At 57.1% G+C, this 41,757-nt stretch carries 28 protein-coding genes and 1 riboswitch; of the genes, 5 read left to right on the forward strand and 23 right to left on the reverse strand.

The features are described 5' to 3' along the window. Window positions 1-518: 518 nt before the first annotated feature. On the forward strand, window positions 519-2,537 hold the full coding sequence (locus tag NHH03_RS23030) for a dipeptidyl peptidase 3 (RefSeq protein ID WP_253160104.1): 2,019 nt from the start codon (window positions 519-521) through the stop codon (window positions 2,535-2,537). A gap of 118 nt (window positions 2,538-2,655) precedes the next feature. Here NHH03_RS23030 and NHH03_RS23035 read toward each other — a convergent pair whose 3' ends face one another. The 3 genes from NHH03_RS23035 to NHH03_RS23045 all read right to left on the reverse strand — a co-directional run bounded on the left by NHH03_RS23035 (window position 2,656) and on the right by NHH03_RS23045 (window position 7,363). After that, window positions 2,656-3,822: a DUF1559 domain-containing protein gene (locus NHH03_RS23035; RefSeq protein WP_253160106.1), complete on the reverse strand. Its 1,167-nt coding sequence runs from the start codon at window positions 3,820-3,822 to the stop codon at window positions 2,656-2,658. A 99-nt stretch (window positions 3,823-3,921) separates the two neighbouring features. After that, window positions 3,922-4,092 (reverse strand): hypothetical protein, encoded by a 171-nt coding sequence (locus tag NHH03_RS23040; RefSeq protein ID WP_253160108.1) that lies wholly within the window; start codon window positions 4,090-4,092, stop codon window positions 3,922-3,924. Window positions 4,093-4,333: 241 nt separating this feature from the next. Continuing rightward, window positions 4,334-7,363 (reverse strand): FG-GAP-like repeat-containing protein, encoded by a 3,030-nt coding sequence (locus NHH03_RS23045; RefSeq protein ID WP_253160110.1) that lies wholly within the window; start codon window positions 7,361-7,363, stop codon window positions 4,334-4,336. A gap of 544 nt (window positions 7,364-7,907) precedes the next feature. Here NHH03_RS23045 and NHH03_RS23050 point away from each other — a divergent pair. After that, window positions 7,908-8,729, forward strand: coding sequence for a glycerophosphodiester phosphodiesterase (locus tag NHH03_RS23050; RefSeq protein WP_253160112.1), 822 nt, complete (start codon window positions 7,908-7,910; stop codon window positions 8,727-8,729). A 13-nt stretch (window positions 8,730-8,742) separates the two neighbouring features. On the opposite strand, the gene NHH03_RS28280 is transcribed toward NHH03_RS23050, so the two are convergent. The 19 genes from NHH03_RS28280 to NHH03_RS23145 all read right to left on the reverse strand — a co-directional run bounded on the left by NHH03_RS28280 (window position 8,743) and on the right by NHH03_RS23145 (window position 38,157). Beyond that, on the reverse strand, window positions 8,743-9,513 hold the full coding sequence (locus tag NHH03_RS28280) for a PEP-CTERM sorting domain-containing protein (protein ID WP_253160114.1): 771 nt from the start codon (window positions 9,511-9,513) through the stop codon (window positions 8,743-8,745). Window positions 9,514-9,551: 38 nt separating this feature from the next. Then, on the reverse strand, window positions 9,552-15,725 hold the full coding sequence (locus NHH03_RS23060; RefSeq protein ID WP_253160116.1) for a lamin tail domain-containing protein: 6,174 nt from the start codon (window positions 15,723-15,725) through the stop codon (window positions 9,552-9,554). A gap of 289 nt (window positions 15,726-16,014) precedes the next feature. Then, window positions 16,015-16,803: a GAP1-N2 domain-containing protein gene (locus NHH03_RS23065; protein WP_261364427.1), complete on the reverse strand. Its 789-nt coding sequence runs from the start codon at window positions 16,801-16,803 to the stop codon at window positions 16,015-16,017. Between the two features lie 12 nt (window positions 16,804-16,815). Beyond that, on the reverse strand, window positions 16,816-17,724 hold the full coding sequence (locus NHH03_RS23070; protein WP_253160119.1) for a TRAFAC clade GTPase domain-containing protein: 909 nt from the start codon (window positions 17,722-17,724) through the stop codon (window positions 16,816-16,818). Between the two features lie 83 nt (window positions 17,725-17,807). After that, complete coding sequence (locus NHH03_RS23075) at window positions 17,808-18,800, reverse strand: formylglycine-generating enzyme family protein (RefSeq protein WP_253160121.1); 993 nt, start codon at window positions 18,798-18,800, stop codon at window positions 17,808-17,810. Between the two features lie 87 nt (window positions 18,801-18,887). Then, on the reverse strand, window positions 18,888-19,688 hold the full coding sequence (locus NHH03_RS23080) for a hypothetical protein (RefSeq protein ID WP_253160123.1): 801 nt from the start codon (window positions 19,686-19,688) through the stop codon (window positions 18,888-18,890). A gap of 21 nt (window positions 19,689-19,709) precedes the next feature. Next, window positions 19,710-21,398, reverse strand: a complete 1,689-nt coding sequence (locus NHH03_RS23085) for an FHA domain-containing protein (RefSeq protein ID WP_253160125.1) — start codon at window positions 21,396-21,398, stop codon at window positions 19,710-19,712. Beyond that, window positions 21,395-23,038 carry a response regulator gene (locus NHH03_RS23090; RefSeq protein ID WP_253160127.1) on the reverse strand — a complete coding sequence of 548 codons (1,644 nt, stop codon included), beginning with the start codon at window positions 23,036-23,038 and terminating at the stop codon, window positions 21,395-21,397. The genes NHH03_RS23085 and NHH03_RS23090 overlap by 4 nt, the downstream gene beginning before the upstream one ends. A 99-nt stretch (window positions 23,039-23,137) precedes the next feature. Continuing rightward, the gene (locus NHH03_RS23095) at window positions 23,138-26,074 is read right to left on the reverse strand and encodes a hybrid sensor histidine kinase/response regulator (protein WP_253160128.1); all 2,937 of its coding nucleotides are present in this window, start codon (window positions 26,072-26,074) and stop codon (window positions 23,138-23,140) included. Next, window positions 26,074-27,459, reverse strand: coding sequence for a methyl-accepting chemotaxis protein (locus NHH03_RS23100; protein ID WP_253160130.1), 1,386 nt, complete (start codon window positions 27,457-27,459; stop codon window positions 26,074-26,076). The genes NHH03_RS23095 and NHH03_RS23100 overlap by 1 nt, the downstream gene beginning before the upstream one ends. Beyond that, window positions 27,456-28,004, reverse strand: a complete 549-nt coding sequence (locus NHH03_RS23105) for a chemotaxis protein CheW (protein ID WP_253160133.1) — start codon at window positions 28,002-28,004, stop codon at window positions 27,456-27,458. The genes NHH03_RS23100 and NHH03_RS23105 overlap by 4 nt, the downstream gene beginning before the upstream one ends. A gap of 32 nt (window positions 28,005-28,036) precedes the next feature. Beyond that, window positions 28,037-28,225, reverse strand: coding sequence for a hypothetical protein (locus NHH03_RS23110; protein ID WP_253160137.1), 189 nt, complete (start codon window positions 28,223-28,225; stop codon window positions 28,037-28,039). A gap of 33 nt (window positions 28,226-28,258) precedes the next feature. Then, complete coding sequence (locus tag NHH03_RS23115; RefSeq protein ID WP_253160139.1) at window positions 28,259-28,735, reverse strand: response regulator; 477 nt, start codon at window positions 28,733-28,735, stop codon at window positions 28,259-28,261. Between the two features lie 60 nt (window positions 28,736-28,795). Then, a riboswitch (cyclic di-GMP riboswitch) is annotated at window positions 28,796-28,886 on the reverse strand. A 125-nt stretch (window positions 28,887-29,011) separates the two neighbouring features. Beyond that, window positions 29,012-30,145 (reverse strand): aminotransferase class I/II-fold pyridoxal phosphate-dependent enzyme, encoded by a 1,134-nt coding sequence (locus NHH03_RS23120; protein WP_253160142.1) that lies wholly within the window; start codon window positions 30,143-30,145, stop codon window positions 29,012-29,014. A 484-nt stretch (window positions 30,146-30,629) separates the two neighbouring features. Beyond that, complete coding sequence (locus NHH03_RS23125) at window positions 30,630-32,336, reverse strand: glutamine--tRNA ligase/YqeY domain fusion protein (RefSeq protein WP_253160146.1); 1,707 nt, start codon at window positions 32,334-32,336, stop codon at window positions 30,630-30,632. Between the two features lie 270 nt (window positions 32,337-32,606). Further along, window positions 32,607-33,995: a cytochrome c gene (locus tag NHH03_RS23130; protein ID WP_253160149.1), complete on the reverse strand. Its 1,389-nt coding sequence runs from the start codon at window positions 33,993-33,995 to the stop codon at window positions 32,607-32,609. A gap of 114 nt (window positions 33,996-34,109) precedes the next feature. Continuing rightward, window positions 34,110-35,660 carry a glutamate--tRNA ligase gene (gene gltX / locus NHH03_RS23135; RefSeq protein ID WP_253160151.1) on the reverse strand — a complete coding sequence of 517 codons (1,551 nt, stop codon included), beginning with the start codon at window positions 35,658-35,660 and terminating at the stop codon, window positions 34,110-34,112. A gap of 249 nt (window positions 35,661-35,909) precedes the next feature. Continuing rightward, entirely contained in the window at window positions 35,910-37,718 is a 1,809-nt protein-coding gene (locus NHH03_RS23140; RefSeq protein ID WP_253160153.1) for a hypothetical protein, read from the reverse strand. 157 nt (window positions 37,719-37,875) lie between these two features. Beyond that, on the reverse strand, window positions 37,876-38,157 hold the full coding sequence (locus NHH03_RS23145; RefSeq protein WP_253160155.1) for a hypothetical protein: 282 nt from the start codon (window positions 38,155-38,157) through the stop codon (window positions 37,876-37,878). Between the two features lie 60 nt (window positions 38,158-38,217). On the opposite strand from NHH03_RS23145, the gene NHH03_RS23150 reads away from it, so the two are divergent. Then, a complete protein-coding gene (locus NHH03_RS23150; protein ID WP_253160158.1) occupies window positions 38,218-38,823 on the forward strand; it encodes an HNH endonuclease in 606 nt (201 codons plus the stop codon). 99 nt (window positions 38,824-38,922) lie between these two features. Here the strand turns inward: NHH03_RS23150 and NHH03_RS23155 are convergent, their stop codons facing one another. Further along, the gene (locus NHH03_RS23155) at window positions 38,923-39,201 is read right to left on the reverse strand and encodes a ferredoxin family protein (protein WP_253160160.1); all 279 of its coding nucleotides are present in this window, start codon (window positions 39,199-39,201) and stop codon (window positions 38,923-38,925) included. Between the two features lie 340 nt (window positions 39,202-39,541). On the opposite strand from NHH03_RS23155, the gene NHH03_RS28285 reads away from it, so the two are divergent. Beyond that, complete coding sequence (locus NHH03_RS28285) at window positions 39,542-40,813, forward strand: class I SAM-dependent rRNA methyltransferase (RefSeq protein ID WP_253160162.1); 1,272 nt, start codon at window positions 39,542-39,544, stop codon at window positions 40,811-40,813. A gap of 99 nt (window positions 40,814-40,912) precedes the next feature. Continuing rightward, window positions 40,913-41,566 (forward strand): FHA domain-containing protein, encoded by a 654-nt coding sequence (locus NHH03_RS23165; protein WP_253160164.1) that lies wholly within the window; start codon window positions 40,913-40,915, stop codon window positions 41,564-41,566. Window positions 41,567-41,757: the final 191 nt, after the last annotated feature.

Raw genomic sequence — 41,757 nt, forward strand, 5'->3', positions numbered from 1 at the left:
TGGGCTGACGCCACCAGGCTACCCACTCCCGTCGCTCCGCGACTCAATCACGCGTGTTCCCCGCCAGCTTTCAATCGCGGAGCGATGTCATTCGCTAGCCAGGGGTGAAACCCCTGGATCTAGCGACGACATACCGCGCAGTCGCGGAGCGACGACATTCTCTCCCGCCCCTCCGGGGCTCGTTGATGTTCTTTGACAATCAACACCTGGGGCTGACACCACCAGGCTGTCGCTCCGCGACTCAATCACGCGTATTTCCCGCCAGCTTTCAATCGCGGAGCGATGTCATTCACTGGATTGTTTTCCTTGATGCAAACGTCAGTAATACTCTTGACGCCCCCCCGCGGGAGAGTGAAGCGTTTAGAGGGGCAACTTTCCGAACCACTTGAATTGGAAAGGCAGTTGAGCACAACTTCAAAACGCGTTTCCCACAAACCAATGCCTGTCGCAAAAGCCTCTAGAATGCAGGCCTGCATCGGCTTCGTTTCCGTCTCTACCAATCGTCCAGGTGATTTGTAATGCGTCTCAGTTTACTTTGCCCACTCATTGCGGTGGGTTTGATCTTTCAATCCGTCGGTGCCCAGGAAGCCGACTCGGATGCACGTAAGTATTTGCTGGAACGAATCGACGATGTTGCCATCGTGCAATTGTATGTGGACGGTTTCGAGAAACTGTCGCTCAATGATAAAACGCTGATTTACCACCTGTCCCAGGCTGCGATTGCCGGTCGCGATATCTACATCGATCAACGCTACCGGTACTCACTGAAAATCCGTGGCCTGATGGAAGCAATTTTGACGCATGGCGACCAGGTGGATCCGCAGACGCTGTCCGCGATTCGCCACTACATGAAATTGTTCTGGGTCAATAACGGACCCTACAGTTCACTGACGGCACAGAAGAACTTACTCGACTGCACGCCCAAGGCTCTTGAGGCTGCGGTGTCCAGTGCGGTCGCTGCTGGCGCGTCGATGCCGGCGTCGGGAGACGATCTGCAGGAACTTCTCAAAACGTTGCAGCCGGTCTTTTTCGATCCGGATTTCGAAACCCATGTCACGCAAAAATCACCGGGTGAGGGAGTCGATATTCTGACCGCCAGCGCCAACAACCTGTACGTTGATGTGACCAGCGAAGACCTGCAGGGATTCCAAGAACGGTATCCGTTGAATTCGCAATTGGTGAAAAACGCCGACGGTGAACTGGTCGAAAACGTCTATCGCAGCGGATTGGATGCATTGGTACCAGCTGGGATGTACGCTCGACCGATTGCCAAAATCGTCGAACACTTGGACGCTGCGATCGAATTCGCGACCCCTGAGATGGCCCGGGCGCTGGGGGCTCTGATCCACTACTACCGCACCGGGGAAGCGACCGATTTTTACGGCTACAACATTGCCTGGGTTGCTGATAAAGACAGTCCGGTTGATACGATCAACGGATTCATTGAAGTCTACATGGATGCCCGCGGCATCAAGGGTTCGTGGGAATCAGCGGTCTATCTAGACGACCCGATCAAAATGGAAATGATTCGAAAGTTTGCTGACAATGCGCAGTGGTTCGAAGATCACATGCCCTACGACAAAGCGTTTCGAAAAGCATCCGTGACCGGGATTTCCGCCAAAGCGATTCAGGTGGTCATGGAAACCGGCGACGCCGGACCGGTCACCCCGATCGGAATCAATCTGCCCAATGATCCACAAATTCGTCAACGCTACGGCAGCAAATCGGTTTCGCTAAGCAACGTGATGGAAGCCTACGAAAAAGCGAGCACGCCGGCGGCCCGCGCGGAATTTTGTTTCGACGACGCAGAATTCAAACGTGCCGACAAATGGAAATCGACAGCATTGGCATTGGAGGTCAATATGCACGAGGTCATCGGGCACGCCAGTGGCCAGGTCAACGAGGGAGTCGATCCCGCCGTCTCGATCAAGGAATACTACAGCGCCCTGGAAGAAGGTCGCGCCGACTTGGTCGCGTTGTATTTCATCGGCAATCCGAAACTGATCGAACTCGGTCTGGTCGACAACGAAACCGATTTAGAAGACTTGCAATTGGCAGCCTACGAAGCCTACACACGCAATGCCATGACTCAATTGCGACGGATCAAAACAGGTGCCACGATCGAGGAGGATCACATGCGGAACCGGCAAATGATCGTCGGCTGGTTGGCGTCTCACACGGACGCGATCAAGGTGGAGATTCGCGACGGAAAAACCTATTTCCGGGTCACCGACGCGGCACGCTGGCACGAGGGGGTGGGCGAATTGTTAGCCGAAGTCCAGCGAATCAAATCGGAAGGCGACCGGGCGGCCGCGGAGCGATTGATGACCGACTATGCGATCGACATCAACGTCGCGCTGCGTGACGAAGTGATGCGACGCTATGCCGATTTGGACCAACCGGCCTACACCGGTTTTGTCCAACCGCAGCTGACCCCGGTGACCGACGACCAGGGGACAATCACCGACGTCAAAATCTCCTATCCGCAAGACCTGGAGAAACAAATGTTGCAGTGGTCAGGCGCGATTTCACAATAAGATCCGAGTCGTTTCGCGCCGTGTGACGACACCGGATGAGAAAAAACAGCGGGCCAACCATTCGGTTGACCCGCTGCGTTAAAAAATTCAGGCTGTCGGCAGCAGATGCTGCAATAACCTAATCGGTCAAACCTTGGGTCTCGCGGGCAGCCCGGCTACCCAGTGCGCCCCAAAGACCGTAGGGGCTTTCGGCGCCCGGAGGCGTGGTGGAGGAGTTCACAGGCCAGGCCGGAGAGTTGGCAGTGTTGTCGCCGGCTTCGATCGAATCAGTAATGAATCGAACGGCGCCGTCGCCCATCAACACGTGCGCGCCACCCTGGTGGCGACTGCCAACGGTGAACATGCCGTCGGACCCGTCACCAGCATAGGCACAGCTCACGCCGTTGGGCGGCATGATGATCGTGACGCTGGATAATACCGGGCGTCCATCGCACCAGCGCATTCCCTTGCACTGCGACGTGCTCCAGTTGTTGGTGTTTGTCCCCGCCACGTGAAACTGTGGTCGCAACGGATCGATTGTGTCCTTGCAATCGACTGGTGTGACGAAGAACGAAGCATCGTTGCCACGATTGACGACCGTTGCGTTGACTTCTTTGAAGTTATTGTCCACCACGATTTCGCCACAAGCGATCGTGTTGCTCAGTCCGTCCAAGATGTCACGGAATTTGGTCACGCGCCGAGATTCAAAAAAACCTCGGTTGTAAGAACCGCGACGTGGCGTGCACCAACCCAAGTCGGCGCCCCACTGGTCTCTACAGGAGTGGTTGTTACTGGCGATCCCGTCACCGATCGAAGCCGCATAGTTGGTGAACGCTTCGAAATTGGCCGGCGCAACATTAGGGTCGCTGGGGCAACGGAAGGTTCCCAGTTGAGTCAGCCAAGGGGTGTAGTTGCGGTCCCATGGCACCGGACCCATCGGGGGGAAAGGAGGAGTCCGATCCGATCCGTTGTGATTGACAGCGCGGGGATTGGCAATTTGTTCCCAAAGCCCTTGCTGTTCCACGAAGGGGGTCAAGCCCACCATGTAGCTCAGCAAATGGCGATTGCCGGGGTTCGGGTTCGTTCCACCACTTTGCACCGGCATCTGCTTGTACGCCGAGTGATAGTTGTGGATCGCCAACCCAAGTTGCTTGAAGTTGTTGCTGCAACTCATTCGCCGCGCTGCTTCGCGCGCCGCCTGGACGGCCGGCAACAACAAGCCGACCAGAATGCCAATGATGGCAATCACAACCAGCAATTCGACGAGTGTAAACCCGCCCCGCCGGTTGATAGGACTTTGATTCATAAGATTATTCCGATGCTAAAAAACCAAAAAAAAACGCAACCACAGGTCTCTGTAGTTGCCCCAAAATGAATGTGATCAACTGACGTCGATCAACAAGAATCACTGACTGTGCATGTCCGCAGCGTTTTGCGCGGCCATCTCTTCCATTTCCGCTTCGGTGTGAACCACGCTGTCATCAACGGGCGAAACCGTGACGGTGTCGCTGGGACCGCAACCGCTGGCAAGTGCCAAGCAAAACGTCAGCGAGAACAAAGTGAAATAAGCTTTCATAACGACCTCAAATCATCGAAAAGACTAGAAACAAACGACTAGTTGCCAAGCCAAATAAGACTGGGGGAACAATTGCCCCTCCCACAGGAAAAAACTGAGCAACACGAAACCACAAAGAGTTGGAAGAGAATCCAGCATGATATCCTTCGCGGATCAGTCATTCTGGATACTAAATCCCGTCTCGATGGGGTGTGCCGACAAAAATTGCAAAAACGAACATTTCTACAATCGGCGACCGATATTAACGAAAACTTAGCCTTTGCACACCCTGTACGAATAAATAGTCGTTCCCCGGCTCGATGCCCTCGAATACCTGTTCACTGCCATCGCCCCAGCGAACGATGGCTCGAATGGGGCCAGCGGAGGGGTCGACGGCAAACCACAGACGTCGTTGTTTGCTGCACTGGAATCCATCACCGGCGATGAGCTGTTTGGTGACCGTGTGGTTGCCAAATTCCAGTGAAACGGTGGCACCGATCGCGTCGCGGTGCACCGTTGTGCCAACTAATTCGGCCGTCACGGTTTGCTTGCTCGGTGCTGCGGGTGTTTGATTGATCAGTAGCGACACCGGATCAAACAGATGCGTGACCAAGACATCCAAACGGCGATCTCGATCGGCATCGAGCGTGACCAGGGCTCGACCGAGTCGCGGTGTTTGAAAAGCCGCGCCCAGTGTTTCCGCGGGGACCGGCGCATACCGCCGGTCTGGCTGGCGACGAAACAGTTGCATTGGCATACGGTAGGCATGACCGCTGGTTGAAAAATCGTCCACATTGCCATTGGCAACCACCAATTCCAGTGTCCCGTCGCCATTGGCATCAATCCACTGCGTTCCGTAACCGAGCATCGAGAGTGTGGGTGCGGCCAAGCCGACGGCCTGGGTGCGATCGGCCCAAATCCCGTCTGCGATTTGAGCGTACAGGGTGTTGTATTCGTCGGTGAAGTGCGTCACATAAAAATCCACGTCGCCATCGCCATCTGCGTCGTCGGCTGCGATTCCCATGGAGGCCTGCGACAGCGAACGCTGGTCCAACGCGACACCGCGGGCGGCGGCCTGTTCAACCAACTGAAACGAATCGGACTGCTGATCGGTGGACCAGTAATGATTGGCTGACATGTCATTGGACACATAGACGTCCAACCCCCGGCGCTGATCAAAGTTGCCGATCACCAACCCCAACCCACGCCCAGCTTCTGGCTGGGATGCTCCGCCGCCCAACCAAGCTGTGCTTTGGTCGACAAAGCTGCCGTCGGGTCGGCCTTGCCAAACACGATCTGCAGCGGCGGGAAAAACGAGTGGACCACATGAGCGATGCGTCGATTGGTTGTCAGCAAAACACTTTCGCGTCAGCACATCGTCGCCGCCGACATATTGCACATCAAACAGATCCGCCAAACCGTCCGCGTCTAGGTCTGCGATCCCAACCGAAGTCGTCCAATCGGCCGGTTGCGGCGTCGATCCCAGCATGATCTCACGAAAGGTGCCGTCACCATTGTTTTGCAACAATTGGTTGCGACCAAAGTTGCCAATGTAGATGTCTGGCAACCCATCGCTATTGATATCACCGACTGCGATGCCTTGGGTGTATCCATCATCCAACGCATTTGCCGGATCGGTGCAGTCGTGAAATTGTCCGCCAAGATTTCGAAACAGGCGATTGGTCGATGAATCGGTTTGTTGGGGACTGCCGTCACATTGGCTGAGGTACAGATCTGGCCAGCCGTCTAAATCAAAATCGATCACGCCGGCTCCGCCGGCCCCCGACTGATAGATCCACAATCCGGATTCACCCTCGGCCGGAGCGGCAATTTTGCAAACATGATCAAGTCCCCGCTCGGCAGCCTGGTCGGCAAATCGGATCCCGGCAGAGGCGTTCGCGGGTGTGTCACCGTTGATGGTGTCACGGTCCAAGGAAACGATTTCTGGCAGGTCATCGATGTCAATGCCATCGGTCACGCGGTGGTCAGACAACTGCCATGGGGTGCGACCGTTGAGTTGTTTGCGGATGTCTTGGAACACGGTGAGCGCTGAATCATCGGGATCCTGCGTCATCATCACAGCGATCCGCGCCCACGAGGCGGCCTCCCAAAGCCGGCCAAGCTTTTGCATCGATTTGGCAATCTTGACGGCCGCACGCTGGGAATGGTTGCGCCAGAAGAAGAACGATTCGACGTCGTCACGCATGCCTGCGATCAGCGCCGCGCGACCGGCGGCTGATTGCGATGCTTGGGCTCGGTCCAACTGGGCCAATCCTGTCGACAACCGCAGCAGTGCCTCGCCATTGTTCTGGTCCAACTGAGCGGCCTGCCAAAACGCTCGGGTGGCTGCCGCAGGATCATCGCCGCTATTGGCCCAAATGCCCAGCGCCATCCAATACTGTGGCTGCGAGCGAACGGCTGCGGGAACGGTATCAAACCAGGCGGCCAATTCACTGTCCGCCAGCGCAGGATCTGCCTGGCGATCCCCCGCATTCACTTCAACGATCGCTCGACCGTAATAGGCGGATGATTCGAGGAAGTCCGGGTGTGATTTCCACACTCGTCGCAAATCGTTGATCGCTTCGTCCCAGCGGCCTTCATAGGCAGCGACTCGGGCCAGCGCATACAGCGGCCGTAGATCCGATGGATTCTCCGCTAGCGCGAACTCACAGATCGCAACATCCGTTTGTGGACGAGTCAAATCGGTCAGAATGATCAATTCCTTGGCCCCGGCCTGACCGCGTTGAATCAAGTACTGCAGGTGTTCGGCGGCGCGGCGTTCTAGTCCTAGCGAGGCAAGCAGTCCGGCCAAATCGCGACGTGTTGTTTCATCGTCCGGGTCGATTCGCACCATTTGTTGCAGTGTGTCGACCGCCTGAAACGGTTTCCCCACCGCCAGCCATTGCCGTGCCAGTTTGTCCAACAACTTGGTGGCTGGAGGGTCGGACAAGCCGACGGCGGTCTGATAGCGGCGGATGGCTTCGTCGCGCTGGCCTCGGGCAACGGCAACGTCTGCGGCGGTTTCCCAAGTCTGTCCATCATCCGGATCGGACCGCGTCAGTTGGCTGACCAGTTGCTCTGCGGCCACTAAATGACCGGCTCGTGCCAGCGTGTTCACGTCCTGTAGCGATCCGGTCTTCGTCGTCGCTGCTGGCGTTTGACCTTTCGATGCCGTTGCACTTGATGTGGCAGCGCTCTGCGACGCCGCATCCGGCCGCCGGCATCCCGAGACGATCAGTAACAGCACCGCCAACAGAACGAGCGGGACGCGAATAGAGAGGGATTGGGTCAACGCGTTGGTGGGGTTTTCTGTGAAAAATGTGTGATGAAAGCGTAATCGATAACGACCTGCGTTGAAACAATCTGGGTGCCCCGACACAATCTCCCGCCGCGGGAAAGCCGTGCGGTTGTTAAGTTGCGCGTTCGCCAGCCCAGAGGACGATACACAAAGTGCCGGCGGTGTGAGCCGCCGGGAAATACGGGAGATTTTTTTCCTAGCCCGGAGGGGCGGCACATGGTTTCACGAAGCGTTGCATTATTGTGTCGCCCGCTGGGCATTAGAAAACGCAGCTTCAAAATAGGCGCGTCGGGCTATTAAAAAACCAGTATCTGATGCAAAACGGCCATTTCACAACACATTCAAGAGCTTGGGTTTCTTCGCGGCACACCCTTCGAACGTCGAAACGTTGACACTGTTGGAACCGTCCGCCGAGTCAACTAGAGTGCCGCTTCCCACCGGCTAACGATAGTCGAGTCGTTTGGCCCGAGCCGTTTAGCACGGGCCGGCCGATCTGCATTCCCCTTCCCACCTGTACAATTCACTGCGAAGAACCTCCATGCGATTTCCCCTCGTTGTATTGACGTCCATTCTGTTGATCGGCTCGACCGTGCAAGCACAGCAAATCATTGCCCACCGCGGCGCGTCCTTCGATGCACCAGAAAACACCGTCGCCGCGTTCCAATTGGCTTGGCAGCAACAAGCCGACGGTGTCGAAGGCGACTTTTATTTGACGGCGGATAACGAAATCGTCTGCATCCATGACAAGACCAGCAAACGCGTTGCTCCGGAGCAACCCGAACTATCCATCGCCACATCGACCTTGGCCGAATTGCGAAACCTGGACGTCGGCAGTTGGAAGGACAAGCGTTATCAAGGTGAAAAAATCCCCACACTTGCCGAGGTCATCGCGACGATCCCGGAGGGCAAAACATTTTTTGTCGAGATCAAATGTGGCCCCGAAATTGTGCCCGTCTTGAAACAGCAACTTGCCGATTCAGGTCTGTCCGATCAACAGATCGTGATCATTTGTTTTAACCAGGAAGTGATCCGTCAGACTCGGCAACAAATGCCGCAATACAAATCCAACTGGTTGACGTCGTATAAGCTAAATAACCTGACCGGACGTTGGAGCCCGAGTCAGACCGATGTCATAAAGACGCTGAAGCTGACCGGAGCCAGCGGACTGGGCAGCAAAGGTGAACGTGCCGTTGTCACCGAAGAATTCATCACAGCGGTTCAGTCGGCCGGCAGTGAAGTGCACGTGTGGACGATCAATGATGCCGCTCTCGCGCGTGAGTTCGGCCAGCGTGGTGCCGCATCGATCACGACCGATCGCCCTGCGTTTATCCGCGAAGCACTGGGTCAAACAGGCAACTAAACGCCTCGGCAAATCATTTGCGGCGACGCTGGCAGATCACGCACGCGCCGCCGATCAAACCTAGCAATCCGGCCGAGCCCGGTTCGGGGATCGCCGTGACGCCGGTGATCATGAAGTTGTCGATCCGCATCGCACCGTTTGCATCGTTCCTCGAAAAATCGTCAAATCGAAGTGCAACGGTGGTTTGATTGTTCAACGCCGTGACAGCGCTCAAATCAATGGTTTGTGTCACGAACGATCCATCGACCAATGCAAGCGTTTGATTGTTCAGCAGGTCGGTCGACAGGCCGCCGGCGAAATCTTTGATGGTGCCCACGACGTCACCCGGATTCGTGACATCAACCAGTGCGTTGGTGTCATACTTCAGGTCATACGACATGATTTCCTCCACCGGATCTCCATTGCCCCGGATGTCAAAACGGACCTGGATGGTTTGAAATCCCAGGGTCGAAAATTCGACGAACCATTCGGCATCATTGTCGCCTGATTTGGCGACGTCATCCCAAGCCATTGCTTGCCCATCCGCTGCGTTGATACCGAGCGCTGCGTCTGTGAAAACGACGCCGTCTTTGCCGTTGCCATCGGTGTCGGCGCGTTGCTGGTACAGGATTCCGCTGCCTTGCGAAGCCGTGTGGATAATCTGTGGTGATTCATCCGCTTCCACATATCCGTCATTGAAATCCCAAAATCCGATCACGGTATCGGCGTGGGCCGGGGCGTGACTGGACAGCATGATCGGGCCGACGATGGCAACGCAGCAAAGTAGTTTCGAGAAGCGATTCACGGCAATTCACAACAACGAATTAGAAGAGAAGAGGTCGGCTACGCATTATGATTCAACCGGCGTAAATACCGACGACTGAATTGGCCATAGTCCTGGCTATCGATATCACCGTCGCCGTCATAATCGAGATCGCCGTCGTAATTGGCATCCGCCGAATGGCTTAGAAAGGCCAATCCGAATTGTCCGAGATCTTGACCGTCGACATCACGGTCCCCGTCGTGATCCCCGAATAGGCGAAAGAACTGATCGGCTTCGGAATCACCAAAGGAATGGTCAAATGCCATCACGGTTCCGGAATCGCTGGACGTCACTTTGGCGGCGACGACGGTCAATTGATACGCACCATCGACCAGTGAATTGCCACCGACCGGACGACTGATCACCAGTGGGCTGCTACCAAACGTAATCTGGGCGACTGTCTTGCCGCCGATGATCTGGCTGGATACCTGCAGATTGCCAACGCTGTCACCGGAGTCACGATCTTGCACAACAAATGAGTCAGCGGACACATCGACCTGTTGATCAAAGTTGACCGTGATTTGTGTGACCGATGAACGACCGGGCAGGGCGTTGTTGACCTGGACCGATTCGACGACGGGTCGCAGCGGGATGCCGCCGGGTGTGGGTGTCTCGGCAACCCAGCTGTCGTGGTAATTCCCCAGGGTGCTTGCTGCGATCCGCTGCAATGACGGGCCTTGGCCATCGGCTGCGACCGGCCAGGGTGCGAGGTCATCATAGAACACTTCGTCCACGGTGACCCGCGGCGTCACTGTCGGGTCATCGGTCGGTGGATCATCGTGATCTTGCAACTTGACGATTCCATGACTGTTGTTGAGGGAACCGCTGAATGGACCGACCAACCGGACCCCAGCACCGATTCCATAGCGGTCACGAAACGCGGTTAATTTAGTCGCATTGGCAGCGTCGACGGGATCAAACGAAACGACGACCAGAGCTTCGCCAACGGCCAACGTTTCCCCGTCGGCAAAATCAAAATCACTTTCGCCGCGCAGTCGCCACTGCGTTAAATCCATCACGCTCCCGGCCGCATTCTGGATCTCGATGAACTCGAAATCTTGAGCGGTCAGCGTTGGGTCATTCAGCAATTCATCTGCCGTCGGATCGGTCGGATGGTACTGGATTTCTGAAATCACGACCGGAGCGGTTTTGAACGTGCCGTTGATCAACCCCAGCGAACGGTTCGCCAGCGGAACCAGTCGGCCCCCGGAACCAACAATGCGACCGACAGACACACCGTTGAAAGTCGCATCAAATTGGACCTGATCCTCCAAACCGGTCGCACTGCCGCCGCTGCCGGAAAACAACCACACCGAATCACCTTTTGCAGCGCTGAGCGCGAACGGCACCAAACTGTTTCCGTTAGCCGAGGACGGGTTAAAGTCCGATTCGTCGAACACAATGTATTCGCCCGCTGCGATCGTTGTCCCGGCTGGAATCTTGTACTTTTCCGGTTCGCTGCCGTCGTCGCTGAGGAACCAACCGCCGATCCCGAGTGGCTGGTCGGTGGGGTTGTACAACTCGATCGCATCGGACAATGGTTCGTCGGTATGCGCCAGGACTTCGTTGACAACGATTCCAAATGGCGATTGGCCTACCGCGCCGGGCGAACCACCAAACTCAACGCTACCGATGTAGTGATAGGGCTTGCCTGTTTCGGCAACCGGTACCAGTGCCGGATCGACCAACACCAATGAACCTCCAACGCCATCGGCCCATTGTGGCCAAGGGTCATCAACATCGTAGGTGACATCAGCAATTTCATTGCCGCTGGCGTCGACCACTCGAATACGTTCGCCACTGTTGGAGAGTTTCCCTTCGTACTGGCCGACGATCCGACTGGGGTCGACGCCAGGATAGGTGCTGGTGAAGATCACCTGGTCGTGCACCAACAGGGCTGATTCGCCCGGTCCTAGTTTGGTTCCCAGCGGAATCGTGAACGGCGCGCTGGGACCATCGGTGATGGTGACCCCGTCCAGATCGATGGTGACCGCCGAACTGCCGGACGTGATGTTGCGAAGTTCTAGGTATTCCGCGTCACCATCGAGCGCGGGATCATAGTTGATCTCCGACAATCGCAAGTTCGCCGGCGACGCGGGTACATTCAGGATTTGGAACAAGGCCTGATTCTTTGCCGACCATTGCCCACCGGCGTCCAAGGTTCGCGCAGTGACCTGGGTGGTGTCGGTCAGTGGGATCGATGCCGCCGATTGAGTGCTGAGCAACACTTCGGCATCAAATGTTAAATCACTGCTATTGGCAGAAATCTGATGCACTTCGGCGGCGATGACATTGGTCCCTTGCAGCATCAGCGCGGGGTCGATTGCGAATTCGAACCATTGACTTTCGCTGGCACCCCCGACCACCGAGCTCGCCAGTGTGGTCGACGACAATGGACCGCTGGGCAGGTTGTCGCGAACGATTTCGACTCCGTTCAAATACACCGCCACCCCATCGTCACGCCGTACCCGCAGCGTCGCCGACACCAGCGACCCCGCGGTCAGGTCGGCGTTAAACTCGTGTCGGAAATAACTGGTGAGGTGTTTATTAGATGAATCGCTGCCGAACGAAATCACCGTCGCTTCATCACCATCGCCGTACCCGAGCTCTGCGGGACCGCTGGCCCAGGCGGTGTCATCGAACGCCGCGGAAATCCAGTTGGACGGCGGCTGGCTGCCGTCATCCAGATAATTCCATTCTGCTCCCGATTGAACCAGCAACTGGTCCACCTGCTGGGGATCATAGACCAGCGCACTAGATTGGATGCCGCCACCGACGTCGCGTGGATCGCTGCCATCGATGGTGTAGTAGACCAGCCCATCAGGCGAATCGAATCGCAGGGAACTGGTGTCTGTGATTTGGCCGCCATGCTGTTGTGACCCATCAATCAAAAACGATGGCGCATCGATGTTGGGAAACAACGGCGCCGGAACCACCACGTTGTAGTCACCGGCAGTGTCTTTCAAGACCAGCGTGGTGTTGCGGAACTGGTCCAGCAGAATCTGATTTCGATTGGGCAAATAGTTGTTTTTCAGGCCTGCGATGGCGTTTAAAAAGTCAGCTTGGCCGCGCGGTGAATTTTCACCACGTCTGGCATCACCCCAGCGAGCCGATTCGGCGATCACAGCCGTCTCAATCTTGGCCGCTTCATCATTCACCTTCTGGATCAGTGCCGCGGTACTCAGCGGTCCGTCATTAAAGAATGCTGATTGAACGGTGTCGGCAAAACGAATGCGATATTCTTCGTTGGCCATCAATTGTTGATGCAACCATTGCGGGTTGAAAAAATCGACTCCGATCTCGTAGTTCGCTGCGTTCCATGGGCCGTTGCGATTTTCGTTCACGTTCCGCATCGTGTGTTCGGCATCGTGTTGAAAGAATCGAAATCCCTCCCGTCCGGTGCGATCGCGGATGGCAAAGTAGTTGTTGGGTTGATCGTTCCCCAGAAAATTTGAAATCGGTGCATCCAGGTTGCCACCACGGAGCGTTTCGATCATGTACGTGATCAGGTTGTCGACATCCAACAGCACCGGGTAATTCAGATTGTCGCTGCCGTCGGGGTTTTTGCCTTGGGCTTGTAGGTAGGCGGCATCGTCAACAAAAGCCGGCGTCACCCCATCAGCGGCACGCGCGTTCGCTTGCGACCAAAGTTGTTCGTAGGCGTCGAAATTACCATCGGTTGCGATGTTGCGATAATCACCCCGCTCCGGTTTCAAGACGTCATAGTCGCCCGCCTGGCCGCCAAAATAAGACTCCGCATAGTTCGCGTCGGCGCGTTCCTGGGTTTGGTACAGTCCCCAGTATTGGCCGTTCAGATACAGGTGGATCCAGGTGCTGCGGGTGTAGGGCTGTCCCAGGTCACGCTGGTTCTGTCTGGCCAAGACCTCGGCAATAAAATTGTTGCTGGCATCCCCACTGCCACTCCATGAATAGTTTTGCGGGGTTCGCAAGTCCAGTTTTTGAAACTCCGACACGCCGGTATCCCCATGCACCGGATAGTCCAATGACGAATCACCATAAGAGCCACGGAAGAACAACTTGAACGAGTGTTTGGCGTTGGCGCTGCGGCGACTGTAGCCACCGCGAATTCGCAGTCCGGCGTTGACTTGGAATCCTTCACTGCCATCGGGATTGAGCCACTCGGCCGATGTCGGACGTTCCCAGTCGCGGCCGTCCTGTTGGGCATTGGCATAGATTCCGATGACAGGGTCAAACAAGTTTTCCAAGTCGGTCGTTAATGACAGTGTCGGCGCCGCCAAAAGCGCTGCCTTGACCTGCTCGGCTCCCTCGGCCGAAATCACGTCGGGGTCGATTCCATAGTCCACCGCATTTTGTCCCCAACTCGCCGGCCAACCGGGCGGTGCATCGCCGTTGTTGGATTGGTTCAGCACATCGTCCAAGAACAAATACGTACGGGTGATACTGGGTAGTGACACATAGTCATCGGCGACAGCAATCGCCCGCAGCGTGGTCGTCCCGGTGATTGCTATCGGCCCGCTGTAAACGATTCCGTTGGTCTCACTGGGCTGGCTGCCATCGGTCGTGTAGACGATCTGAGCAACAGTGTCGCTGGAGTTCAACGTGACGCTTTGGGCTGTATCGTAGAAGCCGGCTGGCAGGTCTGCGGTCACCCGCTGCAACACGCCTAGCACCGGATCTTGATTCAGCTGGCCAGGTGTGGGTGTTGAAAAGTAGGTCGGTGTGGGACTGACCAATCGTGTGTTCAGCAGTTCGGCTGAAATCAGAAAGCTGTCGTCGGCAGCGGAGGCATTGAGTCCCTGGATCGCCAACAGATTGTCGCCGTCCTGGATCGCCGCGATGGCGGTGGCATCGAGAGGGATTTCGACCACTTGCAAAACGTCACTCGGATCGCGCGAGGCGGTTGCGGCCGCATCGAATCCGACCGAGGCCGGGGCATTGCGGCGGGCGATTTCAACGCCGTTCAAATACGCCACAAAGCCGTCGTCGTGACGGATCTGTAGCGTCAACGATTCGACCGTCGCGGCGTCAGCGACCTGGAACGGAAATCGCAGGTACGCCGATGAATTCACCGTCGCCATTTCCGATTCGATATCGGTGTTGACCAGCGGGTTCTGACCCGCCACGTAGGGTGTGAACGCGGTTAAGCCACCGGCGGCGGTGTCGCCCACTAAATCAAAGGCTGATGAAAACGACGCTTCGTTGCCCGGCGCGGCAAAGAACTCGACCCCCGCTCCGCCGGCGGCCTCAAACATCACTAACCGCACGTCATACTCGCCGGCAGCAGGCAGATCGAATGTTTCGATCGTGTTCTGGGCGCCGCGTGTGCCGGGGAATGAGGACGCGTAGTCAACACCGCCGCGCGACAGAACCAAACCAAAGCCGTCGTCGCTATTGACGCCAAAGGACCACTGGCCCGCGCTGGGGACATCGATCGTGGCCGTCGCCTCGATCACAAAATGATTGATGTCGTCACCGACCGATTGTGTCGGAAACGCCAAATCATTGCCGTAATTTCCGCCAGCACCGGTGCCCAACAGATTGATCACGCTGGAACGCTCGGTCACTGAAATCGATTGATAATCCGGGTTGGCGAGGACCGATTCGGCGATCGCCAGCGAAGTCACGGATCCATCGAAGGTTTCAAACGATTTTGCTTTGACATAGCGGATGTCAAACCCTGGCTGGACGATACCAAATCCGACGCCGTTGGTCGCGTCGATCCAGCCGCTGTCATTAAAACCAACTTGTTGCCAACTGTCACCGAGCGATGCATCGGTGGGCACCGAGACCGCGACGGCAGACTGCAGTCCGACCAGGGGCTCGGCAACGTATTCAAACCCGTATGAAACATTCGAGCTTTGGCTGGGATACTGTGGCGCAAACTCACTGGCCACAACGCCCGACGAATCCACTAGCGCCAGGTATTCGCCATCGCTGGAAAGTTTGAAATTCGTATGCAGTTGCTGTCCGGAAACGGCCAGGTCTTTGCCCGATGCAAACACGACCAGCGATTCACTTGGTGCCAGCGGCGTCGCGGGAAAGCTCCACTGGGTCAGGTCAGTTGCGTCATCGGTTAACGACCAACCGCCCAGATCGATGGCCTGGCTGGTTGGGTTATAGATCTCGATCCAATCGCTCGAATCGCCATCGATGTCATCCAAACCACCTGAGTTCGAAGCCAGGAATTCGCTGATCACGGGCGTCGCTGCCAACACCATCCGTTTTTCCAGTCGCTCGCTCAGCAGCCGCCGCTTGTGTCGTTGCCGCGATTGCCGGGGCCCGGTCTGTCGCGCGCGCCGATGGCGAGGGGAATCGTTGGCAGGAACGAAATTGGCGAGGCGCCTGAAAAAGCTATGCGGCACAAGTTCAGACCGAAAGAGAAGACAAGAGAGGGGGGCGACAGCGACGCTGCAATAGTGCACGGATAGTAACTCGGGCACTGCTAAATCGCAACGTTACCCCCCTATATCTTGCCAGTGGCAGTCGGTCCCACCTTGAGAGTTAGTGAATCGAGACCGGATTGCTATCAACCAGAACCCGGGCCACGTCGATGGGAACAATGCTCGATCGCTCGAGTTCCTTGTGCAGCCGGGTGGAGAGCTTTTCTTGGGTGAATTGGATTCGGAAATCCCGCCGACTGGACATTTTGAGTCCACAGGCAAAACTGGCTTCCGACCGCTCGGTGGGGGTCATTTGATCCATCATCTGTGTCAGGATAGGCAGTGGATCAGAATGCCCCGCCACCATGACTTTGCGACCATCGCGGACCAAACTACAGATCTCGCGGGCGATCCACTGCACGGCATGGTCTGGCAATTTTGCGGGCGTGGAATCGATGAAGTCGCTTTTGGGTGGCGGCAATTGAAGGGGGCGTCGCGGCAGGGCGGCCTGCGGCAAACTTTCATCGTGATCGATCGGCAAAATCAGGTAGCCCAGCGCGAGTGCGGTGCGCATCAACTCGATCGCATGAAATTCAAATCCCATCAGATGTTTGCGCGAGATCACCAATGCGCTGGTGACAACGGACAGTCCGCCGCGCCCGCTGTACTCGGGGCCGCCGTGTACCGATCGGCCGACGACAAAATGAAACTCGGACAATGGGAAGTAGCTCAGTCCCCATGCGTCGAGTGCCGCGTGACCTTGACCGACCTCCAGCGAATTGTGTGACGGTGCCCACTGACAGAACGTACTGGACATCGTCAAATCGACCCCCTCCGATTTTCCGATGATCTGGTAGCCGTTCATTCGGTGGCGTTTCACAGACCCGTATGTGACTTGGTCGACTTGCATCGCAACGGTGCCTTAACTGTTTTGGATGGCCCAGTGCAACGGTTCGATGACGCCGCGTGGTTGGATATGAAACGGAACCCGCGCGACGGCGCCGGTATCGTTGCTGAGCAATGCCGATGAACCGACGACGCTGGCGCTAAAGACTTCGTGTCGAGGAAAATTGTATTGGCAGTAGTCGCGGAAGCGCGGCATGTTGTTGGCCATGAACCGACGTGGATCAAGCGCGGCTTCGGGGCAGGTGTCGCACTTTGTGAACACCACTGCGATTGCAGGGGTCAAATCCCGCGTCTTACTGATCTCCGATAGCCCCTGTTCCTGTGTGATGTAGGATCCCATCTTCATCGCAAACAGGTCTTCACGAGCACCGTTGTCACGGACTTCCACCGAATCGCACAACAAGAGGAACGCCGCGGTACGTTGTACGATGTGGCTGACAGCCGGATAGGTGCCGGCATGTTCCAGCTCCATCGCGATCGCTTCGCCGGCAAAATCGGGCGCGACAAAATCGACTTGCTTGACCTGTTTGCCCGATGAATCGGTGACCACACAGTGCAACCATTTCCACAGGTCCGATTCGTTCGGGGTTTTTTCCGGGAACCGACGTTGTTCCAAGGCCGAGATCACTTGTTCCTGCAGTGCGATCGAAAACGCACCGTTGGGAACGCCTTTTAGTTTTCGGGCGCCGCCGCACAAGATGTCCAACAACATTCCCAGGAACACCGTCTTGCCGGCATTACTGGGGCCGACCACCGAAATAAAGTGTGGTCGAGTGGCGCGTTTGCGAACCGACCGCGTGATTTCGGCCGGCGTTTGACACTCGACGCAAAACTCGTCCAAGGTGGTCATTTGGCCGTCACAGCAAACGCAGGGTGGGGCGTTGGAATAGGCCAGTGCTGACTGGTAACTCTCTGCGGAATTCATCGGATCAACTGAGAAGAGGGAAGGGTGTTGGAACGCGACGGTGACAGGCAACGTCCGCGGAGTGAATTTCGGTCGCTTTGGTGTTAGGCAAATACGTTGACCGGTTCGGATTGGATCTGGCCATCGCCGGGAGGCACCAATCCTTCGGCACTGAAACAACAGCGAAAGCCGATGTTGGATTTCCTGGAGGACAACGTCTGCGCACTTCGACCATGACAGGAGATGTGCGAGTGGAAGTAGCTATCGAAGGCTCCGCCACGGATCTCGGCCATCGGGTCCGTCAGGTGAACCGTGATCTCCTCGGTAGCTGCGAGGATGTACTGGGTGTTCATCCATTCCCAAACATTACCGATCAATTGGCGCACACCGTTGGGTGTGTTACCGCCGGTGCATTCGTGAACCGAGACGGTGTGATGTTTTCCACAGGCCCAAGTGTTGGCGTATTCGGGATCAAACGAATTCCCCCAGGGGTACTTGGATTCCTCCAGTGTGTCGCTGCTGGTTTTTCCCCAGGTCCCTGCGCGCTGCCATTCGGCACTCGATGGCAACCGTTTTCCAACCCACTGCGCGTAGGCGTTGGCTTCGTACCAGGACACGCCGACCACGGGATGTGCCAGGCAATTCTTGTCGGGGGCACCGCGGAACCAATGTGCCGGCCCGGGTCGCCCAGTCATGTCGACAAATTGCAATACCGAGGGCAGCACGTGTTCGGGCCACAGTTGAGCGTCGGAGTAACCGCCGGCGTCGACAAAGCCTTTGAAATCGGCGTTGGTCACGCACCATCGATCCAGGTAGACCGATTCCGCATCACAGGATCCGATGGTTTGAGGAACCAAGATGAATCCTTCGTCGGACGTGGTCGCATATTCGCCGCACAGTGTGACGGAACCGCCCGGGACATACGCCATGTCGTGATCGATCGCTTTCCAGGCAAACTGTAGCGATTCTGAATCGAACAGGACTCCGTCTTGAGGGCGGACGATTTTTGCATACTGACGATCGCGAACCATCTTGCGGATGTCGGGTGGTGCATCGGGAAAGTCCAATGTCAGCGACGGATCGACAGGCTGATTCATTTTGTCGCCCGAAATTGCGGCGAAAAAATAGTTCAGCGGCCGGCTGAATAAAGTTGCAAAGGTCACGATTGACTCCGGATGGATGGTTTACGTGTTTCGGTTGGAGTGGATGGCACGCTGCATCCGTTTGAATTCTTCGATCCGCTGTCGCGACGCTGCTTCAGCCTGCTCGTACTCGTCTCGACTGGCCGCCTCGGGGTCGGGCGCCAGACGCGCCGGAGCGATCGGCCCCGACACCGCTGTGGGCTGCGGCCCGGTGGCACCGATCGGTTTGACCTTGGGTGGCGGTTGTGGGCCTGACGCAACTGTCCGCGGCATGGCTTGATCAGACTGCGGTGGCAGGCCCATCCGCGGGGCGTTGGGCATTTGTGGAGCACCGGGCATTTGCGGTGCACGAGGTATCTGTGGGGCGCCGGGCATTTGCGAGGCGGCCTTTGCCGCAGCCTGTGCCGCTGCATTGCCAACGGCCGGGGCGGGCACGACCGGACCGCCGGCCACCGCCGGATTGGGGCTCGCCGCCGTGGCCTTTTTGGCAACTGCGACCGCGGCTCGGGCACCCTGAAGGGCCTTGCGACGCTCCACTTCTACGTCGAGCCAGGCGGCAGTCAACCGTTTGGCCTGCTCCTTCAGTCCCTCTTCTTTTGCACTCGATCGCTTGTTGAACTCCGCGTTCTCTCGATCAAATCGAGACATCGCGTTGGCAAGCAACGATTCGCGTTCGATCAATTGCGACGAACGATGGATCAGCCGACGGATCCGCCCGATCCACTCGCGAGCGAAATTGTCAACCTCCGTCACGATCAAGTCGAGACTTTCGTTCGCTTGATCGTCACTCGGCGAACCGGTGATCGGACTCGATGAGTCGATCATTTCGTTGCGTTCGGACATGGACTTTCAGGGGTTGGCGATTCAATACTCGTCATCGACACGTTTCCAGAGACTGGAAATCCGACCCAACAGAGACTCTCCCTTTTGTTCTCGTTCGGTCTTTTCTTCTTCGTGAATCTCGCGCAAGTGCTCGCGTAGAGTTTGCAACTTGTAGGCGAATTCACGATCCGGTTGCTCTTTGGAATCTGGGACACTGTCGATGTCTTGCAACTGTTTGGACAACTGGAAACGCAAGCGTGAAACGGTGGCTTTTTCCTGAGCCAGTTCAGCACGTTCGGCTTGCAACGCTTCCGGATCTTCGGTTTGCAATCGCTCGATTTGACGTGTCAGCGATGCGGATTGCTTTTGCGATTTGTCGAGTTCCGATTGCAGATCGGCATTTTGTTGCTGCAATTGTTTCAGCGTGTCGTCCGGGACGACATCTTCTGCGACCGATTTGCCGAAGCGTTGCGCCGCGGTGTGCAATCGTTGTTGAAACTGGTCACGTTCCTGGCAGGCTGCTTCCCAACGACCTCGCAGTGCGTCATGTTCGGCTTGCCATTCCGATTCCCGTTCTCCGATCCGCTGCTCAATTTCGGCGACCCAGTTTTCCAGGCAATTACGTTCTTCACGTTCCGCTTGGTTCTGTATTTCAGCCAGGTGCAGTAATTCTTGAAGTGTGGAAACACGTTCGTCGTGCTCAGCCAATTCGTTCAACAGGTCATCGACGCGATTGACCAAGTCCGAACTGCCGAATGCATCGTCGGCGGATTGGCCGCTGACGGAAGCGTCCGCGCCATTGAGTGCCGGATCGCACTCGCGGATGGACGCCATTTGTTCGTCACGTTCGGCCAATTGAATCCGCAGATCTTCGATCTCCGATTTCAGCAGTTGGACGATTTCGGCATCGACCGGTTCATCGTCCATCTCACAGGGATCCCAGTCATAGTTCTCCGCTGAAAACGCATGCTTGGGGGCTTCGCTAGCAGACAACGATTCGCTGATGTCTTCGGCAATGTCGTCGACGGTTTCGATCGCGTTCGATTCCGCTGACAGGTCGAACGTCGGCTCTGGTGTGGTCTCGGCCGGCGGTTCGACGGTGGGCTCAACGGTCGATTCAGCCGTTAATTCAACGGTGGGCTCGGTCGATGATTCGGCAGCGGAGTCGGCTGTCAATTCACCCGTCGGTTCAAGCGCCACCTCGTCGGTTGGTTCGTCTGTCGATGTGACGACGGCGACATTCATGTGTTGCAGAACATCGCTGACCGAACGCGGCGGCGCTGCGACCGGTGGTTGATGCTCGCTATCCTCGCCCACACCCAGATGTTCCATCCCGACAGATTCTTCGCGGACTTCCGGCTGCACGACGCGACCATTTCGGGTGATCGGTTTGGGGCCGGTCGTGGACGCTTTGCCGTCGAGCTCGATCGTGACGCTACCGACAACAATCGAATCGCCGACTTGCAATTGCGTTTTTTCCTCGATCGCGACGCCATTGACTTTCGTACCGGCCTCCGACGCCCAGTCCTGGATGGACACACTGTCCCCATCGACATCGATCAAGCAGTGAATGTGTGCGATGTGGTCACCTTTGACCTGAACACCACAGGAATCGCTTGTGCCGACAAACACGCTTCGGCCGTTCTCCAATCGGTGCTCGATCGGCGACGCGCTTTGGCGTGCAATACGAAGCGTGAACTCGGTCGCAGTTGTGACGGTGGATGGATTCATGAAAGGGTCTCCGAAATCGGGGTCTCGATCGATAGCATCGGGGCCACTGGTGCTGCCGGTGCAGCGGCGACGGGATCCGACGAGGGTGCTGCGGCGGAAATCGCATCGAGGTTCTGCATCGTGTCGATCAACGTTTCGCAGCTGTACGGCGATTTGAGAACCTGATCGGGTTCAAAACCGAGCAATTTCTGCCAGGGCACATTGGGATCGTCGACCACTTGTGCCGGGGCCAACACGATCTTGCGGGCGGTGCCAAACGCTTCTTCTGCCGAGGTGTAGGCCTCGCGAATCGCATCACAGCTCTGCGGAGTGTCGACGGCAAAGAAGACAGCATCCGGTTTGGTTCGTTTGACCAACAGCTGCAACGTCAGAGTGTCGCGAACGATTTTGCCGACAAATTTTTCGGAAGCATGTTTCAGTTCGTTGCGCAGTTGTGCCGCCGCGACCGAGTTGGTTTCATAGGCAACGAATTTGCCTTCGCTTTCGTCGCGGGTGTATTCCACGATGTCAGCCGACGCAAATCCGCCCAGAACGCGTCGCAGTTCGTCGCGTTCCCAACCGAGCCGCTGCTGCAGTTCGTCGATCGACCGCGGCTCGCTCAATAGGTTCATGATCTTCATGTGTTTGGCCGACAGTCCGGCACGATCCAAGTTCTGACCTCGGATCGCACGGCGGACGTAGCGCAATGTCGGATCATCGGCTTCTAGTTCCGACTCGTCGCGATAGAGCGAATGTTCGACCAACAGCCCCATCAAACTGATTTCCAATGGCAGGTCGCGTTGCAGCGATGGAAACTGACTGGTGGCACGGAATTGGTATCCGATCAGCCGGCGGTTCATCGCGATTCCGATCAGGATGGCCGCTTGGAACCGCAACAGTTTGGCCGTCAAACGAGGATCCAAAACGCGCTTGTCCATCAACTGCACAAACCCGTCGAATTCGGCGGTGCCGCGGCCGGCGATCGTCAAACGCAACACTTCGGAAAGACTTTGTAGCGATTCGGGCAACAGTTGTACGATGCGTTCGGTTTCTTCGCTCTGCAGTCCGGTGGCGCTGATGCCTTGCACACGACCGCGGTCCAGATAGATCCACAATCGCAACCGCTCGGCTTCCACTTCCAGCACACCTTGCTTTTGTCCGTTGCTGAGGAAATCGATGATTTCACGCAGCCCGAACACGCTAAAATGGCCGGCCAAATCCGGTTCACTGGTTTCACCGATCGTTTCCGGAACGGCGGAACCGTTGGTTTGCGATTGCACGATCATGGCGGCCGTTTCGATCGCATTCTCGACCGTCGTTCGCAACAGATTTTCGGTGTAGGGTTTGGGCAACATGTCGACCACGTTGTCCAAATCGGCGTATTCGACGTAAGCCTTTTTACGCAATGTCGAACTGACGACGACCGGAATCAATTGCAGCGTCGACGATGCGGCCAATTGCTGACAAACTTCGAATCCGGTGGTGCCGGGCAGTTGATGGTCCAGCAGGATCAGATCGGGACGAACCTCTTCGGCCAATTGCAAGCCTTCCTCTGCCGTCGGCGCAAGAATCACGGAATAGCCGGCGGGGCTCAGGTGTGTGTCGACCAATTTGCGAATGGTCGCGCTGTCATCAATGACAAGGACTTTCTTTTCGGCCATGAAACTGATTCCTCTAAGTCTGGAAAATAAAGAGTGATTTGAACGGGATCTTCGATCTGGCAACGAGCCACCGAAGGAAGAACGAAAACGACAGGGGTGTTACTTGGTGGCCCACGGCAAGGACGCAACGACATGGTCGAAACGCTCTTGCAGGAGCGGTTTTTGGATGTACTGCATGGCTCCGATCTCGCGTGCCTGTTTGCCTGCGGTGTCGATGCTGCGGCTACTGATCATGACAACCGGGATCGATTCCAAACGTGGTTCGCTCTTGATCGATCGCAGTAATTCCAGACCACTCATTCGCGGCATATCGATGTCGCTGAAAACCGTCACAAACGTGTCTTTGGCCAACATTTCCGAGGCGGCTTGACCGTCGTCGACCTGAACGACCGTGACGGGGTATTTCTCCAACGCGCGAACGACACGCAATCGGGCACTCTTGGAATCGTCGACCACCAGAACTTTAGGTTGCTCTTTGGCTCGCGTCTGGACTTCGGATTTTGACGGTCGTGTCAATCGTGATTTGCCCTTGGACGATTCGGCCAACTGCCGGGGGTCCAGCAATAGCACGACTTCACCCATTCCGGACAACGTCGCCCCGATGCATAGCGGATGCGATTTCAACATCGGTGGCATCGGTCGCACGACCACTTCTTCCGGCCCCAAGACCCGATCGACGAGCAGGGCAAAGTCTCCGCCCATGCCAGAATCCACCGTGGCCGAACCACTTGCCAGTTCGATCATCGAACGACGCGACAGCATGTCTGCATCGGCCTCGCCGGCCCCGGGCAGCGCCAAGATCTCGTTCAGATCGACCGGATCACAGGCGGCGTCGAATTCGCCGGTTCGGCGGACCGATTGTGCCGGCAATGCGAACAGTTGTCCGCCCGATCGGAACACCATCGCATGTTGAATCATCGAAGGCAGCGGCAACGACAATCGAATCATGGATCCGCTGCCATTTTCCGACTCGACTTCGACCCAACCGCGCATCCGTTCGAGAGTTGATGCGACCACATCCATCCCGACCCCGCGGCCGGAAAGCTGGTTGGCAGTTTCCCGCGTCGAAAATCCAGGATGGAAAATCAGCCGGGCCAGTTCGGCGCGACTGATCGATTTATCGCCTTCAATCAAGCCTCGCTCGATGCCGCGGCGCCGAATCGCGTCGTAGTCCAAACCACGTCCATCATCATGCACCTCGATCACCAACAGGTCCGGGCCGGAGTGCGCGTGTAAAGTGACCACGCCCTGGCCCGCTTTTCCGTTGGCGATACGTTCGTCGCTGGTTTCGATGCCATGGCTGACCGAATTTCGCACAATGTGCAACAAGGGTTCAAAAATCCGTTCTTGCAACGAGCGTTCGATCCCCGTGTTTTCACCGATCAGTTCCACACGCACCTGTTTCTTTTCGGTCCGCGCGGCATCACTAATCGCGCGGTGCAATCGGCGGAACAAACCGGAAACTGGCATCCGTCGCAGTTGCACCAATTCCAGACGGAAGTTCCGAATGAACTGGGAAACCGCCTGGTTTCCGTCGGCAACCGGTCGATAGCACTCACGCAACCGCTGTGCCGACTCCATGACATCGTTGGCGACTTCGTTCAAGTGTGAAAACGACACCCCGTCTTCGGCCAATGCCGGGTCAGTCAAGTTGCCGGTGGTCAGCAACGCTTCGCCTTCGTGGCTCAGCATGCGAATGCGAGTCACGCTGTAGATCAGTTCGTCGTGAATGCCTTTGAGTTCGGAGATCTCTGTGTCGCGTTGATTTCGCAACATCACCAACTCGCTCAGCATGTCCATCAGGCGATTGAGTTGTGACGCTTTGACACGCACGGTTTCATCGTCACCGTGGCTGTCAGATAGCACCACCGATTTTTGCTTGACAGGCATTGTCGCCGCGACGATTTGGTTCGCCGCGCCGGGTTGCCGCGCAACCGTTGTTTGCTGCGCCGCGCCAGTTTCCTGCGCCGGTGCAGGATCATCCGACTGGTTATCGCTGTCTTGCGTGATTGTATCGCTCGGGATTTCTTCACCGCTGACGCGGGCGCGAATCATATCGACGTGCGGCAACAACAGATCGGGAGTGACCGCATCGCCAGCTTGCTGGGTCTGGCGAATCAGTTCCTCGACCTCGTGAATGTAGGCCGCCATGTTCGACATGCCGACACTAGCGGACGCGCCTTTGATCGTGTGCAATTCACGCCCAATGGTCTTCACCGCTCCGTCACTATTGTCGGCAGACTCCAGATCCAACAGTGCCTGCTCCATCGATTCCAATCCACGTGTCGCATCGTCCATGAATGCTTCTAGTAATTCATCATCCAACTCGATTTCATCGACCATGGGGACACAGATCGATGATCCCGCGACGGTGACCGTCGATTGATTCTGTGCGGCCGGTTTAAAATCTCCTTCGGCGGGTTCGTCATCCGCATCGTCGCTCGGTTCCGCCAGCGGAGTTGCCGGCGGGGCAGCGGTGGAACCGTGCAATCCGCTCAACAGTGCGGTGATTTCTTCTTGGCTTGGCGCGACGACTTCGGAATCGTTTTCGCTTGTTTCGCTTTCCGATCCCCAGCCATCGCGTTCGTCGCGGTCGCTGCTGGCGCTAAACCCTTCGTTGGCTTGGCACGTTTCTAAACGCACCTGTAATTCCTCGCACAGCAGTTCCAGCTGACCAGGTTCCATTGATCCCTGGTTCTCGCCGAAGGCGGCCTCGCGGATCGCTGAACAGCTTTCAACGACAAAGTTGACCAGGTCGATCACATCCGGGTCATCGTCGTTAAAATCCGACAATGATGTTTCCACCGAATCCGCCAGTTTTCCCAGCGATTCGACGGCGTCCTGCAAATTGGCGTCGATATCTTCCAATCCGACTTGGCTGAGTTCGGCCAGCAGTTCGATGGCATCGGAAAAATCGTTCATCCGACGACGCGCATCGGGTTGGCGATCGGCCGACGAATCCGCCAGCATCGAATTGATCGGCAATTCACTCATGTGGCGAGTGAACGCATCGGAGGATGTGTTTTCGATAGACATTAAACCGATTCTCCCGCTGCGGCGACCTCGTTGCGTCCACCGGATTCCCCGCTGGTGTCGTTGCGCAATTGATTGACCAGATCGAGCAACTGTCGGCGCTCGGCGGGAATGGCATCTAAATTAGGGTTCGTGCAGCCACGCAAGCGGTGAATGCTGACGTCCAAGTCGATCGCTGTTTTGGCCAGTGACTTGATCGCCCACGATGCATGGTCCGCACGTTTTCGACCGGCTTGATTGGCGTTGGCGATCGAATCGATTCCGCCGGCTAAACCTTGGACCAGGTTGTGTTGTTGGTCACCTTGTTGTGACAGGTCAGAAACCACAAACATGCCCGCGGCGGTGACTTGGGACAATTCGTTCAGCATCTCGCGGATTGCCAACACGACTTCGATATCCGATTCGACTTCACTTTGTTCGCGGGCGAGCACGGCGATGGAATCGCTGGTTTGCATCTCCAGCGATTCTGCCAAGACGCCGATCTCTCGCGCCGAGTGAGCGGTTTGTTCGGCCAGCTTGCGGACCTCTTCGGCGACGACGGCGAACCCACGTCCATGTTCGCCTGCACGAATCGATTCGATCGATGCATTCAAAGCCAGCATTTCGGTGCGTGCGGCGATGTCGGTGATGGTGCCGACAATGTTGCTGATCTGGCGGGTGGGGTCGCCTAGCGAACGCAACTTCTTCTTGCTGGTTTCGCTGCAAGTGCGGATACGCTGAACGCCGTCGAACAACAGTTCGGTTTTCTCGATGGCTTTGGCAACGGATTTTTCTGCCGCTCCGATCTGTTGCTGCAGTTGTCCGCAGCGGTCGATGACGCGTTCGACGCCATTGGTCAGATTTTGCAACAGCGATGTGGTTCGATAGGTCGCTTCGGACTGTTTGGCATTGTTCAGGTCAGAGTTGCATCGCCCGATCTCGACGAGATCTTTTTCTACCTGACTCATCAAATCGTTTAGCGATCGTCCGAGCCCGCCGAGGATCGCTTTGAACTCGCCGATGTCAGCCGAATCATTGCCATCGCGCTGTTGTTGGGACAATCGCGACAACATTGATTGCAACTCACGAGCATTTTGGCGACTCACGACCTCCATCTCGTCGTATCGCTTGGACGTCTGCATGACGGTCGAACCGAGTGCGTCAATTTCTTGAATCCCACTGGAAACAATCGTTTGCTGACGCTCACGCAGCATCTTTTTTAGCTGTTCGACGCCGTGTGTGATTTTGTTGGTCAACAGAACCGATGCCACAGCGGCGGCGCCCAACGAAGTGACCAGAACGATCACCCACTGGAATCCGGGCGAGAGCGATGAACCGGCCATTGCGGCGGCGGTTGCCACGACCGCCACAAGTCCATGACTGGCTAAAAAGGTGACGTTCGATTTCATACAGCAGCCCGCTCCGTTGCGGTGGTTGGAGATGATGGAATAGGAGATGTGAGCACGCTCTCTGACGCGTTCCACTGATTTTCAAGCGTTTGTTGAGCGATCCGCTGGAGCCCGTTGACGTCCAGGACGCTGATCACTTTGCCGGCATAGGTCGCGGTGCCGAGTAACACCGAGATCATCTGATCGTTGCGTTGACCGGCGTCCAGATGCGTTTCGATCGCTCCGATGGCGATCACTTTGTCAATTGCGATCGCCCAGCACCCCAGGGCGCTTTCGATCACAATCAGTTGCCCGACCTCGGCCGTCAGATGGGCTTGGTTGCCGACCAGCGGTTCCAAATTGATGACTGGCAAAAATTCGCTGCGCAAATTGCCGATCCCGGCCAACGACGGATGGCTGAGCGGTACGCCGACAACCGTCGGCATGATTGTGACTTCACGCACGGTGGTCGCGGGCAACGCAAACATCACGTCACCGCACTGAAACACGCAGTGCTTGTCGCTTAGATTCGCGATGCGAGATTGATTGGGAAAAACACTTTCCATCAGAGTTGCTGCTGCCAATAGTAAGGTGGTGATTAGGAATTCGAGAGCTGGTCGGGATCGTTCGGTTTCTGACTGGTTGCTGACCTGGTCCCCTCGGAGATCCGTGCCAACCGCCGCCGGATGTCAGCGGAAAACCGATCGACGTCGGTTTCCCATTGGTCCAATGTGTCGACGGACAGGATCAGTTCTTCCTTGCTTTCCGAGTTGTTCGATTCGCTCATCAGTGAATGCTGTGTGAAAATGCGGGCGATGGGTTACCGGTACTGGCCGCTGACATTGCATGCGACCCTGCGTGTCGACGGCCGAGACCGACCGAGCAAGGCGGCGACACAGTCGAGCAAGACGTGGGACTCTGTCGGTTTGGACAGAAAGGCGCCCAAGTGGCTGCCCAGAGTGGTCAGAAACGGTGCCTCGGCACTGGTCAAAAAAATCACGGGCGTCTGCGCATCCCAATTCGGACTGGCCAGCAGTTCCTGGCAGACGCCATAGCCATCGAGTTCGGGCATGTTGATGTCCAAGACGATTAGGTCGGGCTGTTGCTCGAGCGCCTGTTGGACCGCTTTGCGACCGTCGTTGGCCAACACCACGTCGTAACCGGCATCGCGCAAAGTGCGACCGATCAACCGCAAGACCGTCTGGCTGTCATCAGCGACCAACACGGTGCGGACCGGGTCTCGGGCACGTGAATGCGTCGGTTGAGGCGCACCGGTGGACGAGCGGGTAGCGGGCATCAGTAAACTCCGGCACGCCATCACATGGACGGCGGCTGAAAGGGACGTGGTTTCAATTCGTTCGGTAATGCGGCCATCTCCACCCAGTCATTGGGACAGAGATCCGTCACTTTGCGTGCACGACCTCGCGGTCGGCTTGCCGTTTCGCGAGAGCCGGTTCGCCGGCCTCACGTCCATCACCACATCAATGTCGCCATTGATCGGCCTGGAATTCTCTTGTGAAGCGTTGGTCACTTGAGCACAGAGTCAAGTGAAACACGCAAAGATGGCGTGCAATCAGAGTTTCTTGAGAGCGTCAATCAGCCGCAGGATCATTTGATCATCATGTTCGGCCGACAAAGAAACTCGCAATCGCGCCTCGCCCTCGGGTACAGTTGGGGGGCGGATTGCGGGAACGAACATGCCTAATTCATACAACCGTTGCGACGCGTCGACCGCGGCTTGGTCCGCACCGATCACGATCGGTATAATCGGCACGCCCGATTCAACCCCGTCACAACGTCCCCCCAGTGCCTGGCGAACTTGTCGAGCTAACATCCCAACCCGCCGCCGGCGCTGGGGTTGCGTGTCGATTTGATGGATCGCCAGGATCCCTGCTTCGACCGCCGGCAATGAAAGTGCGGTGCTGAAGATCAGCGGTCGGCAATGGTTGATCAGGTAGTCGATCACCACCTGCGGCCCGGCAACAAAACCGCCCTGACCGCCGAGCGCCTTGCTGAGCGTGCCAATTCGGATCGGTACGCGGTGCTTCACGCCCAGAGCTTCACACGCTCCGCTTCCGGTCTCGCCCAACACGCCGGTGGCATGGGCTTCGTCGACAACCACCGTGGCCTGGTATTGATCGGCCAGGTCACACAGCTGTTCGAGCGGGGCGACGTGGCCGTGCATGCTGAATACCGAATCGGTCACGATCCAGACGCGGTCGAATTCTCCTCGACGCTCGGCCAAAATCCGCCCGACAGTTTGGTCGTCGCGGTGTGGATAAACGATGCACTGTGCTTTGGCCAATCGACAACCATCGATCAACGAGGCATGGTTTAGCGCGTCACTGAGGATCAAATCACGCTCACGTCCGAGCGTGGCAGCGGTGCCCGAACAGGCGGCAAATCCGGTGGGAAAGATCACTGCGGACTCGGTTTGTTCCAAGTCGGCGATCCGTTGGGCCAACTGTTGGTGACGCTCGGTCCATCCACAAACCAGTCCGCTTGCGGTCGCCCCCATCGATCCAACAGCAGGAATCGCTGACGCCAATTCGGCGGCCAAGCCCAAATAATCGTTGCCGCCAAAGTTGACCAAACGTCGACGCTGGTCGTCGATCAGGTGCACGCCCTCGATTTTGACGCGTCGCAAACGTCGCCGCCGCCCACGGCGCTGCAGATCATCCAACGTTTCGGCAAGGTCATTCCACATCTTTTTCGTCCCAGTGAATCAACCCGACGCGTGAGTTTCGAAGTTGCGCTTTTACGGTAACCCGACGTGTCAGTTTTGAAGTTGCGCTTTTGCGTGGGGCAATGTCCTTTGGTAACCCGACGCGTCAGCGAGGGATCCCATCAACCGGATAAATCCCTCGCTCACGCGTCGGGTTGCGATAGGTGCGCAACTTCAAAACGCGTCAGCGAGGGATTTAGGATGTTAATGGGATCCCTCTCTCGCGCGTTTAAACGTTGCACATTTGCCAGCCTGGAGGGCGGCACATGGTCTCACGCAGCGTTGCATCATTGTGTCGCCCTCCGGGCTATGGGGCTCATCTCTTTCCGTATCCGGCGACTGACGCCGCCGGCAGTCATTTTGTCGCCCGCTGGGCTTTAGAAAGCGCTGGCTTCAAAGCCCTGCCGCCAGACCGGGGCTCAATCGATCCCAGCCACAGCAGAAATCTTGGCGTGGTGCTGTCTCGCTAATTTGCTTTTCCCTTGGCAACCATTTTGCCCCAGCTGTCACGCAGGGGAACGATCCGATTGACAACCAGTTCGCTCTCTGAGCTGTCCGCGTCGACCACGTAATAGCCCAAGCGTTCGAATTGAAATCGGTCACCGGCGGTGGCCGATTTGATCTCCGGCTCGGCAAACGCTTGTGTGACCGACAATGAATCGGGATTCAAATGGTCGAGAAATGTTTTCCCTTCCTCGACGCGGTCTGGATTTTCAACGGCGAACAGTCGGTCATAGTTGCGTACGGTGACGGGCACCGCCTGCTGGGCGCTGACCCAGTGAATCGTTCCTTTGACTTTACGACCGGAGTTGTCTTGACCCGATTTCGTTTCGGGATCGTAGGTACACAAGATCTCGATCACGTTTCCGTCATCATCTTTGACGACGTCATGGCAATCGATGATGTAGCCACTGCGGAGGCGAACGGCGCCGCCTTTCTTTAGCCGAAAGAACTTTCGCGGCGCATCTTCCTGGAAGTCGTCTTGGCTGATCAGTAGCGAACCGCTGAATGGAATTTGACGCACGCCGGCGGATTCGTCTTCGGGGTTATTGATCGCATCGACCATTTCCACTTCGCCGGCGGGCCAATTGGTGATCGTCAGTTTGATCGGATCCATTACCACCATCCGCCGCTCGGCGACACGGTTCAGGTGCTCGCGAACGGCGTTCTCCAATCGCACCACATCGATGGTGCTGTTGAATTTCGCCACGCCGACATCGGTCACAAAACCACGAATCGATTCCGGCGTGTAGCCTCGCCGTCGCAGCCCGCTGATCGTCGGCATTCGCGGGTCGTCCCAGCCGTTGACATGGTTTTCTTTGACCAATTGCAGCAACTTTCGTTTGCTCATCACGGTGTAGGTCATGTTCAGCCGCGCGAATTCGATCTGCCGCGGATGATGAATTTCCAGCGACTGACAGTACCAGTCGTACAACGGTCGATGATTTTCAAACTCCAGCGTACAAATCGAATAGGTGATGCCTTCGATCGAGTCGCTTTGGCCATGCGCCCAGTCGTACATCGGATAGATGCACCAGGCATCACCGGTTCGATGGTGATGGGCTCGCATGATGCGATACATGACCGGATCGCGAAGGTTTAAATTGGGCGACGCCATATCGATTTTGGCCCGCAGCGTGTGACTGCCATCGGGGAACTCGCCCGTTTTCATCTGCCGCAGTAGTTCCAAGTTTTCTTGCGGCGACCGATCTCGATGGGGACTGTTTTTCCCCGGTTCGGTCAACGTGCCACGGTAGGCGCGGGTTTGTTCGGCATCCAGATCACAAACATAGGCCAAACCATCGAGGACCAATTTTTCGGCCCATTGGTACAGTTGGTCGAAATAATCGCTGGCGTAGTGCAAGGAATCCCACTGGAATCCCAACCAGCGGACATCGTCTTGGATCGATTCGACGTATTCCGTTTCTTCCTTGGACGGATTGGTGTCGTCGAAACGCAGGTTGCACGTTCCACCGTATGCCTGGGCCAATCCAAAATTCAAGCAAATGCTTTTGGCGTGTCCGATATGGAGATAGCCGTTCGGTTCGGGCGGAAACCGAGTGTGAACGCCTTTGATTTTTCCTGCGGCCAGGTCTGCATCGATCGCCTGCTCGATGAAGTGCTTGCTGGGACGAGGCGATTCATTGGCGTTGGAAGTGGACGTGTCGGTCATGGCGTCAGATCGGCGAAGGGAAAGTTGGAGCGCAATGGGCGCGTCCCGATGCAGCAAAGTCGCAAAAGTACGCCGAATACGCAAGCCGGAGAGAACTTGCCGGGGCCACCGAAGTTTTCAGCAATGATTCATCAACCGTTGAACGCCAGCGTCACGGTTGCTGGTGATTCAGATTGCATCGTCGTAGGAACCGGATGCTGGCGCGCGTGCCGGCTGATTGGCAACGATGAACTTGCGCCGATCGATGCCAACGTCATGAACCATCCGCGCCTAGGTGGCTTCGGCGGGCTGTTCGGTTGCGGGCTGGTCCGCAGTGGATTCGTCCGCAGTGTCGCTGGCCGGGGCCAACGGATCTTCGCTGGGCTCTTTGATCGAGCGCACGAAGTTGATCAGATTCCAGATGTCATCCTGTTCATATTGACCAGGAACAAACGTGGACGCGGGCATCGGCGTGCCTTCGATTCCCGTCAGGATGCGGCGATAGAGATCGGCTGAGGTTCCACCACCTCGAAACACACCCTCGGTGAAATTACGGGGCAGCGCATTCTTGGGCGGCATCGCGCCGCGAGCCATCATGGGAATCAGTGAATCCGTGTCTTCGGGGTTCAATCCCACGCGTGAGGTCCAATCTTTGGTCCAGTCGTCGTAGTCCTTGTTCTGGCCATCGCCGTGACCTTTTTCGCCATGGCATTTACTGCACGAAGCCACCTTGCCGGTAAAGACTTGTTGCCCACGTTTGATGGACGCTGCCAGCGCGTCGGCCTGATCTGAGTTCTGCAGTTTGACGAACTCCGCATCGGAATCGGCGACCGGAATTTCGGCCGGCGGCTCGGGAACTTCGATCACATCGTCTTCGGCTTCCAACCAGGCGTCGGCTAGATCGGCAACCAAATCGTCGGCGATCTCCATCGATTCCTGGTACATGTCCAACTGGTCCGCCAGCTTCGCACGGGGATCGTCTTCGGGTTTGTCCGCTTCCTCCCAGGCTTTGATTTCGGTGTTGATTTGATCTTCGCGACCGGGGGCAGCCAATTCGTCACCGAATTGACGATTGACGATGCGATCACCGCCTGCCAAATCCAATTCGAACATCGCATCATCAATCAGAGTGCGTTCCAATTCGCCGCGGATCGAGAGATAGATCACGTAATCGACCAAGGCCTGGACGTCTTCCTCATTCAGTTCGGGAATCTTTTTCATCGCCGTCCCGTCGATCCCGTGACGGATCGATCGCGCTAAATCTTCGCGAACCGGTTTGGCACCGCGTTTGGTCGATTTGAATTTAAAAATGCCCAATCGGTAGTCGCGTGGATAGGGATCCAGAATCGCCGAATTCACGCCCCGCCCATTGCCGGTCACGCCGTGGCAACTGACACAATGTTTGCGATACAGCCCGCTGGTCGTGGTTTCCGGACCGGCGGCGTGCTTGATTCGCTCCATCGACACCAGATCGGCAAAATCGTCCTCGGCAAAAATCGCCGGCAACTTCGGATCGTCTGGGGTCCCGAACATGCCATCGACGATCCATTTGGCATCTTGAGACGCCTGGTTCATCGTTTCCATCGGGATGCCGTCTTTGAGAGAATACTTTGTCGATTGAACCAAGTTCGGTTCAAACGTCGCGACATACTCGCGCGGCTCGCGGGAACAGCCGGCCATCAGAAGAATCGTTGAGATCAGTAGCAGCGTGTATTTCATGGTTCCGACGGACCTGAGTCATCCGATGGTCAAAAAAGCGTCAAAATATTAGCCTGAGCTTAAACAGCAGAGAAATCAAGCATCTGCGGCTTTTTTGACCGCGTTTTCGATCCGCTCGATCACCCGCTGCTTGCCGAGAATCGCCAGTGTATCAAACACGCCGAATCCAGCCGCGGTCCCGGTGACGGCCACCCGCACGGCGTGGATGATTTGTCCGATCTGGATTTCTGCCGATTCACAGTAGTCCTTCAACAGCTTTTCGGCCGCGGCAGCGTCAAACGATTCGGCCGCGCTGACGACATCGCGAAAACCTTGCAATAGTCCTATCGCATCATCTGGTTTGACGATCCGTTTTTGAAACGCCTTGGCCTCGTACTCGATCGGGTCTTGAAAACAGTAATCGAAATCGATGATGTCCCCGGCGACTTTCAATCGGTCACCGGCGGCGGCGACGACACTCGCCAGCACGGGTTCATCAGCCGATTGGACCAATCCGGCACCAATGGCAAACGGGGCGACAGCGGCCAGGCGATCGGCGTCGGACAACCCGGCGAAGTGGTCGGATTGGAAGGCCAGCAGTTTCTGAGGATCGAACGATGCGGGTGATTTGGTCACGCGTTGGAGCGTGAACAACTCGATCATTTCGGGGACCGTGAATTTCTCCCGTGCTCCGTCCAGGGACCAGCCGAGCAACAGCAGGTAGTTCAGCAGCGCGTCGGCGCAGAAACCGATCTCCCGATAGAAATCAACGATGACGGGATTGAACGTGTCTTCGGAAGTTTCGATCTGGCATCGCTGGGCTATGCGTTGGCCGTGGGCAAGCAGATCCGCGAACCCTTTGTTCTTCAGATACTTCGATAGCTTGCGTTTACTGAGTTTGGCTGTGCCACCGGGTTCGGCGACGTATGGCAAGTGCGCGTATTGCGGGCGTGGGTACCCTAACGATTCGAGGATAAAGATCTGCCGCGGCGTGTTCGGCAAATGCTCTTCGGCGCGGACCACGTGGGTGATCCCAAATGCATGGTCATCGATCACGCTGGCCAAGTGATACAGCGGGCTGCCATCGGTCCGCGCGATCACATGATCTTGCTCGGTTTCCCAAGCCACCGTGACGGTGCCACGCACCAGGTCTTCGATCACGCAATTGCCTTCGCGCGGCATCTTCAAACGGATCGTCGCCTGTCGCCCCTCAGCCTCCATCGCACTCGCGGCGGCATCATCGGCGGCCATCCAGCGTCGATCGTAAAAAAAGCGTTCGCCTCGTTTTTCAGCTGCCTCACGTTCGGCCTGCAATTCTTCCGGCCGCGCGTAGTCGCGGTAGGCATGCCCGCTGGCCAACAATTCGGCGACCGCGGCTTTGTGGATTTCGATCCGCTGGGATTGATAGTAGGGTCCGTGCGGACCGCCGACTTCGGGGCCTTCGTCCCAGTCCATCCCCAACCATTTGAAACCGTCCAAAATCGGTTGCAATGCCGCGTCGACATTCCGCCCGGCGTCGGTGTCGTCGATCCGCAAAATGAATTGGCCGCCAGATTGTTTGGCCAGCAACCAATTGAACAGGGCGGTGCGGACGCCACCGATATGCAGGTAGCCGGTGGGACTGGGGGCGAAACGGGTACGGATCATGGCAGCGAAATCGGAGCGGTTCGAGGGGGAATCAACCGCGACACAATATCAGCGCCACGCTGGATGACGAAGGGCGGCAACGGCCGGTGGTGCGTCAACGTTCGATACGTAGGGTACGACGCGTTGGTCGCGAGCTCACGGTTCCTCGTTATAGACAGTGCATAGCCCGAGGAAGCGGACGCCAACGTGCGTGCCGGCTGATTCGCACAGAATGTTTTCTGGCAGGTTAAATGTCGTGGAAAACCGGGGCTAGGCCGCTTGGCCACTGCGTTTGAGTTGCTTTCGCATCCGTCGGCGTTCCGATTTGTTCATCGATTCCCAATCGATATCGTCAGGGTCAATCTGGTCGGGATCGTCCGCTGAATCCCCGTTCGATTGTGACTGCGGAGTCGCTGGTCGCTGCGATCGTGACGCGGCACTTAACGGTCCGCCGCTCCGCGTCCCGCCGTTTTGGCGCACCGCAGCAGACGACGATTTGTCGGCCGAATCCTCCGCCGCATCGTCATCCTCCTGCGAATCGTCGACGGATTTTTTCCGCGAGAACAATCCGCCGAACCAGCCTTTCTTTTTGCTCCCTGATTCGTCGTCCGATGAATCGTCATTGACCGACGTTTCGTCCGCCTGATCGTCGGATTCCTGGGGGGCGGTTTCCGTCGGCTGTGGTTTTAGCCGCAGCGAGAAACGCCGTTTCTTTTTCGCCACCGGCTCCGCTGCCGACTCTGCTGCCGGCGGGTCGGTGGACGATTCGTCTTCTGCATCGCTGGCATCCACGTCGGTCGGTGGCTTGGCAGCCCGCAGACCGAACCAGCGGCGGGAAGGTTTTTCAGGCGCGTCGTCTTGATCGGGTTCCGGATCGGTAGCCGGCGGTCGACTCGAAACGGAACTTGACTGGGTGGATTCAGACGACTCGTCATCATCCGCTGGCAGTGGTTTGCTGCGGCGTGGCAGGAGCCGTGAAAACAATCCCGGCTTTTTGAGTTTCGGTTCGTCGTCGGCCACCGCATCGTCGATCTCTTCGTCTTCGTCGTCCTGCGGGGCAGCGCGTTTGGCCGCGGGTTGGGGGCGCGGTGCGGGAGGTTCGGGGCGCCGCGCTGGCGCAGACTCGGTCGCGGATTGATCCTCGGTTTGCGAATCCAAGGACTGTGAATCAAATTCGTCTCGGCCGCGGTCTGCCGCCCACTGGGCAACGCGTTCGCGCATCGTCGGCCCATCACTGATGTTTCTAACTTGACGGTACAGCAGTCGCAAATAGATCGTGGCGGCGACCAATACCAGCGAAAATCCCATCATTGGTGCTGCGATCACAAGTGTCGATTCGAACATGCTGTCGATCGACAACAGACGCCAATGCGCCGCTTCGGAAAACCCTAAACAGGCGACTGCGGAAACCATCGCCAACAATGCCCCACGACATCGATAGACCTCCGCCACCAACCGCATCGACAAGATGATGCCGCCGACGTCCAACACCAATCGCAACCAATTGGCGCCAGACAGCGCGGCGCGATCACCCAACGCCAGATCCATCCACGCGCCCAGCCAACTGACCAGATCAACGGTCCAGTGAACGCTGGCGATCAACATCACGATCAGCGACAATCGCCACAGTCGGTAGTGGCCGACATAGTCGTCGCGGCGATGGCGGCGCAATTGATAGATCAGCAGCATCGCACCGGATGCCAACACCAACACCATCGACAACCACCAAGCCGCAAAACTGTCGGGTCGATCAATTCGCAGCGGTCGCGCCAGCGATTCGTTGTATGCCAGACGGGGCCAGGTCACGGCCAGGTGATGCAGCACGGCCATACCGGCCGGCGCGATCAATAACAGCGTGGCCACAATCGTCATCGCCAAACGCGAGACGGGGACCAGGGAAAACCAGCGCCCGCGTAAGCGGCGATGCACGCGCGAACCATATTCCTTGGCCGGCTGACGCGCTTCCCGCAACTCCTCGGCCGCGCGACGGGTGGCCGGCGTCGACGGTGTCGGAGGGGCGGTGTGTGATTGGTACAACACACGGCGCCGGCGATCTGCGTTGCGGCGGATCTGAGGCATTGGTGCAGGGAGGTGCGCGGAGTGGGGGAATGAAGTGGTTTCTCGAAGGTCCCGCTGGAACTCGCAATCGCTAGCAATTGCAAAGGCCGATCGAATCCAGGGGTGACGGTGCGCCGGCGACCGTACGAAAAGCGTGACGGTGAGGTCAACGGCCAAATCATGCTGCCGACGGGGGTTCCCGACCGAGCTTCACAGAGCCCAGTGAGAGTCGCCGACCGACTGCGAACCCGGCGGCGGTGCCCAAGTGTCCCACTGGGGCGAGCCCGGCCAACGGGCGGTGAATCGAGCGGAAAGATGTGATGAAGGTTCCGCGAAAGTCGAACGTTCCGACGGCGTGATGCGGCGATCGGTGCCCCATTGCTGCGTCGGCGTCGCCTAGAATGTGGGCGTCAAAACGAGCCATCGTGACGCCATGCCGCTCACCACGCAATTGTTTCATCCCGATCGTGTCACCCTGCTAGCCAGACGGCTAGTCAACCAGTGCAAGGATTTCGCTGCGATGAGTCAGAGTTTGCTTGATAGCCACGTCCTAATTTTGAACCGTTTTTACATGGCCATTCGTGTGGTCGACGTGCGGCGTACGTTGACGCTGCTGTATCGGCAATGCGCCGAAGTGATCAGTCACGAAGCGGGCCAGTTCATCAGCTATGACTTTGAAAGCTGGTGTGAAATGAGCCAATTGAATTCGCTGGAGAAACAACCGGATGACGATTTCATTCAGGCCGTCGGATTCGAAATGCAGGTGCCACGAATCGCTCGGCTGACGCGTTTTGACCGGATGCCGATGCAAACGGTGCGTTTCAATCGCAAAAATTTGTTCGCCCGCGACGAGCACACCTGCCAGTATTGCGGCAAAGACTATCCGACCAACAAACTCAGCCTGGATCACGTCGTCCCACGCAGTCAGGGTGGACCGACGACCTGGGAGAACATTGTGGCCTGTTGCCTGCGATGCAATAGTCGCAAGGGTGGTCGCACGCCCAAGCAGGCCGGCATGAAATTGCGGACCCATCCGGCCAAACCGCGGTTCAACCCGCTGGTCACGCACTCGGTTCAGGATCCCCGCTACCACTGCTGGAAAACGTTTCTGCCAGCGGCCGGGTGAAATTGGCCGTTCGGTTTCAGAATCAAAAAAGCAAAGCCTCGTCGGTTAATGGACCGACGAGGCTTTGTGTTTGCGATGCTGCGGGTTCACCACTGTGAATCAATCATCCGCCAGCGGCTCTTTCTTTTCCGTGATCACTTCGCACTCTTCCGACTGCGTCGCATTGAGCTCGATATAGCTTTTCCACTCTTCCGGCAAATTGTCTTCGTGGAAGATTGCCTCGACCGGACATTCGGGCACACAGGCCTCGCAATCGATACATTCCTCGGGATGAATGTAAACCATCTGATCGCCTTCGTAGAAGCATTCTACGGGGCAGACGACAACGCAATCAGTGTATTTGCAACCCGAGCAGGGTTCGGCGACGATGTGAGCCATGTTCAAAAACCTTTCTGTAACGGGAACCTCTCAGCAATTAGCTCTCCGCACAATATATCGGCCGATCAAGTGATTGACTGCACCCCAAGGACCATCACAGGCCCGCAATTTCTGGGCAGAGGCCTGCCCCCGGGTGGAGCTGGCCTGCTGCGAGGCCGGTCCGATGGCCCCGCGGACGACCGGGCTTCACAGAGCCCAGCCACAGTCAATCTCGGTGGAGCTGGCCTGCTGCGAGGCCGGTCTGCCGACGGATTTACGCTGTCCTGACTGGCCAGCCTGGCGAACATCGGTCATTCTGCTAGTGCTCCCTGCATTTTAAAACCTCCAATTCACACCGCACGTGTCCCAACCCACCATCGGCCAGCTTCGCGTCAAACCGGGCCGCCAATTTCCGTTTCTGTCGCGTCACCCATGGGTTCACGCCCATGCGTTGCTCAGCGATTCCGGCAAAGATTCCGGTAAATCCAGCGACCGCAAGCAGCAACACACCCCCGGGCCATTTAGCGATGGCAGCGAACTCCGCAGCGGTGATGTGGTCGATTTGGTCGACATGGATGGGAATTTTCTCGGCCGCGGCCTGGTGAACCCCCACAGCCGTTTGCGGGTGCGACTGTATGCCTATGACAGCAACATTCAGATCAACGAGCAATTGTGGACCGACCGCATCGACGCGGCGATCGCGCGGCGCGCATTGGCTGGCAAAGCCGACGCCGACCAAGCCGAACGGCTGATTTTCAGTGAAGCCGATTTATTGAGTGGGTTGATCGTCGATCGCTACGCCGATTGCCTGGGCGTGCAATTCACCGCCGGGGCGCTGATGAAGTGGCGGCAGCCGATTCTGGAACACCTGGCCAAGGTCTGCGGCAGCCGTCAGATCGTGGTCCGTGTGGACGAGAAAACCGCCAAATACGAAGGGCTGGAACCGGAAGCGGGGACCCTGGCGATCGAGGGGGCGCCGCTGACAGCGCCGGTCGAATATCGCCAAAACGGGCTGGATCTGTCGGTCGATTTGGTTGGTGGTCAAAAAACCGGCGGCTATCTGGATCAACGCCTCAACCACGCCACCGCGGCGGGCTACATGGCCGGACGGCGGGTGTTGGATGTCTGTTGTTACACCGGGGGATTTGGACTGGTCGCTGCCAAGCACGGCGCCGAAAGTGTGACCGGAGTCGATTCCAGCGCCGCGGCGATCGCCGCGGCACAGGCATCGGCCCAGCGGAACGGGGTGGCCGAGCGGATGTCGTTCATCCAAGACGACTGTTTCGACGCGCTCAAGCGGCTGGCCGATGATGCCGAAAAATTTGATGCGGTAGTCCTGGACCCCCCGAGGTTCGCAGGCTCGCGCCATCAAGTTGATCAAGCGTTGCGAGCCTATCTACGGCTCAACAGTACAGCAATCGACTTGCTGCCGCCGGGCGGTATCTTAGTCACCTGCAGTTGCAGTGGACGGGTTTCACGGAGCGAGTTTTTGAACATGCTAGTCGATGCCGGACGACGGCGGCGGCGTGACATCATCGTCTTGGAAAATCGCGGCCCGGCACCGGATCACCCGCTGGCAGTCGGTTGTCCGGAAAGTGATTATTTGAAATGCGTGATTGCCCAAGTCGTTTAAAAATCTGGCAGACGTCTCGCGTTTGACCAGATATAGTATTGCTGCAAGGCACCAGACCTTACTCGCTCCTTTTCATACCGGAGTCTGCCCATGTCGGGTGTGACGTTGAAAGTTCTCCACGGCGCTGACCGCGGAAAAGTCTTCGCCGAATTGTCGCCACCGTTCACTGTTGGACGTGAAGAGGTGAACGACATCCAGTTGAACGACGAGCGCGTCAGCCGATGCCATTTCAAAATCCAACGAGACAACGATCGGTTGGTGCTGACAGATCTAGACAGCACCAACGGTACCAAAGTCAACGGCGTCGAATATCCCCTGAAAATTTTGCGCAGCGGCGACCTGATCTCGGTCGGCCGCAGTTTGATGCTGGTCGGATCGGAAGAAGAAATCGCGGCCCGACTGGCGGCCCTGGGAAGTGAAAACCCGACGATGTCTCGCGAGATGTCGTCCTCGGAAAGCTCGGTCGCGCTGGAACTGAGCCAAGAAAAATCACCGTTCCAAATGGACATCGCTTCGGTCCGCGAGATCCCGTCGATCCCCGACAACCTCAGCCCTGGCCAAAAAGCGCAGCTGTGTGAGATCTTGGATTTTCTGCAGCACCGACTTTGCAAACTCGTCGAGACGGCCAAGATCGATGAAGCCAGTCAAAGTGTGACGCTGAAATTGAGTGCCTGGCAGCGCTTGCTAGGCGTGCAAGCAAGACTAGGCGAAATGCATCGCAAGATCGCCGACCCCGATTGGAACGGCGAATAACACCCGCGCTGGACAGCGTGTTGATTGAATCCGTGTTGCGGCGGTAGGCGACCCTTGTCAAATCAACCGCCCGGTTGGCGAGAGATTCAACGCGTTAACGGGGTCCCTCGCTGACGCGTTTTGAAGCCAGCGCTTTTATCGCAACCCGACGCGTGAGCGAAGGATTTAGAGTGTTGACGGGATCCCTCGCT

The organism is Stieleria tagensis, from assembly GCF_024129865.1.
Lineage (GTDB): Bacteria > Planctomycetota > Planctomycetia > Pirellulales > Pirellulaceae > Stieleria > Stieleria tagensis.

Bases quoted from the DNA above. Each gene is read 5' to 3' on its own strand.
- NHH03_RS23150 (WP_253160158.1), top strand. From the start codon at position 38,218: ATGAGTCAGAGTTTGCTTGATAGCCACGTCCTAATTTTGAACCGTTTT.
- NHH03_RS23125 (WP_253160146.1), bottom strand. From the start codon at position 32,336: ATGACCGACACGTCCACTTCCAACGCCAATGAATCGCCTCGTCCCAGC.
- NHH03_RS23030 (WP_253160104.1), top strand. From the start codon at position 519: ATGCGTCTCAGTTTACTTTGCCCACTCATTGCGGTGGGTTTGATCTTT.
- NHH03_RS23145 (WP_253160155.1), bottom strand. From the start codon at position 38,157: ATGAAACAATTGCGTGGTGAGCGGCATGGCGTCACGATGGCTCGTTTT.
- NHH03_RS23105 (WP_253160133.1), bottom strand. From the start codon at position 28,004: ATGGAAAGTGTTTTTCCCAATCAATCTCGCATCGCGAATCTAAGCGAC.
- NHH03_RS23110 (WP_253160137.1), bottom strand. From the start codon at position 28,225: ATGAGCGAATCGAACAACTCGGAAAGCAAGGAAGAACTGATCCTGTCC.
- NHH03_RS23050 (WP_253160112.1), top strand. From the start codon at position 7,908: ATGCGATTTCCCCTCGTTGTATTGACGTCCATTCTGTTGATCGGCTCG.
- NHH03_RS23035 (WP_253160106.1), bottom strand. From the start codon at position 3,822: ATGAATCAAAGTCCTATCAACCGGCGGGGCGGGTTTACACTCGTCGAA.
- NHH03_RS23095 (WP_253160128.1), bottom strand. From the start codon at position 26,074: ATGTCTATCGAAAACACATCCTCCGATGCGTTCACTCGCCACATGAGT.
- NHH03_RS23140 (WP_253160153.1), bottom strand. From the start codon at position 37,718: ATGCCTCAGATCCGCCGCAACGCAGATCGCCGGCGCCGTGTGTTGTAC.
- NHH03_RS23115 (WP_253160139.1), bottom strand. From the start codon at position 28,735: ATGCCCGCTACCCGCTCGTCCACCGGTGCGCCTCAACCGACGCATTCA.
- NHH03_RS23065 (WP_261364427.1), bottom strand. From the start codon at position 16,803: ATGCAAGTCGACCAAGTCACATACGGGTCTGTGAAACGCCACCGAATG.
- NHH03_RS23120 (WP_253160142.1), bottom strand. From the start codon at position 30,145: ATGTGGAATGACCTTGCCGAAACGTTGGATGATCTGCAGCGCCGTGGG.
- NHH03_RS23085 (WP_253160125.1), bottom strand. From the start codon at position 21,398: ATGAATCCATCCACCGTCACAACTGCGACCGAGTTCACGCTTCGTATT.
- NHH03_RS23070 (WP_253160119.1), bottom strand. From the start codon at position 17,724: ATGAATTCCGCAGAGAGTTACCAGTCAGCACTGGCCTATTCCAACGCC.
- NHH03_RS23075 (WP_253160121.1), bottom strand. From the start codon at position 18,800: ATGAATCAGCCTGTCGATCCGTCGCTGACATTGGACTTTCCCGATGCA.
- NHH03_RS23090 (WP_253160127.1), bottom strand. From the start codon at position 23,038: ATGGCCGAAAAGAAAGTCCTTGTCATTGATGACAGCGCGACCATTCGC.
- NHH03_RS23080 (WP_253160123.1), bottom strand. From the start codon at position 19,688: ATGTCCGAACGCAACGAAATGATCGACTCATCGAGTCCGATCACCGGT.
- NHH03_RS23100 (WP_253160130.1), bottom strand. From the start codon at position 27,459: ATGAAATCGAACGTCACCTTTTTAGCCAGTCATGGACTTGTGGCGGTC.
- NHH03_RS23130 (WP_253160149.1), bottom strand. From the start codon at position 33,995: ATGGCCGGCTGTTCCCGCGAGCCGCGCGAGTATGTCGCGACGTTTGAA.
- NHH03_RS23040 (WP_253160108.1), bottom strand. From the start codon at position 4,092: ATGAAAGCTTATTTCACTTTGTTCTCGCTGACGTTTTGCTTGGCACTT.
- gltX (WP_253160151.1), bottom strand. From the start codon at position 35,660: ATGATCCGTACCCGTTTCGCCCCCAGTCCCACCGGCTACCTGCATATC.
- NHH03_RS23155 (WP_253160160.1), bottom strand. From the start codon at position 39,201: ATGGCTCACATCGTCGCCGAACCCTGCTCGGGTTGCAAATACACTGAT.